Raw genomic sequence first — 57,671 nt, forward strand, 5'->3', positions numbered from 1 at the left:
GCCGAAGTCCACCAGGTACACGAAGTCGCCGGAGGTCACGAGGATGTTGGACGGCTTCACGTCGCGGTGCACGAGGCCGTCGGCGTGCGCGGCGTCGAGGGCGCTCGCGACCTGCTCGACGATGCGCACGGCGCGGGACGGGTCGATGGGGCCGTCGCTGATCAGGTCCGAGAGGTCGGCGCCCTCGACCAGCCGCATGTCGAGGTAGAGGCGGTCGTCGATCTCGCCGTAGGCGTGGATCGGGATGACGTGCGGCTCGCGCAGCCGTGCGACGATCTGCGCTTCCCGGCGGAAGCGGGCGCGGAATTCCTGGTCGTCGTGGTAGCCGGGCGACAGCCTCTTGAGCGCCACGATCCTGTCGTGCGCCGTGTCGTAGGCCCGGTGCACCTCGCCCATCCCGCCGCGACCGAGCAGCTCCTCGATCCGGTACGGCCCGAACGTCTCTTCCGTCATCGTCCTCGTAGTCCCGAGCGCCATGTCCGTCCGTGTCGACGCGCGCCGACCGGCTCGGGTTCCCCAACCTGCGGGGAGCAGCCTACAAAGTCGTGATCCGCCGAGGTGGCGGAGTGCGAGAACCGGTCTCATCCGTTCGGACGTCGTGCCTCGCGGCCGGGTGGATGAGGATGCGACGGTGGCGATCGGGAGACGGCGGGTCCGCGGCGGGATCTCGGCTCGGGTTCGGCGGGGGTGGGAGCTCGTCACCACGGCCTTGGCGCTGCTCGCCGGCGTCTACCTGGTCCTGACGACCATCGAGCCGACGCGGATCGTGCTGGAGCGCTACGTCGGCAAGCTCGACCTGCAGGGGCTGGTCGCGCTGGTCGCGGTGATGCTGGAGATCGCCACCATCGCGATCTACCAGCACGGCAGGGACGTCCGCGCGTTGCGGGCGCTGATCACCGAACGGCAGCGGCGCGACGTCACGCACTCCCTCGCCGACGTGCTGGCGGTCATGGGCGGGACCGGGACCGGGCGGCGGGCGCGGCAGGTGGAGGTGCTGGGGCTGACGCTGAACACGACGTGGCCCGCGCTGGCCGCGTGGCTCACCTCGAACGACCCTCCGCACGGCTGGAAGGTGACGCTGCACTGCCTGGACCCGGACTTCCTCGCGCGGTGCGGCGAACTGCCCGAGGACTGGGCCGCCGAGGCGCGGCGCAGCCAGCACCGCATCCGGTCGTTCCTCGCCGACGAGGCCGACGACCTCGCGCGCCGCAAGATCACCGTGGAGCTGAAGCCCTACGCGTGCGTGCCCGTCGTGCACGGCTTCCGCTTCGGTGACGGCACGGTCTTCCTGTCGTACCTGCAATGGACCGAGAACGGGCGCATCCGGCCGTTCGAGTTCTACGACCGCATCGGCACCGACGACCCCTCTCCTCGCGCGGCGCGCTACCGGGACCTGTTCGACAGCTGGCTGCACCGGGTGGGCACCAAGCCGCCGGGCCGGGAGGACGTCGCCGGCTAGCTCCTGTTGCCGAGCGGCAGAACGCGCGACAGCGTGGGCACCGCGACCGCCGCGACGACGACGTGCATGGCGATGAGCGCGAGCGAGTTCACGATGCTCGCGCCTCCCGCGAGGATGCTGAGGTCCGGAATCCAGGAGGCCACGACGACCGCGGGCACGAGCGTCCGCAGCACCCGGCGCGGGCGGACGGCGAACCGCCGGACGAGGTACCAGCCGAGCGTGCCGAGCAGGATCCCGATCACCGTGGCCGGCGCGTACTCCGCCAGCGCGAGCCCCACGCGTTCGGTGCCCTCGGGGATGAACCTGCCCGCGAGGAAGGCGATCAGTGCGTTGACGGCCACGGCAACGACCGCGGCGCCGAGGAGGCCGACGGCGATCTCTCCGGCGGAGGGCGCGAGAACCGAGGAGCGTGCGGGGAGGCTGGTGTCGGCCATGGCCCTGTCCTTCGTTAGGCTGAATTGCAAGCAGTCACTTGCAATCAAGGTAGCCAACCCGGCCACGCTTGTGCAAGTGCCCACTTGCATTCGAGCGAGGAGGAGCGTGTGGCCGGCCGGGTGCCCGACGAGAAGGTGTTCGACGCCGTGCTGGCGGTGATCGCCGAGCAGGGCTACGAGCGGGCGACCACGCGCGCCATCGCCGACGCCGCCGGGATCAACGAGGCCACGCTCTTCCGGCGCTTCACCTCGAAGGAGAACCTGCTGCGCCAGGCCGTGCGCGGCAACTTCAAGGGGTTCGCGCTCGACCTCGGCTCACCGGGCGACGACGTGGAGGCCGATCTCGTCACGATCGTGAGCTACTACGCGAGGCTCTACGAGACGCGGGGCGGCGTGGTGCTCACGCTGATGCGGGAGGCGAAGTTCAGCCCCGAGGTGGCGGCGGTGCTCGCCGAGCCGGAGAAGCTGCTCGAACGGGTCGACGAGGTGATCCTGCACCACCAGCGGCGAGGCGCCCTGGTCGTGGAACCGCCGCGGCACACGTTCTTCGCGCTGGTCGGCCCGCTGATGATGCGGTCGCTGGCCCGGCGGGTCGACCGGCGGGCGACCCAGGCGCCCGCCGACCCCGTGGCCGTGGTGCGGCGGTTCCTCGACGGCCACCGGCCGGCGGGCGCCTGAGCCCCTACTCCCCCACTGCCCGCGGCGGCACCGCGGACAGCCAGTCCAGCTCGGCCGCGAGCACGCCGAGCTGGAACCGCGACTGCACGCCGAGCAACGACTGCAGTCGCGAGATCCGCCTGTTCAAGGTGCGCAGGCTGACGTCGAGCTCACGGGCGATCGCCCGGTCCGTCGCGCCGGTGCGCATGAGACCCAGCAGGTGCTGGGTCGCCGTCGTGGGCTCCTTGCCCACGGCTGCCACGAGCGCGCGCGTTCGCCCAGCGGGGTGTGCGGCCACCCCCGGTGTAGCGCGGGTCACAGTCATGAGGTGACGGTAGGCAGACTATTGGCGGCTGTCAATCAAAAGTCACCGCCTTGTTGTCATATCGCAGCGATCTTAAGGATGAGCGCCGTCATTACTCAGGTGCGCGAACGCCAGGAAGGCCTCCGTGCGGTTGCACGAAGGCCTTCCTGAACGAGCAACAACGTGGCTTAGGTGGCGTGGGACGACAGTTGCACCTCACGCGTCGAGACACCCGCCGCGACCTCACCGAGCCGCGCGTCCAGCACCTCCGGTGACAGCACGTGCCGCACCACCATCGCGGCCGCCCCCAGCGCCCCGGCCGTCACCCCGGCGCCCGAGGCGACGATCCGCAGGTTCTCGGTGGCCAGCGGCAGCGAGCGGCGGTAGATCGACTCGCGCACGCCCGCCAGCAGCATCTCGCCCGCCTCCGCGAGCAGACCGCCGATGACCACGAGCGACGGGTTGAACATGCTCACGCACCCGGCGAGCACCTCGCCGATGTCACGGCCCGCCTGCCGCACGACGCGGCCCGCCTCGAGGTTGCCGCCGCGGACCAGGTTCACCACGTCGGCCGTCGAGTGCGCGGGATGTCCCAGGCCGCGGAGCTTCGCGGCCAGCGCGGGACCGGCGGCGACCGCCTCCAGGCACCCGGTGTTGCCGCACCGGCAGAGCACCTCGCCGTCGTCGGGAACCCTGATGTGCCCGAGGTCGCCCGCCGCACCCGCCGCACCGCGGTGCAGCACGCCGTTGCTGATCAGGCCGGCGCCGATGCCGGTCGCCGCCTTCACCACGATCATGTGGCGCACGTCCGGGTGCGAGGCGGTGTGCTCGCCCAGCGCCATCAGGTTGACCTCGTTGTCGACGAGCACCGGCACGCCGAACTCCGCCGTGATGGCGGCCGGCACGTCGAAGCCGTCCCAGCCGGGCATGATGGGCGGGTTGTTCGGGCGGCCGGTGGAGTGCTCGACGGGGCCGGGCAGGCCGATGCCCACGCCCGCCACCTCGGCGGCGGGCACGGTCTTCAGCAACGAGCGCCAGGTGGCGACGAGCAGCGGCAGGATCGCCTCCGGCCCGTCCGCGACGTCGAGGTCCACCTGGTCGACCGAGAGCAGGCGGCACGAGAGGTCGGAGACCGCGACCGTGGCGTGGGTGGCGCCGACCTCGGCCGCCAGCACCAGGTGGGCGCCGGGGTTGAAGCCGAACCGGCCGGCGGGACGGCCGCCGGTCGACTCCCCCGTACCGCTGGCGGTCACCAGGCCCGCGGCCACGAGCAGGTCCAGCCTCGCCCGCACCGTGGACCGGGCGAGGCCGGTCGCGGCCACGATCTCCGCACGGGTGCTCGGGCCGCCGTCCATCAGCATGCGCAGCACAGCGGCCGGCGATCCCGCCTCGACACCCAAGGTGCTCTCCATCGATCAATTGTCCCATCGGCTCCGCGAGGCGGGGCTCGTCGTCCCGCGCCCCGGTCAGCCGCCGGAGCTGAACGCGGCGTCGAACGACGCCGACGGCGGGTCGAAGGCGTTGCGGCGGATGAACTCGAGCGCCTCGGGGGCGCCGACCAGCCGGTCCATGCCCGCGTCCTCCCACTCGACGCTGATCGGCCCCGAGTAGCCGATGGTGTTGAGCATCCGGAACGACTGCTCCCACGGCACGTCGCCGCGTCCGGTGGAGACGAAGTCCCAGCCGCGCCGCGGGTCCGCCCACGGCAGGTGCGAGCCCATCCGGCCGTTGCGGCCGTTGCCGACCTGACGCCGGGCGTCCTTGCAGTCGACGTGGTAGATCCGGTCGCGGAAGTCCCACAGGAACCCGACCGGGTCGAGGTCCTGCCAGACGAAGTGCGACGGGTCCCAGTTCAGCCCGAACGCCGGTCGGTGCCCGATGGCCTCCAACGCGCGCACGGTGGTCCAGTAGTCGTAGGCGATCTCCGACGGGTGCACCTCGTGCGCGAACCGGACGCCGACCTCGTCGAACACGTCCAGGATCGGGTTCCAGCGGTCGGCGAAGTCCCGGTAGCCGGCGTCGATCATCGACGTGGGCGCCGGCGGGAACATCGCGACGGTCTTCCAGATCGACGAGCCGGTGAAGCCCACGACGGTGTCGACGCCGAGCCTCGCCGCGGCCCGCGCGGTCATCTTCATCTCCTCGGCCGCGCGCTGCCGCACGCCCTCGGGGTCGCCGTCGCCCCAGTTGCGGGCGGACAGGATGCCCTGGTGCCGCTCGTCGATCGGGTCGTCGCACACGGCCTGGCCGGTGAGGTGGTTGGAGATCGCCCACACCCGCAGGTCGTGCTTGGCGAGGATCGCGAGCCGGTCGGCGACGTAGTCGTCGTCCTCCGCCGCGCGCCACGGGTCGAGGTGGTCGCCCCAGCAGGCGATCTCCAGACCGTCGTAGCCCCAGCCCGAGGCGAGCCGGCAGACCTCCTCGAACGGCAGGTCGGCCCACTGGCCGGTGAACAGCGTGATCGGACGTGCCATCTGGGGTCTCCTCCTCAAAGCTGCTGCCAGGTGCGGGACTCCGCGCTCGCCTCGACGGCGGCGAGGACGCGCTGCACCTGGAGCCCGTCGGCGAACGTCGGTGCGGGGTCGGTGCCCTCGGCGATGGCCCGCACGAGGTCGACGGCCTGGTGGGTGAACGCGTGCTCGTACCCGAGCCCGTGCCCGGCGGGCCACCAGGCACCGACGTACGGGTGCTCCGGTTCGGTGACCACGATCCGGCGGAACCCGGCGACGGACGAGTCCTCCGCGCCGTCGAAGAACTGCAGCACGTTCATGTCCTCGAAGTCGAACGCCAGGCTGCCCGCCGAGCCGTTGACCTCGATGCGCAGCGCGTTCTTGCGGCCGTTGGCGAACCGCGTGGCCTCGAACGAGCCGAGCGCTCCGCCGGTGAACCGCGCCAGGAACAACGCGGCGTCGTCCACGGTGACCGGCCCGGTCTCGTCGGAAGCCGTGCCGGACAGCCCGGAGTGGCTGGCCGCCAGCGGGCGCTCCGGCACGAACGTCACGAGCGTCCCCATCACCTCGCCGATGGTGTCACCGAGGATGAACTGGGTCGCGTCCACGATGTGCGCGCCGATGTCGCCGAGCGCGCCGGAACCGGCCTTGTCCTTGTCCAGCCGCCACGACAGCGGCGCGGCCGGGTCGACGATCCAGTCCTGCAGGTACTGGGCGCGCACGTGGTGGATCCGCCCGAGCCTGCCCTGCGCGACCAGGTCGCGGGCCAGGCCCAGGGCGGGAACCCGCCGGTAGCTGAAGCCGACCATCGCGCGCACACCGCGCTGTGCGGCGCGTGCGGCGGCTTCGGCCATCGCGACCGCTTCGTCGACGCTGTTGGCCATCGGCTTCTCGCACAGCACGTGCTTGCCCGCGTCCAGCGCGGCGATCGCGATCTCGGCGTGCGTGTCGCCCGGTGTGCAGATGTCCACCACGTGCACGTCGTCGCGGTCGAGCACGGCCTTCCAGTCGGTCACGGCCTCCGCCCAGCCGAGGCGCTCGGCGGCCGCCGCGGTGCGGTCCGCGTCGCGGCCGGCCAGCACGGACATGACCGGCCGCAGCGGCAGGTCGAAGAAGCGCGGCGCGACCCGCCACGCCTGGGAGTGCGCGGCTCCCATGAAGGCGTGGCCGATCATCGCGATGCCAAGGTCCTGCGTCGTCACAATGCGGTCCTCTCAGGTTCTCAGGACTCGAAGGCGGTCGGCAGGTAGCGGTCGACGTTGTCCTTCGTCACGACAGGCGCGTAGAGCTGCACCTGGCGCGGGATCTCCACCTCGACCAGGTCGCCGAGGCTCTTGTTCTGCACGGCGAGCCGGGCGAGGCGGATGCCGTCCGCGCCCTGGGTGGACGGGTAGATGACGGTCGCCTTGTGCGGGCCGTTGTCCGCCTTGATCTCGCGCATCACGTTCGCCGAGCCCGCGCCGCCGACCATGAAGAACTCGCTGCGGCCGGAGTTCTTGATCGCGGCGGTGACGCCGACGCCCTGGTCGTCGTCGTGGTTCCAGAGCGCGTCGATCTTGGGCGCGGCCTGCAGCAGGTTCGCGGCGGCCCGCTCACCGCTCTCGACGGTGAACTCGGCGGCGACGCGGTTGCCGACCTTCAGCCCGCAGCCCGAGAGCGCCTCCGCGAAGCCCTTGCTGCGCTCCTGGGTCAGCGGCAGCGAGTCGATGCCCGCGATCTCGGCGACGACGGCGTTCGGCTTGTCCTTGAGCCGCTCGCAGACGTACGTGCCCGCGGAGACGCCCATGCCGTAGTTGTCGCCCAGCACCGTGGAGCGGGCGGCGAACGGGCTGTCGAACTGCCGGTCGACGTTGATCACGGTGATGCCGGCCTTCATGGCCTTGAGCGCGACCGGGGTGAGCGCGGCACCGTCGAACGGCAGCAGGACGATCGCGTCCACCTTGTCGTTGATGAACGTCTCGACCTGGCTGATCTGGAGGTTGACGTCGTTGGTGCCCTCGACGACGCGCAGCTCCACGTCGGAGTACTTGCCGGCCTCCTTCTTCGCGGCGTCGGTGATCGCGGCCATCCAGCCGTGGTCGGCCGCCGGGGCGGAGAAGCCGATGACGACCTTGTCCCCGGGCTCGTCGTTGGCGACCCTCGCGCCGCCGCCCTGGTCACCGCCCTGGCTCTGCGGCGTGTTGCCGGTGCAGGCGGTGAGCGCGAGCGCGGACGCGGCGACGAGAAGGGTGACTCTCTTGAGTTGCATGGGTTTCTTTGTCTCCTCGGGTGGCAGCGGTCGTGAGGTGCGGCGTCAAGCGCCGCTGCGTCGGGCGAGCCGCTGCTGCAGGAGGACGGCGACGACGATGATCGCCCCCTTCGCGACGGCCTGGGCGGAGATGGAGAGGTTGTTGAGGGTGAAGACGTTCGACAGCGTGGTGAAGATCAGGACGCCGAAGACGGTGCCGGCGATCGTGCCGCGCCCACCGGAGAGCAGCGTGCCGCCGATGACGACCGCCGCGATGGCGTCGAGCTCGTACAGACCGCCGTGCGTCGCGCTTCCGGTGGTGGTGCGGGCGATGAGCATCACGGCGGCCAGCCCGCAGCACAGACCGAGCAGCGTGTAGAGCATCACGGTGTGACGCCGCACGTCGATGCCGGCCAGGCGCGCCGCCTCCGGGTTGCCGCCGACGGCGAACGTGCGGCGCCCGAAGGTGGTGCGGTTGAGCAGCACCCAGCCACCGGCGGCGACCAGCACGAAGATCACCACGAGCACCGGTACCCCCAGCACCGACGCGTCGAAGAACGCGGTGAAGCCGGGCACGTTCACGATCTGCGTCTTGCGGTTGGAGATGATCTCGGCGAGCCCGCGTGCGGCGGCGAGGCTCGCCAGGGTCGCGATGAACGCCACGATCCGGCCGTAGGCGATGAGCGCGCCGTTGACCAGCCCGCACGCACCCCCCACCAGCAACGCGGTGAACACCATGACGATCCAGTGCGAGTCGTTCGCGATGCCTTGGGTGGCAAGGGTCGTGGCCCACACCGAGGACAGCGCGACGATCGCGCCCACCGACAGGTCGATCCCGCCGCCGGTGATCACGAACGTCATGCCGACGCTCACGACCCCGATCACGGCGGCGAGCCGCAGGATGGTGAGCAGGTTGTCGACGTCGGCGAACCGGTCCCCGGCGGTGACGACACCGCCCAGGCACAGCAGGACCAGGGCGACCACGAGGCCCGTGTTGCGCCCGGCCGGCGAACCGAGCAGCGCCGAGATGCCGGATTCCTTCTTCGCCAGAGCACTTCCCACTTGCTGCGCGGGCACGGCGGCGGTGTCCTCGCTCATGCGGCGTGTCCTTCCATGACCAGGTCGAGGACCCGGGACTCGTCGATCTCGTCGGCCGGGCCGTCGTGGACCACCCGTCCCTCGCGCACCACCAGGACCCGGTCGGCCAGGCCGAGGACCTCCTCGACGTCGCTCGACACGACGACCACGGCCACACCGGAGTCCGCCAGCGCGCGGATGAGCTCGTAGATCTCGCTGCGCGCACCCACGTCCACGCCGCGGGTGGGTTCGTCCAGCAGCAGCACCCGGCACTCCCGCAGCAACCACCGCGCGAGCACGACCTTCTGCTGGTTGCCGCCCGACAGCCCGCGCACGACGCGGTCGACGCCGGCGGGCCGCACGTCGAGCGACTCGGTGAGCGTGGCCGCACGGGCGCGTTCGGCGCGGTCGTCCAGGAACCCGAAGCGGGCGAACGACGACATCGAACTGACGGTGATGTTGCGGTACACGGCCTGGTCGAGCAGCAGCCCCTGGCTCTTGCGCTCCTCCGGGCACAACCCCATCCCCGCGCGCACGGCCGCGCCGACGCTGCCGCGCCGCAGCCTCCTGCCGTCGACCACGACGGTCCCCTCGGCCGCTTTCCTTGCGCCGTATACGGTTTCGAGGATCTCCGACCGCCCGGACCCCACCAGGCCCGCGAGCCCGACCACCTCCCCGGCGTGGACGGTGAGGTCCACCTCGCGGAAGCGGTCCCCGTCGGCGAGCCCGCGCACCTCCAGCACCACGGGCGCGGCCGGGTCGACCGGTTTCCGCGGCGGGTACACGTTCTCCAGCACCCTGCCGGTCATCAACGCGATCAGGTCCGCCGTCTTGACCTCACGCGCGTCCAGTCCCGTCGCGACGGTGCGGCCGTCCTTGAGCACGGTCACCCGGTCGCCGATCTCCCTGATCTCGGCCAGCCGGTGCGAGATGTAGATCACCGCCACCCCCTGGGCGGTGAGCTCCCTGATGATCCCGAACAGCACCCGCACCTCGTCCGGGTCCAGCACGGCGGACGGCTCGTCCATGATGAGCAGCTGCCCGTCCAGCGACAGCGCCCGCGCCATGCTCACGATCTGCTGGTGCGCCACCGACAACCGGCCGACGTCGCGGTCGGGCGAGATCTCCGGGTGCCCGAGCCGTCGCAGCAACGCCCGCGTCCTGCGCCGTGCGTCGGCTCGCTTAGTGAAGCCCGCCGTGGACAGTTCGTGCCCGAGGAAGACGTTGTCCGCCACGGACAACCCCGAGACGAGGTCGAGCTCCTGGTAGATCGCGGCCACACCGCTGCGCATCGCCGCGGTCGGGTTGCCGAACTCGACGACCTCGCCCCGCCAGCGGATCTCCCCCTCGTCGGGCCGATGGGCACCGGACAACACCTTGATCAGCGTCGACTTGCCGGCACCGTTCTGCCCGAGCAGGCAGTGCACCTCGCCGGCGCGGACCTCGAAGTCCACGCCACCCAGGGCCGTCACGCCGGGAAAGCGCTTCACGACCCCCCGGACGGACAGCAGTGCGGCGGCCGTCATCGGGACGCTCCCGTCCACGGCCGGTCGAGCGCGCGGCAACGCGCGGGTGAGCTCGCCATTGAGTCCTCCGGGGGCCTGGCAACCGTTGTGCCAGAAGGAATTCGGCCTTACGAGGACTCACCGTAGGAGCGGGTTTTCAGCCGGTCAAGGTAGTTGAAGTGGCACATATCGGCCATCTTTTCCCTTGACCGGAAGGGGTGGCGGAGGCCAGTCCGCCACGTCGGGCGGAGCCGCGGAAGCGAGCGCGGGCCGCGGCGAGGTGGTGGGCGAGCCGGACGCGGCAGACGGGCGCACGCATCCGGTCACCGGCCCCGCCGACGACCAGGAGGTGGCGGCGCCGCTTCCCCCCGGACCGCGCCGCCACCTCCTCCCCCGATCGTGGCCCCCCTCGTCCACGGTGCAGAGCCTGCCAGGGTGAACCTGAAGGGACGCTGAACGATCCTGAACCGGATTTCAGGACGCGATCATGATCGATGCGGCACGCTGCTCCCATGCGCGTGCTCGTCGTGGAAGATGACCCCCGCCTCGCCGACCTGCTCACCCGCGGCCTGACCGCCGAGGGGTTCGCCGTCGACGTGGAGCGCACGGGCACCGACGGGCTGTGGCGGGCGCGCGAGCACCCGTACGACGTCATCGTCCTCGACATCATGCTGCCCGGCCTCAACGGCTACCGGGTCTGCCAGGAGCTGCGGGACGCGGGCGTGTGGACGCCGATCCTCATGCTCACGGCGAAGGACGGCGAGTTCGACGAGGCGGAGGGTCTCGACACCGGCGCGGACGACTACCTGACCAAGCCGTTCTCCTACGTGGTGCTCGTGGCGCGGCTGCGGGCGCTGGCGCGGCGGTCGCGCACCGCCCAGCCGGTGCTGCTGCGGGCCGGCGACCTGGTGCTCGACCCCGTCAGCCGCGAGTGCCACCGGGGAACCACGCGGATCGACCTGAAGGCGAAGGAGTTCTCGGTGCTGAACTTCCTGCTCCGGCACACCAACGAGGTCGTCACCAAGTCCGAGATCATCGACGGCGTGTGGGACTCGGCGCAGGACCCCGACCCCAACCTCGTCGAGGTCTACATCAGCGCTCTCCGCCGCAAGATCGACACCCCGTTCGACCGGCGGAGCATCACCACCGTGCGCGGTGTCGGCTACCGGCTGGTGGACCGGTGAGGTCGCTGCAGTTCAAGGTCACCGCGCTGGCCACGGTGATCACCGCGCTGCTGATCGCCCTCGCCGGGTCGCTGATGCTCGTGGCGCAGCGCGACCAGATCGCCGCCCAGACCGCGGACAGCTCGCGCCGGCACTACATGTGCTCGGTCGTGGTCTGCGTGCCGCTGCACACGCGGACGCCGGCGACCACCCCCGTGTCGCCCGTCCACTACGCGAGCACCGAGATACGGCCGAAGCTGTCGCTGTGGCCGCTCTCCGACCCTGCCGGGACCCCGTACCAGGTGGTCGGGGAGGGACCGGAGCCCGTCGCCGAGAACGCCCGGTCGATCGCGTCGCGGGCCCAGGACGAACTGAACCGCGCCACGCTGACCCTGCTCAGCGTGCTCGCCGCCGTCACCGCCCTGGTGTCGATCACGGTGCTGGCCACGACCGTGCGGGTCCTGCGGCCGATGGAGGTGATGCGCGCCGAACTGGCCGAGATCAACGAGCACAACCTCACCCGCCGCGTCCCGGTGCCGTCCGCCGACAACGAGATCGCCCGCCTCGGCGCCACGCTCAACGAGACCCTCGACCGGGTCCACCGCGGCGTCGAGGACACGCGCAGGTTCGTCGCGGACGCCTCGCACGAGCTGCGCAGCCCGCTGGCCGCGCTCCGGGCCGAACTGGAGATCGCGCTGTCGCACCCGCACATGGCGGACTGGCCCACGGTCGTCAAGGCCGCGCTGGAGGACGCCGAACGGCTGCAGGAGCTGACCACCGACCTGCTGCTGCTGGCCAGGCTGGACGCCGACGCCCTCGACAAGCAGGACACCGTCGACCTCAGCGCCGTCGTGGCGCGCGAGGTCTCCCGCCGGGCCATGGTCACCCTGGAGGCCGACGAGCACGTGCTCGTCCCCGGCCGCCGCGCCCAGCTGTCCCGCCTGCTCGGCAACCTGCTGGACAACGCCGAACGCCACGCCGGCACCGCGGTGGTCGTGCGGCTGCGCGGCGGCACCACGGCGACGCTCGAGGTCATCGACGACGGCCCCGGCATCCCCGAGGCCGACCGCGAACGCGTCTTCGACCGCTTCACCCGGCTCGACGAGGCCCGCACCCGTGCCGCGGGCGGCGCGGGCCTCGGGCTCGCGATCGCCCGGCGCATCGCCACCCGGCACCAGGGCACGCTGGAGGCCACCGACGCCGAGGGGTTCCGCGGAATCCGTTTCGTGGCGACGATCCCGACCGGCATCCCCCAGCAGCGCACGGCCGCCATCCTCGCGCAGCAGCGCGTCGGTGACGAGGTGTGGCAGTTCCTCAACGGCTCGATCGTCCCGGCGCACGGCCACATCCCCGAACCACGCCCGGCGCCCGCGCCGGAACTGGACTGGAACCTCATCTTCGGCGAGCACCGGCCGGTGTCCACCTGACGTCAGCCGGCGTCCTTCGTCGTGGCAGTGCGGTGACCGGTGGGTGGTGGCGTGGGCGTCCCTCGGATGACGTTTGATTTTGGTCAACACTGAAGTAATAGTGACAACGAGGCTGGCGTCGCCCAGGGAGAGCGCTCTGGCACAGCGTGGCGACCACGGCGTTCGGCCCGGTTCCGTTGCCCGGGATCTGCTGCGCGACCGCCAGCGGCCCCACCACCGGGTGCCGCATGCCGCAGACCGCCGTGGCACAGACCTGGACGCGGTGGCCGGCCCACATCGAGGCGAACCCCGCGCTCCTCCGGGTTGACGAACCAGGTTTGCGATGCAAACCTGATGGCATCACAGTCAACTTGGGGGATGACGATGGCAGACGATCCGGCGGAACTGCTCGACGAACTGGCGGGGCTGCGCAGGCGGGCGCGCGACGACCGGCACGGGTACTGGTTCCCGTTGCTGCTCCTCGGTGTTCTGTCGCTCGGCGCGATGCCGCTCACGCGGCCCGATCCGAACCCGACCGACCACATGACGCAGGGCGATCCGTGGAGCTTCCTCAACCCGTTGGTCCATCTCGGGCCGAGGTCTCAGCTTGAGGTGCTGCACCCGTTGCCGCTCTCGCTCTACTGGCTCGCGGTCCTGGTCGCCGGGGTGGTCGCCACCGTCTGGTGGTACCGGTGGCGGGCGCGGCGGGTCGGGGTGGAGACCCCGACCCGCACGTACGTCCTCGCCGCGGTGTTCGGCATGGTCGCCGTGCTGTTCGGGCTGCCGCTGAGCCTCACGCTGTTCTACGAGTACAGCCCGGTCTACCCGACCCCGCTCGTGGTCGCGATCGCGATGGCGCTGCTGCTCGTGCCGGCCGTGTTCGCCCTGCGCGCCCGGCACCGCAGGCCCCTGTTCGTCCCGGTGGGCCTGCTGCTGCTGTCGATGTCGTTGTCGTTGCTGCAGGTGCCCGACGTCGACGTCGACCTCGGGATGGGCGGCATGGCGCAGTTCACGGTGATGGCGTTCGGGCTCGCGACCCTGGCGTGGCTCGAACGCAGCGTGCTGTGCGCCGTGATCACGGCCGTGTTCACGGCGACGGTGCTGATCGTCAACAATTCAGCCGTGACCCTCCCCGCGCTGGGCTTCGCCCAGGACGTCCTGCTCCCCGCGACGGTGCTCGTGCTCGGCGGCCTGGGTGCGCTCGCCGCGCGCCGGGGCGCCGCATGAGCGAGCACCCCACGGCGGCGCTGGACGACGTCGTCCACCAGCGCCACCGGCTGGGCATCCTCACCATCGCGGACGAGGCCGGGAAGGTGGAGTTCGGGTACCTGAAGTCCACCCTGGGCCTCACCGCGGGCAACCTGTCGCGGCACATCGCGGTGCTGGAGGAGGCCGGGCTGCTCGTGGTGGAGAAGGGGTACGAGGGCAAGCGCCCGAGGACCTGGGTGAGCATCACGGCCGCGGGACGCACCGCGCTGGCCGAGGAGATGTCCGCGTTGCGCGCACTGCTGGAGCGCCACGGCAAACGCGGATGACCCCCGGGGGTGGGCGTGTCAGTCCGGAATGGACTGACACGCCCCGGGTCACGGCTTGGTCAGCCGCACCAGCCAGCCGTCGTGGTCGGTGTGGGCCAGGCCGTACTTCGAGGTGCTGACGAACGCGTTGTCGTTGGAGAACACCACGTGCTGCACGTCGCCGTCACCCTTGCGGACGTGGCCGGGCGGGACGCAGTTCTGCGCGTTCTCCGGGTCGGACGTGTCGTACTCCAGGTTGAAGTCGCCGCCCACGACGGTCTTCCCGCTCAGGCCCTCGGCGGACCGGATGTCCGGGACCACGTCGAACAGCAGCGCCCGGCACTGGGCCAGCGCGACCGGTTCGCTGCTCGCCGAGAGGTGCGTCGCGCAGCCCAGGTGGTCCCCCACGGCGTACGCGCAGGCGAACGTGCGCTGCTCGTTGCCGCTGTCCTGGCTGGTGTAGCGGCCGGTCCAAGCCTTCACGCCCCGGTGGTTCGCCGCCGCCACGCGACCGACGACCGCGTTGCCGTAGTCCTGGCCGTTGGCGCACTTCACCGGCGTGCCGGTGTCGCGCCGGACGGCCGGGGCGAACACCTGGTAGACCACGTCGCCCGGCCACGCCCGCACCATCGCCGGGACCAGGTGCGCGGGCAGGTCGCCGGAGCAGATCTCGTTGAGCGTCACGAGGTTCGGGCGCACCTGGCGGATGAGGTCCGCCGCCTCGGGGATCGCCCGGCCCTGCGAGTAGCAGCCGGCGATCCCGCTGTTGCACAGGTTCAGCTGGAGCTCCCAGAACCGTTCCGCGGCCGTGCCCACCGCCTCCCCGGCGGGCGCGACCACCACCGGCGTCGCCGGGAGGTACTCGACCGAGCCGGTCGCCGCTCGTACCGGCGCAGCTGCCGAGGACATCGCCACGAACGCCGCCAGGACGGCCGCCACCCTCCTGGTCGCGCGTGCCGATCGGCGTTTGTTCCGCACCACTTGCCCCTCCGGATGGTCGCGTCACCGGTCTCCGATCCTGGCAGTGATCGCGACCAGGAGGCGAGTCGTCCGGTGTCGTCCTCCAGCAGCCGCCGCGAGAAGTTCGCCGAAGAAATCCCTGCCCGCCCGCGTGGCGAGCGTGCTCACCGTCCTCTTCCCGGTGTTCAACGAGGGCTACCTCGCCATCGGACCCGGCACCGGCCCGGTGCGGCCGGACCTGACCGCCGAGGCGATCCGGCTGACCCGGCTGCTCCACGCGCTGCTGCCGCACGACGGCGAGGTGACCGGGCTGCTGGCGCTGATGCTCCTCACCGAGGCCCGCCGCCCGGCCCGCGTCGCCGGCGGCGAGCTGGTCCCGCTGGACGAACAGGACCGCGGCGCCTGGGACCACGCGTTGATCGACGAGGGGCACGCGCTGGTGCGGGAGCGGCTCGCCTCCGGGGTTGCTCCCGGCCGCTACCGGGTCCTCGCCGCGATCAACGCCGTGCACATCTCGGCCCGTCACATGCACGACACCGACTGGTCGCAGGTCCTCGCGCTCCACGACCAGCTCGTCCGCATCGACCCCTCCCCCGTGGTCGCGCTCAACCGGGCCGTCGCGGTGGCCGAGCTGAACGGGCCGGAGGTCGCGCTGGCCGTCGTCGACCGCCTGGAGCCGGAACTGGCCGGCTACCACGCGTTCCACGTCACGCGCGCCGAGCTGCTGCGCCGCCTGGGACGCACGGCGGAGTCCCGGGAGGCCTACGACCGGGCCGTCGAGCTGACGGGCAACACGGCGGAGATCGCGCACCTGGTCCGGCGCCGCGACCAGCCGGCGTGACAGGGCCATCCAGGTGGTTCCTCTTCGTCGAACTCGGAGTTCATTTGGTGGCTCGTTGACAGATCCGGCGCGGACTCGAAAAGCTGCACCTCCCTGTGATCGAAAGGTGCCGCTTGTCATGAAACTCCGCTTCCTCTTACCGGTCGCCGCCCTGCTCTCCGCCGTCGTCGTCGCCCCCGCCGCGGCGGCACAGGCGGACCCTGTGACGGCCGCCGACGCCTGCTACACCTGGGGACGCACCCTGTCCGAAGGCGCGTCGGGCGAGGACGTGCGCCAGCTGCAGATCCGGGTGGCGGGCTACCCGGGCTACGGCGCCGTGCTCGGCATCGACGGCCAGTTCGGGCCCGCCACGAAGGCCGCCGTCACGCGGTTCCAGCAGGCCTACGGCCTCGGCGCGGACGGCATCGCCGGGTCGGCGACGTTCTCGAAGCTCTACGCCTTGCAGGACGACGACTGCACGCCGGTCAACTTCTCCTACGACGAGCTGAACAACTGCAACTCCGACTGGTCCGGCGGCAACGTCTCCGCCGCGACCGCCCGCGCCAACGCCCTGGTGTCGATGTGGAAGCTGCAGGCCATGCGGCACGCCATGGGTGACCGCCCGATCGACGTCAACGGCGGTTTCCGCAGCGTCTCCTGCAACAACGCCGTCGGCGGCGCGACCGGCAGCCGCCACCTCTACGGCGACGCCGTCGACCTGGGCGCCGGTGCCCAGGGCTTCTGCGCGCTGGCGCGGCAGGCCCGCAACCACGGCTTCAACGAGATCCTCGGCCCGGGCTACACCGGCCACAACGACCACGTGCACGTCGCGCACAGGTCGTCCCGCTTCTGGTCCGCCCCGAGCTGCGGCATCTGACGCCGGAGCACCTGCGACGCGGTGACCGGCGGGCTGCCGGTCACCGCGTTGTCGTTCTCCGGCCTGGACAGCACAGCACGGCGGGTGTTTGGATCGATGCACAGCGTGCTTACAACGTTGTAAAGCTGTCCGCCCCTGCAGATTGGACAAGACGTTGACGTCAAGGCTGATCAGCGCCGCTCTGGCCGCCCTGCTGCTCGGCGGTGTGCCCGCCGTGGCCTCTTCCGCCGCCGCCGTGCCCGACTTCTCGACGGCGGAGGCCGGCAACCCCTTCGTGGACGGGTGGTACGCCGACCCCGACGTGGCCGTCTACGGCGGCAGGTACTGGGTCTTCCCCACGTCGTCCCGCCCCTACGACGAGCAGACCTACCTCGACGCCTTCTCCTCGGCCGACCTCGTCAACTGGACCAAGCACCCCGACGTCCTGACCAAGGCGGACGTCTCGTGGGCACGCCGGGCCGTGTGGGCGCCCGCACCCGTGCAGCGCAACGGCAAGTACTACCTGTACTTCGGCGCGAACGACATCCAGAGCAACTCCGAGCTCGGCGGCATCGGCGTCGCGGTCGCCGACCGGCCGGAGGGCCCGTACCGGGACGCGATCGGCAAGCCGTTGATCAGCCAGTTCGTCAACGGCGCGCAGCCGATCGACCAGGACGTCTTCATCGACACCGACGGCCAGGCGTACATGTACTACGGCGGCTGGGGTCATGCCAACGTTGTCAAGCTCAACGCGGACATGACGAGCCTGGGCCAGTTCCCGGACGGCAGCACGTACAAGGAGATCACCCCGGCGAACTTCACCGAGGGCTCGCAGATGTTCAAGCGCGACGGCAAGTACTACTTCATGTGGTCCGAGGACGGCTGGACCGGCCCGAACTACGCGGTGTCCTACGCGATCTCCGACTCCCCCACCGGCCCGTTCACCAAGATCAGCCGGGTGCTCGCCCAGGACGCCGCCGTGGCACGGGGTTCCGGCCACAACTCCGTGATCAACGTGCCGGGCACGGACATCTGGTACATCGTCTACCACCGCAGGCCGTTGAGCCGCACCGGCGCCAACGACCGGCAGCTCGCCTACGACCGCATGACGTTCAACGCCGACGGCACCATCCAGCCGGTCACCATGCGGGTGCAGGACGACTTCGACGACCGCAACGCCCTCGGCTGGACCACGCACGGCGGCACCTGGTCGGCGAGCACCGGCCGGTACGAGACCGGTCACTCCTTCGGCGGGAAGTCGTTGCTGGACACGAACTTCTCGGACTTCGTCCAGGACGTCACCGTGATCCCGAGGTCCGCCTCCGGGGACAGCGGCGTCGTGTTCCGCGCGACGGCCGCGAGCACGGGAACCGACGCCTACCGCGGCTACTACGCGGGCATCACCGGCAACGGGCGGGTCGTGCTCGGCAAGGCGGACGGCAGCTGGACGCAACTGGCGTCGGCGCCGCTGACCGTGCGGCCGAACGCCCGGCACCACCTGCGGGTCGAGGCGATCGGCTCGACGATCAAGGTCTACGCCGGTGACCTGACGACGCCCAGGATCTCCGTGACGGACACCAGCTTCGCCAGTGGCGCCAACGGCGTCCGCGTCTTCAACACCGGTGCGGCGTTCGACGACTTCGCCGTCGCCCACCGCTGACGGGGAGGATGACGTGCGGCTGCACCCCGGGGAGACCGAGGCGACGGGCTGGCGGGTCGAGCGGCTGTCCGACGTGGTCGCCCGGCTGCGCCCGCCCGGCGTGGAGGGGCGTCCGGTGCTCATCGCCGTCGACGGGCGCGGTGGCGCCGGGAAGTCCACCCTCGTGCGGCGGCTGCGGCCGGTCGTCACCCCGTCCGCGGTGGTGCACACCGACGACATCGCGTGGCACCAGGCGTTCTTCGACTGGGCGGACCTGCTGGCGGACAACGTGCTGCGGCCGCTGCACCGGGGCGAGGCGGTGCGGTTCCGGCCGCCCGCCTGGGCCGCGCACGGCCGGCCCGGCGCGATCGGCGTCCCCGCGGGCGTGGACGTCGTGTGGGTGGAGGGCACGGGGGTCGTCCGCGAAGCGCTCGCGCCGTGGTTCGACGCCGCCCTCTGGGTGCAGGGCGACCTGGACGAGCAGGAACGGCGGTTGGTGGCGCGGGACGGCGACTCCCCCGGACAACGGCGGCACGTCGCCGGGTGGCTGGCCGAGGAGCTGCCGTTCCTGCTCCGCGAGCAGCCCTGGCGCAGGGCGACGCTCGTGGTGGACGGCACGGCGCGGCTGCGGCACGACCCCGCCACCGAGGTCGTCGTCGGTGATCCGGACCGGTCAGCCGCGTGACCTCGCGGTGCCGCGCCGCGCACGGACCTTGCGGTAGCTCCACCCCAGCAGGCCCAGCAGCACCAGCCCGGAGAGGATGAGGCTCGTGCCGGTGCTCCACCCCGCCAGGGGCATCCACTCCACGACGCCCCACACCACGCCCGCCGCGATCAGCCCCAAGCCCGCCGCCACCGAGAAGGCGATGCGCAGCGGCGTGGAGACGCTGTCCTCCGCCGCCTTCATCGCGCGGTCGCGGACCGGGTCGACGTAGCGCTCCAGCTTCGGGAACTCCGACGCGAGCGTGACCAGACCGGCGAGCACGAGCAGCAGGCCGGGGCCGGGCAGCACGAGCAACGCGATCCCCACGAGGAGCAGCACTGTTCCGAGCACGACCACGCCCACGCGTTTCACGGTGACCTCCTCCGTCGTGTCCAGGATCTCCGGTGCGCCCCGGCCCCGCACGCCGGACCGCGCGATATCGGTTGCGACCGGTCACCGGGCTGCCGAACAATCGGCCGCCGCGATCAAGGGGAACTCTGTGCGAACGGGTGGTTCATGTTCGATGTGATCATCGCCGGGTGCGGGCCGACGGGTGCGGTGCTCGCGTCCGAGCTGCGGCTGCACGACGTGCGGGTGCTCGTCCTGGAGAAGGAGCCCGAGTCCGCGTCGTCGTTCGTGCGCGTGGTGAGCCTCCACGTGCGCAGCCTGGAGATCCTGGCGATGCGCGGCCTGCTGGACCGCTTCCTGGAACGCGGGAGGCGGCGGCCGGCCGGTGGTCTCTTCGCCGCCATCCCGGCGCCGGCGCCCGAAGGCCTCGACTCCGCGCACGCCCACCTGCTCGGCATCCCGCAGCCGGTCGTCGAGCGCCTGCTCGAGGACCACGCGCTGGCCCTGGGCGCGGAGGTCCGGCGCGGCAGCGCGGTCGCCGGTGTCGAGCAGGACGACGAGGGCGTCACGGTCGCTCTGGCGGGCGGCGAGCGGCTGCGGTCGCGCTACCTCGTCGGGTGCGACGGCGCGCGCAGCACCGTGCGGAAGCTGCTCGGTGTCGGTTTCCCCGGCGAACCCTCGCGCAACGACACGCTGATGGGCGAGATGGCCGCGAGCGTGCCGCCGGAGGAGATCGCCGCCCGGGTCGCCGAGGTCAGCCGGACGAGTGGAGCGTTCTCCTTCGCACCGTTCGGCGAGGGGATCTACCGGGTCGTCGTCCCCTGCGCGGCGGTCAGCGAGGACCGCGCGGAACCGCCCACCGTCGACGACTTCCGCCGCGAGCTGCGGGCCGTCGCCGGAACGGACTTCGGGGTGCACTCGCCGCGCTGGCTGTCCCGATTCGGCGACGCGACGAGGCTGGTCGACCGGTACCGGGTCGGACGCGTGCTGCTGGCGGGCGACGCGGCGCACGTCCACCCGCCCGCCGGTGGCCAGGGCCTGAACCTGGGCCTGCAGGACGCCGTCAACCTCGGCTGGAAGCTCGCCGCGCAGGTCCGCGGGTGGGCGCCCGCGACGCTGCTCGACACCTACCACGCCGAACGCCACCCGGTCGCCGCGGACGTCCTCGACAACACCCGCGCCCAGGTGGCGCTGCACTCCCCCGAACCCGGCGCGCGGGCGCTGAGGCGGCTGCTCACCGAACTGGCCGGCTTCGAGGAGGTCAACCGGCACCTGACCGAGAAGATCACGGGGCTCGGGATCCGCTACGACCTGGGCTCCGGCCACGACCTGGTCGGGCGCAGGATGCCGGACGTCACCCTGGAGGAGGGCCGGCTCCACGAGCGGCTGCGCGAGGGCCGCGGCCTGGTGCTCGACCGGACCGGACGGCTGGCGGTGGGGGCCTGGCGGGACCGCGTGGACCTCGTCACCGATCCCGCCGCGGAGCTGGACGTCCCGGCCGTCCTGGTGCGGCCCGACGGGTACGTGGCCTGGGCCGGTGAGCTGCAGCGGGACCTCGACGACCACCTCGCCCGCTGGTTCGGCGCGGCGTAGGCGGAGCGCCTCCCGTCGGCCCCGCGCCGTTGGTGCGGATGATCGAATTTGCGCGGGGAGCCATCCCCGGCGCCGTGGCGCGCGTTTCTGCCCATGAGGGGCCGCGCCGGAGCGGCCCACGGACACTGGGGTTCTTCCTTGCGCGCATTGATGATCGGTGCGGCGGTCCTGCTGACCGCCGCGCTGGCACCGGGTGCCGCCCACGCGGCACCACCGTCCAACGACGACTTCGCCGACGCCACGGCGGTCACCTCACTGCCGTTCACGTCCACTGCGGACACCAGTGGGGCCACGATGGGCAGCGACGACCCGTCGCACTGCTGGTGGGGCACCAACAGCGTCTGGTACCGCTACACCGCGCCCGCCGACGGGTTCGTCAAGATGTCGACCGACCGGCCCGACGGTGAGAGGCCCGCCGTCTCCGCCTTCACGGGCGAACGCGGCGCGCTGACGTGGGTCACGGACGCCTGCCAGGCCCCGCACGGCGACAGCTCCACCACCTTCGCCGTCACCGCCGGCACCACCTACCACTTCCTGGTGCAGGACACGACGTTCGCCGGGCCTGTGACGTTCGGGCTGGAGCTCGTGCCGAGAACGGCGAACGACGACTTCGCGTCGGCCGCCGACCTGCCGATGGACACCGACGTCGCCGGTGACCCGAGCCCTTCCACGCTCGAGCCGGGCGAACCGAAGCCCACGTGCCAGTACCCCTCCACGCGATCGGTGTGGTACCGCCACACCGCGAGCGGCAGCGGGTTCCTCGCGGCGAAGGTCACCCAGCGCGGCAGCGGCGCGGCCGTCGCCGTCTTCCGCGGCACCGGACTCGATTCGCTGTCCGAAGTGGACTGCCGGCACACCTCGCACGACCCGGTGGTCTTCGCCGTCACGCCCGGCGAGACCTACTACGTCCGGGTCTCGGACGACATCTACGGCTCGTCACCGCTGACGGTGCGACTGGAGGAAGCGCCGCAGCTCAAGCCCTTCGCGTCGTGGGTGCTGCCGCAGCAGCCCGGCGTCTTCGACCAGGTGCGCTTCGGCATCGACCCCGGCGACCCGGCCGGCCGCTGGCTCGCGGGTGGCGAGGTCCGCTTCGGTGACGGCACGTCGGCGCCGATCCCCGCGGTTCCCGGCCAGGCCGAGGTGTCGCACCGCTACGCCGCCGACGGCGAGTACGAGCTCACGATCACCGGGTACACGGCGGACGGCCGCACCGGCACCACGACCCAGAAGGTGAAGGTCGAGACGCACGACGTCACGGTGTCGAACGTCGTCGCGCCCGCCTCCGCGAAGGTCGGCGAGACCGGCCAGGTCGTGGTGTCGGTGACCAACACCCGTTACGACGAGGCCGTGGTCGTGGAGCTGCTGCGCCGCAGGGCGGACGGCTACCACACCGTCGTCGGCACGGTCCGGCGGACCGTGGCGAAGGACGGCACGGAGGTCGTGTCGTTCCCCTACACCTACTCCGCGGACGACGCGGCGCTGGGCAAGGCGACGCTCAAGGCGCGGGTGCGCCTCGACGGCCGGGACGACAACAACCCCGCCGACAACGAGCGGGTGGCGGAGACGACCGTGGTCGTGGCGCGGTAGTGACGGGAGCCGGGCACCGTCCGCACAGGACGGTGCCCGGACCGGTCAGGCCTTGCGGCCGACCGCCGCGAGACCGGTGAAGCGCTCGGGGTTGTCGTCGACGTCCTCGGGCGACAGTGGCCGCCACTGCGGGAAGAACACGATTCCCGGCTCGACGACGTCGAAGTCCTCCAGCAGCGCGGCGACCTGCGACTTCGACCTCATGGTCATCGGGGTCGCCGTGCGGCGGTACAGGTCCTGGTGGGAGTCCGCCTGCCCCGGCTGGCCGTCCTGGCTCGCGTGGGACAGCACCAGGTAGGAGCCGGGCGCCATCACCTCGCGGTACCGGGCGATGATGCCCGCCGGGTCGTCGCCGTCCGGCACGAAGTGCAGCACCGCGACCATCATGACCGCGACCGGCTCGTCGAAGTCGAGCAGCGACCGCACCGCCGGGTGGTCCAGGACCTGGTCCGGCCGGCGCAGGTCGGCCTGCACGACGGCCGTGCGGTCGTTGCCGCGCAGGATGTTCTCGCTGTACGCGGCGGCGACGGGGTCGTTGTCGACGTAGACGATCTTGGCTTCAGGCGCCAGGTTCTGCGCCACCTCGTGCACGTTGCCCACCGTGGGGATGCCGGAGCCCAGGTCGAGGAACTGGCGGATGCCGGCGTCGACGCAGAACTGCACCGCGCGCCGCAGGAACGCCCGGTTCGCCTGCATGATCTGCGGCAGGTCCGGCCACAGCCCGATCGCCCGTTCGGCCATCTCCCGGTCCACGGCGAAGTTGTGCGCGCCGCCCAGGTAGTAGTCGTACACGCGCGCCGCGCTCGGGCGGGTCAGGTCCACCCCGCCCGGAGCAGCAGTCTCGTCCGTCATCCACGCCCCCAACGTTGCTCGCAGCCGTGCGGCGCACGCTACCCGCTGCCGCGAAAAGATCAACCCGGGCCGTGGACCCGAGCTCCGCCAGACCGGGGACCTGGGCGAACTGGACGAGGGCTACACCTCCAGCGTCACGTCCGTCAGCGGCGCACTCGTGCAGGTGAGCACAAGACCGTCCTCCGTCTGGTGGGAGACCTGTCCTCCGAGCAGCTTCACCGCGCACTCCCGGCAGCTGCCGACCGTGCAGCTGTAGGGCATCGGCAGGCCCGCGGCGAGGCCGGCGTCGAGCAGCGTCCGACCCGGTTCGACCACCGCCGTGCCGACGACGCGGCCACCGCTCTCGACCCGCATCCGGTGCGGCGTGGCGGATCCGGCCGAGGCCGAGGCGCCGGTGTAGCTCTCGGCGTGGACGTGGTCGTCCGGGACGCCGAGCTGCTCCAGCGTTCGCCGCAGGCTCTCCACGAGGGGGTCGGGACCGCAGAGGTAGAACCGGGTGGCCGGCCCGAGTGCGAGTTCTCGCGTCCAGCTCCGGAAACGAGGGCCGTCGAGGCGTCCGTCGCGGGACGTCAGCACGTGCGTGACCGAGAACCGATCGGGGTGCTCCTCCCCCAGTGCGGCGAGCTCGGCGGCGAAGATCGTGTCCTCGGCGGTCCGGTTGCTGTAGAGCAGGGCGATCCGGTCGCCGCCCGGTCCGGCGAGCAGGGTGCGGATCACGCTCATCACCGGCGTGATGCCGCTGCCCGCCGCGACCAGCACGACGTCGTGGCCGGTCCCCACCCGGAAGGCACCGGACGGGCCGCGCACGCCCAGCCGGTCGCCGGGCCGCAGCGAGCGGACGTGCGTGGAGAACCGGCCGACCTGCTTGACCGTGACCTCCAGGCGCGTGCCACCCGGTGCGCAGGACGCCGAGTACGGCCTGCGCACCTGCTCGCCGCCGATGTCGGTCACCAGCGTGAAGAACTGGCCGGGCAGGAAGTCGAACGGCCTGCCGTCCTCCAGCACCAGCGTCACGGCACTCGGCGTCTCGTGCCGGACCTCGGCCACGCGCACCTCCCGCACCGGATCGGCTTCCGGTGCGGTCGCGCGGCCTTCGAGCGGGGCGACCTCGTAGCCCTCCTTGCGCAGGCCCGAGCGGTAGGCGAGGTTCATCAACGCCCGCAGCCACCGCGCCGGCACCCGTGCCGCGATCCCGAGCAGCACGGAGCGCCCCTTCGGGGAGTTCGCGGCGAGGTGCCGGCTCGCGAGGGCCATCAGGTCCGGGACCTCCCCGCGGGCGGCCGGGTTCCACAGCCGGGCGCGCGTCACCGCGTCGTTCGCGGTCAGCTCGGCGGCCTCGACGTCGATCAGCAAGGCGGCGTGCGGCGGGACGCCGCGCAGCGACAGCGGTTCCAGCACGGCCGGGTCCACGGTGATCGTCGCCCTGCCGCGGCCGTGCAACACGCCGTTGCGTCCCGGCACGAGCGCCGCGAACGAGATCCTGTTGTCGCTCAACAGGTTGTGGAGCGTGTCCGCCCGCCGGTTGCCCCGGCGGTCCGCGATGACGAGCGTGCGGCCGTCGACGATCCGCGCCACCTGCCGCTGGTCGCCGCGCGGACTCGTGTCGCTCCCGCCGGAAGAGTCCCAGGTGGACAGCACGAGGAACGGTGAGGCGGCGACGAAGTCCGCGACGCCGGGCGCCGCGAGCGGCCCGTCGCCCGCCTCGGGGGCGAGCGGTGCCGCGGCGGGTGCCTGCCACAGCCCGGACCGCAGCACGGCCTGGGCGCAGTGCACGTACACCTCCTCGACGTCGAAACCGCCTCGGCGCACGACACCGTTGACCCGCAACGTCTCCCCCGCTCCCGGTAGGAGGAAGACCAGCGACGCCGGGCCATCGGCGGCCCCGTCCAGCGGGAAGGAGATCCGCGTCGGCGAGTGCACGCGCACGAAACCCTTGGCGCCACCGACGAACGTGGTCCTGCTCGTGCCCGCGGAGTCCCGGTGGCCGAAGCCGGCGATCGGACTGCGGGCGAGGACGGCGAGGCAGCCGTCGTCGAGCGCGGAGAGCTGCTTCAACCTGACCATCGACGCCGGGCGCCCGATGACGGCTTCGACCTCCTCCACGGTGCCAAGCCGGTGTATCACATCGTTTTCGCAGCTCATGACATTATTATGAGGTTTTGCTCATGTTCTGGGTACTCGCTTTCGCCCTGCCTTCGGAAAGGTCGCCATGCCGTCGTCGAACCGCGATGTCGAGCCACGTCGCAAGCCCCGGCAGGTGCGCGCGGAGCTGACCCGCGACCGCATCCTGACCGCGGCTGCTCACGTTTTCTCCGAGCACGGGTACGCCGCGGGCACCACCAACCGCATCGCCGAGCAGGCCCGCGTGTCGATCGGGTCGCTGTACCAGTACTTCCCGAACAAGGACGCGATCCTCGCCGAGCTGATGGTCCGCCACATCGACCGGGGCACCTGGACGCGGGCCGACCGGCTCGACTTCTCACCGGGCTCGCTGGAGTCGGTCGTGCGGGCGCTGGTCCGCGACGCGATCGACAACCACCGCGACGACCCGCGGCTGCTGCGGATCATGATCGAGGAGGGCCAGCTCTCCGCGGAGCTGCGCGAGACGATCACCCGGCACGGCGAGCAGCGCGTCGCCGAGGTCCGTGCCGTGTTCGCCCGCCACCCGGACGTGCGCGTGCGGGACCTCGACGCGGCCGTCGACCTCGTCGTCTTCACCGTGGAGCTGAACACGCACCGCCTGGCGGCGTTCGAGCAGCCCGCCGGCAAGATCGAGGAGGAGCTCGTCGACATGGTGACGCGCTACCTCGCCGGTCCCTCCTGACAGAACCGGGTGGCGAATTCACGGTCCGGAAGTTTTCGAAACATTCACAACCACCGCGTCGAACGGCCGGGCACCGATCGACCCGCCGACTTGCGCGTTCGACGGTGATTCGACTCCGGTTCACCCGTTCCCGATCCCCTCCGACGGGAGACCAGCCGGGTGAACAGGCCTTGATCGGGCCGAGTGGGTCTGCTGATACTGCTGGGGACCTGAGTCGAGCGGGGAGCGGATTTGGCGCGATCCGCCCGCTCGAACCGGGTTCTCCTCGCCCGAATACCGTTTCCACCCGTATTTTCACGGGTGCTCTCAGAAAGCGCCGAAAATGACGCTGACAGCGAAGTCAGTTGCACGAGCATCGCTCGTGTCGACCCTGGTCGCCGCGACCGTGGGTGCCGCGGTCCTCGCGGCCTCGCCCGCCAGTGGTGCCGCCTCCACCCTCGCCGCCGCCGCTCAGCAGAGCGGCCGGTACTTCGGCACCGCCGTCGCGGCGAACAAGCTCGGTGACTCGACGTACGTCGGGATCCTCAACCGTGAGTTCGACATGGTCACGGCCGAGAACGAGATGAAGATGGACGCGACCGAGCCGAACCAGAACCAGTTCAGCTACGGCAACGCGGACCGGATCGTGAACCAGGCCCGGGGCCAGGGCAAGCGGATCCGCGGTCACGCGCTGGCGTGGCACTCGCAGCAGCCGGGCTGGATGCAGAACATGTCCGGCACGGCGTTGCGCAACGCGATGCTGAACCACGTCACCCAGGTCGCGACGTACTACCGCGGCAAGATCTACGCCTGGGACGTGGTGAACGAGGCGTTCGCCGACGGCAGCAGCGGCGGCCGTCGTGACTCGAACCTCCAGCGCACCGGCAACGACTGGATCGAGGCGGCGTTCCGCGCGGCCCGTGCGGCCGACCCCGGTGCCAAGCTCTGCTACAACGACTACAACACCGACAACTGGTCGCACGCCAAGACCCAGGGCGTCTACCGGATGGTGCAGGACTTCAAGTCCCGCGGCGTGCCGATCGACTGCGTCGGCTTCCAGGCCCACTTCAACAGCGGCAACCCCGTTCCGTCCAACTACCACACCACCCTGCAGAACTTCGCGAACCTCGGCGTCGACGTGCAGATCACCGAGCTCGACATCGAGGGCTCCGGCAGCACGCAGGCCCAGCAGTACCAGGGCGTCACGCAGGCGTGCCTCGCGGTCGCCCGCTGCACCGGCATCACGGTGTGGGGCATCCGCGACACCGACTCGTGGCGCGCCTCGGGCACCCCGCTGCTGTTCGACGGCAGCGGCAACAAGAAGGCCGCGTACAACTCGGTCCTCAGCGCCCTGAACAGCGGCACCGGCACCACGCCGCCCACCACCACGACGACCACGTCCAGCAACCCCGGCGGCGGGGGCTGCACCGCGACGTACTCCGAGGGCGAGAAGTGGAGTGACCGCTTCAACGGCAACGTCACCGTCTCGGGCACGGACAACTGGATCGTCACGGTCACCGTCAGCTCACCGCAGCGGATCATCGCGACCTGGAACACCAGCGCGACCTGGCCGTCGGCGAACGTCATGACCGCACGGCCCAACGGCAGCGGCAACACGTTCGGGTTCACGATCCAGCACGGCGGCAACTGGAACTGGCCGAGCATCTCCTGCCAGGCCGCGTGATCGGAGGCGGGAGGGCCCCGGCTCCCGCCGGAGACCTCCCGCACCGGCAGGGCATCGCGGCTGACGGCGGTGGCCGCGATGCCCGCAGCCCCAGCGCGTGCAAGGCGCTGCGGCACTGAGCGGTGCCGTGGCAGTGACGAGCACTGCCACGGCACCGCGCCGCTACCGGCACCGTCCGGCCGTCTTCCGCGACTCGACCGCACCACCCTCCCGCGGCTCGAAGCGCTCCCCCTGCCCGCGCTCGTGTTCCGAGCGCTCCGGCAGCCGTCAGGTCACGGTGGTCACCACGACCGCCGTGACCGCGGCGGTGGACGCGATCGCCTTGCGCAGCAGGGCCTCGTCGTCTGCCGGCACGACCGTCGTCATCACGCCACCGCCGGAACAGATCGCGGCCGTGACGAACTCGCCGTTCCGCTGCTCCACCCCCAGGTCTCCGCCCTCGCCCGGCAGCCGGTCCCGGAGGCGCCGTCGTTCACGACCGTGATCCCGCGCCGGGGCACGCCGAAGATAGGCATGTTGTGCCGACGCGGCGGCACCCCCGCCGCGGTCAGGATCGGCCCATGTCCACAGCAGTCACCTCACGGAACACCGGCAAGCGCTGGTGGTGGTTCCTCTGGGGTCTCCTCGCCGTCCTGGCGCTCGTCACCGCCGGCGTCTTCGTCCCGCCGTACCTCGTCGGGGGCACGACCGTGCCGAACCTCGACCGCGTCACGCCGGGGTACTACACGAGCCTCGTGATCCACGCCGTTCCCGCCGGGATCGCGCTGATCACCGGCCCGTGGCAGTTCGTGCCGCGGTTCCGGGCCCGCTACCCCGGGCTGCACCGCGTGACGGGCCGGGTGTACCTGGTCTCGGTCGTCGTCGCCTCGCTCGCCGCGATCTACTCGTCCGCGGTGACCAAGAGCGGGTTCGCGCTGCAGGTGGCCTTCTTCGTGCTGATCGCGGCGTGGCTGTACACCGCGGCGAAGGCCTACGCCACGATCCGGCGGCGGGAGGTCCGGCAGCACCGGATCTGGATGATCCGCAACTACGCGCTCACGTTCGCCGCGGTGACGCTGCGGCTGTACCAGCTGCCGCTCCTCGCGCTGATGGACTCGGTGCCCTGGCTGGAGTACCGGGAGGTCTACACGGTGAGCGCGTGGCTGTCGTTGCTCGGCAACGTCCTGGTGTCCGAGTACTTCATCATCCAGCGGTTCCTCGCGGCGCCGGCCCGGCGGGAGGAGGTCCCCGCGGCCACGGGGTGACGTCCCGCCGCCACAATGGACGGCGTGACCGGTCCCGTCCTCGACGCCGCGTTGTTCGGCCGGCACGGCGAGAAACGCCGTGTCGGCGAACTCGTCGGTGGCGCGCGAGCGGGGCGCGGCGGAGCGTTGGTGCTCCGCGGCGAGGCGGGAATCGGCAAGAGCGCCCTGCTGGCGCACGCGGTGCGGGAGGCCTCCGGGTTCCTGGTGCTGCGGGCGGACGGGGCCGAGTTCGAGCAGGAGCTGCCGTACGCCGCGCTGCACCAGCTGTGCGTCCCGGTGCTCGACCGGCTCGGCGACCTGCCCGCGCGGCGGCGCGAGGCGTTGCGGATCGCGTTCGGGCTGGTGGACGGGACGCCGCAGCCCTTCGAGGTCGGTCTCGCGGTGCTCGACCTCGTCACGGCGGCGGGCGGCGACCGGCCGGTGCTGTGCGTGGTCGACGACGCGCAGTGGCTCGACGCGGCCTCGTCCCTGGCGCTGGCCTTCCTCGCCCGGCGGGTCGCGGCCGATCCCGTCGCGGTGCTGCTCGCCGCCCGTTCACCGTCCACAGTGGACGGTATTGACCACCTCGGCGTGGAGCGGTTGGGCGACCACGACGTCAAGGCCCTGCTGGCGGCGCGGAACCCGTTCCCGCTCGACGACCGGGTCCGCGACCGGCTCGTCGCCGAGGCGAACGGCAACCCTCTGGCGCTGCTCGAACTCCCGTCGGCCGGCGGTTTCGGGGTGCCCGCCGGGGCGTCCGCGTCGGCCAGGGTCGAGGACGGGTTCCGGGCGCGGCTGACCGGCCTCTCCGCGGGCACGCGAGTGCTGCTGACCATCGCGAGCGCCGACCCCACCGGTGATCCCGGCCTGCTGTGGCCCGCCGCCGCGGCGCTCGGCGTCGACGTGCCGGTGGCGAGCGCCGGAGCGGCCGCCACCGGACTGGTCGAGTTCGCCGCCCGCGTCCGCTTCTGCCACCCGCTGGCCCGCTCGGCGGTCTACCGCGCCGCGGACGACGGCCTGCGGCGCGCGGTGCACGGAGCGCTCGCCGACGCCACCGACGCGCTCACGGCGCCGGACCGGCGGGCGTGGCACCGCGCCCAGGCGTGCGCGGGCCCGGACGAGGACGTCGCGCGCGATCTCGAACGCTGCGCGGCGCGGGCCAGAGCCCGCGGCGGGGTCGCGGCGGCGGCCGCGTTCCTCGAACGCGCGGTCGCGCTGTCACTGGACCCGCACCGCCGGGTCGAACGGACGCTCACCGCGGTGGAGGCCGGCATCGAGGCGGGGGACGCGGAACGGGCGGCGGACCTCCTCGCGACCGTCGAGACGCCGGACGAGGCGCAGCACGCCCGCGCCGACCTGCTGCGGGGCCGGATCGCCTTCACCCGTCCCGCGGACGGCAGCGGTCCGTCGTGGACGGTGCGCGCGGCCCGGCGCCTCGCGCACCTCGACCCCGCCCTGTCCCGCGAGTACTTCCTCGACGCCCTCGAGATGAGCTTCGTCGTCGGCCGCGCCGGCGGGGTGGTCGACGAGGTCATCACCGCCGCGCGGGAGTCCGCGCCGGCTCCCGCGTCGCCCGACCTCCTCGAAGCGCTGGTCGTCCTCGGCGAGGACGGCCACCGCGCCGCCATCCCGCTGCTGCGCGACGCGTTGCGCGCCGAGGGCGGCCCGTTGTGGAGCAGGCGGCCCGCCCTGGCGTCGATGATCAGCACCGAGCTGTGGGACCTCGACACCCACTTCGCCCTGTCCGACTGGCTCGTGAAGGCGGGCCGGGAGTCGGGCTCGCCGTTGCTGCTGCGCCTCGCCTTCGCCCAGCAGGCCACCTCCGCCGTGCTCGCGGGAGACCTGGGACTGGCGCTCGCCGCGACCGCGGAGGAGGAGGCCGTCGCGGACGCGGTCGGCGAACCTCCCCTGCGCCACCACCGGCTGCTGCTCGCGGCGATGCGGGGCCGACGCGGGGAGACCCTGGACCTGCTCGGGCAGTCCGGGCAGGTCGCGAGCCTGCACTGGTCCGCGGCGCTGCTGCACAACGGCGTCGCCGACTACCCCGCCGCCCTCGCCGCGGCCACGGCGGCGACGCGGCACGGCGACCTCTTCCTCACCGGGGCCGCCCTGCCCGAGCTCGTCGAGGCCGCCGTCAAGTGCCGCGAGCCCGCCGTGGCGGAGCGGGCGCTGGCGTCGCTGACCGAACGCACCGGCGCCGCCGGGACCGCGCTCGGCCGGGGCGTCACGGCGTACGCCCGCGGCCTCGTGACCGGTGCGGAGGACGACTACCGCGAAGCCGTCGAGTGCCTGGCGGAGGCGCCGCTGCGCCCGTACCAGGGCCGCGCGCACCTGCTCTACGGCGAGTGGCTGCGCCGCCAGGGCCGCCGCAGGGACGGCCTGCGCGAGCTGCGCACCGCCCACGACCTGCTGACGGCGGCGGGCGCGGAGGCGTTCGCGCACAGGGCGGCCGACGAGCTGCGCGCCGCCGGGCACCGGGTGGAGCGCCGCTCCGACCAGGTCCACGGACAGCTCACGATGCAGCAGGTGGCCGTCGCGCGGCTGGTGGCCGCCGGGGCCACGTCGACCGAGGTCGCCACCCAGCTGTTCATCAGCAAGCGCACGGTCGACGCGCACCTGCGCGCGATCTTCCGCAAGCTCGGTGTGGCCTCGCGCCGTCAGCTCAAGGACCACCCCGGCCTCCTCGGCGACGACCGGAACGGTTCGTCATTCGGCCGTTGAGGGGGTGACCGGGACGCGTCCGGCGGGTGGAATGGAGCCCGACGGAGGTGTGGCATGCGTACACGGCTCGTGGTGTCGTTGCTCGGACTGGTGCTCTTCGCGGGTGGTGCTCCCGCGCTGGCGTCACCACCGACGCCCGGTGACCAGCCCCTGCCGGGCTACACCATCTCGAACCCGCCGCTGAAGCCCGAGGTCGTCGGCGGCAAGCCGACGCGCGTGCTGCAGGGCGTGCACAGGCACTCCGCGTACATCGTCGAGGTGCCCCCGAACTGGAACGGCCGGCTGGCCATGTGGGCGCACGGCTACCGGGGCACCGGCACCGTCCTCACCGTGGACCCGCCCGCCTACGGACTGCGCACCCGCCTGCTCGGCCAGGGCTACGCGTGGGCGGCGTCCTCCTACTACGGCAATGGGTACGACGTCCGCGCCGGTGTCCAGGCCACGCACGACCTGGCTCGCCACTTCGGCACGCTGGTGGCGAGGCCGAAGCAGGTCCTGATCGCGGGCGTCTCGATGGGCGGCCACGTGATCGGCCGTTCGCTGGAGCAGTACCCCGGCTTCTACGACGGCGCCCTGCCGATGTGCGGCGTGCTCGGCGACCACGAGCTGTTCGACTTCTTCCTCGACTACCAGCTGACGGCGCAGAAGCTCTCCGGCATCGGCACCTACCCGGTCCCGGCCGACTACCTCACCGCGGTGGTGCCGCGCATCCAGGAGGAACTGGGGCTCACCACCCTCGTACCGGGCGGCCCCGACACCGTGACCGCCCGCGGCGCCCAGTTCCGCGCGGTCACGGTCGAACGCAGCGGCGGCCCCCGCCCCGGCGCGACCCCCGCGTTCGCGTTCTGGAAGAACTTCCTCTTCGGCCTCGCCTCCCCGCCCGCCCCGGACGCGCCGCTCGCCTTCGACCCCGGCCGCCTCGCGACCAACCTCGGCACCCGCTACCAGCCCAGCTCGCCGGTCGACCTGAACCGCGCGGTGCAACGGGTCCTGCCGGCCGACTGGCGCTCGCGCCTGTCCCCCGCGCTCACCGAGATCCCGAGGATCGCGGGCAAGCCGCGGGTGCCGGTGGTCTCCCTGCACGGCCTGGGCGACCTGTTCGTGCCGTTCTCGATGGAGCAGGAGTACCGCGGCGACGTCGCCCGCAACGGCCAGTCGAGGTGGCTGGTGCAGCGGGCGATCCGCACGGTGGACCACTGCGAGTTCTCGCCCTCGGAGGCCGGTGCGGCCTGGGACGACCTGGTGGCGTGGACCGACCGCGGCAGGAAGCCCGCCGGTGACGCCGTCGGTGACCGGTCCGCGGTGGCCTCGGAGACGTTCGGGTGCCGGTTCACCGATCGGGCGGCGTACGCGGGTCCCGGCACCCGGAAGTTGTTCTCCGCCTGTCCCTGACAGGGGTTGCCCGCGGTCCGGCTCCCGGTGGCGTGAGAGCACGACCGGGAGCCGGTGGTACGACCACGGCCTCCCAGCGGTTGCGGCCCGTGTCCCCGGAGGTGTCGCGGTGGCGGCGGGTCGCGGGCGGGCTCCAGGCCGCGGCACCGGTGCTGCGCGGCGAGGCGGCATCGGCAGGTCCGCGTTGCCCGACCACGCCGCGGCGGAGGCCGGCGGCATGCGGGTGGTGCGCGGTGCCGGCGTCGAGTCCGAACTGGCGTTCGGCGCTCTGCACCCGCTGCTGTCCCCCCTCGGCCCCCAGGGCTCAGGCGTTCACCGGAGGAGTGCGGAACGCCGTCCCCGCCGTGCCGTGACTACTCCGAGGGCTGGTGCAACGGGGTCACCGTGGCATCGAGTTGTTCGGGCAGGCGCACGAGCGGCTGCAACGGCAGGGCGACCGCGCTGTCCGCCGTGGTTTCCAGGTGCCGCAACATGATCCCCTCCCGCAACGCCCACGGGCAGACCTGGAGCCGTTCCACACCGAGCGCGCTCATCGTGGCGTGCGCGACCACGGCACCGGCCAGGATCTGCCTGGCCCGGGGCTGCGACACCCCGCGCAACCTCGCCCGCTGCGCCGCGGACATCCTGGCCAGCCGCGGGATCCAGCGGCGGACGTCCTCGACGGTGAGGTCCCGGTCGACGAACGGGCCCTCGCGCTGCGGCGGCGCCCCCGCGAGCCGGGCCAGCTGCTTGAACGTCTTGGAGGTGGCGACGACCTTGTGCGGCACGCTCTCCCAGCGCAGCCGGTCGACCACCTCGGCCAGCGTCTCGCGCACGTGGCGCCGCAACGCCTTCAACTCCGGGGGCCGCGGCGGGTCGCTCGACAGGAACGCCCTGGTCAGGCGGCCCGCTCCGAGCGGGAGCGACAGGGCGAGCTCCGGGTCGGCGTCCCGCCCGAGCGCGATCTCCATGGACCCGCCGCCGATGTCGAGCACCAGCAACCGCCCGACCGACCACCCGTACCAGCGGTGCGCGGCGAGGTACGTCAGGCGCGCCTCGTGCTCGCCGGACAGGAACTGCGGCCGCATCCCGACGTCGGCGTGGATGCGGTCGACGATCTCGTCGCGGTTGGTGGCGTCGCGCACCGCCGAGGTCGCGAACGTGTAGAGCTGGTCGACGCCGTGCCGGTAGGCGGCGCCGACCGCGTCCGCCACGGCCCGGACCACCCGCTCGACCCCGGCGGGGCTGACCGACCCGTCCGGCTCGATCTCCTCACCGAGCAGCGTCGGCTCCTTCACCGAGTGCGCGGGCAGCGGTGGTGCGCCGGGGCGGACGTCGACGACCTGCAGCTGCGCGGAGTTCGACCCGATGTCCAGCACGCCAAGACGCATGGGGAGCTCATACCCGCGTTCGAGGGTGTTATTCGCCCGCGGCGGCCGTGCCAGTCATCTGTGAAGGCTTCCGGGACGGCGCGCGCGGGGGTTGAATCCGCGCAGCCGTCGAAGGAGCAACTCCATGCGTCTGATCAGGGCAACCGCGGCCACCGCCGCCATCCTCGTCGCAGCAGCACTTCCCGCTTCCGCGATCAACTCCTACAACGCCACGCCCGCGCCCGAACGCACCGAGGTCGGCGCACTCGTCGCCACCTGGGACAACGACGACGACCCGGCGACCCCGGACCGCGTCGACTGGGTCTGCAGCGGCACCATGGCCGACGCCGACACCTTCCTCACCGCCGCGCACTGCACCAGCGACTGGCCGGCGAACGTGAAGTTCTACGTCTCGCTGCACCAGGACGTCCAGTCCGCGCTCGACAGCGCCACCGGCACCCCGGCGCAGATCGCCGCGGCGGTCGGCGTCCCCGGCACCGCGCACAACCACCCGGCCTACCCCGGCACGGCGGCCGACACGCACGACATCTCGGTCGTCGAGGTCTCCGCCGCGCAGATGAAGGCCCGGTGGTCGTTCACCCCGGCGACGCTGCCGACCGCGAACCGGCTGGGGCAGCTCGGCCCGCAGGGCCTCGACGCCACGTCGTGGGTCGTCGCGGGCTACGGCACGCAGGAGGCCCGCCGCGGTCCCGGCGGGCACACGCACCCCGGTGGCGGAGTGCGGATGAAGGCGCCGGTCACGTTCAACGCCCTGAACAACGCGTGGGCCCGGCTCGCCATGACCGCTCCGCAGGGCAACGGCGGGGCCTGCTACGGCGACTCCGGCGGCCCGAACTTCGCCACGATCGACGGCAAGCGGGTCCTCGCCGCCACCACGATCACCGGTGACTCGCCCTGCTACGCGACCAACGTCGTCTACCGGCTCGACACGCCCGGCGCGCGGGACTTCCTGCGCCCGTTCGTGACCCTGCCCTGACCGGTGCGCGGGCGGGCGCCCTCGAGCGCCCGCCCCGCGTCCGTTCTCAGTGCCGGCCCCAGTTCGGGACGTTGTGGCCGTTCATCGTCACCTCGAACTGGTCGTACTTCGCCATCAACGTCAGCAACTCGTCCTCACTGGGCTTGTTGCCGTCCGCGTACATCTCGGCGAGGCCGCGGAAGTACTCCTCGCGGTTGAGCGCGGGCGTGAAGATGATCAGCATCGTGGCCTGGTCCTCGTACGGGTTGTGGAACCCGTGCGAGACCCCCATCGGCACGTTCACGTAGGTGCCGGGCGGGGCGGCGAACGACTTGCCGTCGAGGTGCAGCTCCACCATGCCGTGCAGGACGTAGAACGCCTCCAGCTGCTCGTTGTGCACGTGCGGCGAGGCGCCGGGTGCTCCGGCGGCCATGCGGTGCTCGTACAGGCCCAGCCGGCCGTCCGTCTCGCTGCCCCTCGCCTTGAAGGTCGTGTGGGTGGTGGTGCCGATCTGCACCGACTCACCCTCGCCGGGAAGCAGGATGTTGGACACCTGAGTCATGTCTGGTCACTCCTCGTTGATCGCTTCGTGCTTCTCGCCGCTGTGAGCCGTCGTGTCTTCCTGGTTGAACCACGAGAGGTACCGCTCGCCCGTGTCCGGGAAGACGGTGACCAAGTTCTTGCCCGCGAGCTCCGGGCGTGCCGCGAGGACCCGGCAGGCGTGTGCCGCCGCGCCGGACGAGACGCCGACCAGCAGTCCCGCCGTCCGCGCCAGCTCCCGCGCGGTGTCGTAGGCGTCCTCGTTGGAGACCGCCAGGACCTCGTCGATCACGTCGACGTCGGTCGTGGGGGCGACGAAACCGCCGTTCAGGCCGGGGATGCGGTGCAGGCCGCCCCACCCCTGGCTGAGCACGGGTGAGCCCTCCGGCTCCACCGCGACCACGCGGATCGCGGGGTTGCGCTCCTTCAGGTACCGCGCCGTGCCGCTGAGCGTCCCGCCGGTGCCGACGCCGCAGACGAAGACGTCCACCTCGCCGTCGGTGTCGTTCCAGATCTCCGGGCCGGTGGTGGCGTAGTGCGCCGCCACGTTGTCGGGGTTCTCGTGCTGGCAGGCGAACCACGAGCCCGGCCGTTCGCGGTGGATCTCCTCGGCCTTCGCGATCGCCGCCGCGTAGCCCTCCTGGTACGGGGTCAGCACGATCTCCACGCCGAACGCGCGCAGCAGCTGCAGGCGTTCGCTGGTGGCGCTGTCCGGCAGGACGATCACGCACCTGTAGCCGCGTGCGGCGGCGATGGCGGCCATCGAGATGCCGGTGTTGCCCGAGGTCGCCTCGACGATGGTGCCCGTGCCCCTGCTGAGCTGCCCGCGCTGCTCCGCGCCGTTGATCATGTAGAGCGCGGCGCGGTCCTTCACGCTGGACAGCGGGTTGGCCATCTCCAGCTTGGCGAAGAGCTGCGCGGTCGTGACGCCGAGGTCGAGCCGGACGGTGGGTGTGCCACCGATCAGGTCGACGAGCGAGTGGGCGGGCGGCCGCCGGGTGAGGGGCTGACTGAGCCGGGTGTCCACGAGCACTCCGATCGGTTGGTTTTCACCAGCTGGGGAACACCGCTGCGCCCTTGTGCCGCTGGCCCGCGACGACCACGGACTGGCGCGGGCGGGCCGCCTTCGCGACGCTGCGGCTCGACCTCAGGTTCGGGATGGAGAACGGTGCGAGGACGCGCGAGTCGGCCGGCACGTCCCGGATCACGAGCGCCTGGGCGCCCACCACCGAGTCGTGCCCGACGGTGACGGGGCCGAGGATCGTCGCGTTGGCCCCGACGACCACCCGGTCGCCGAGCTTCGGGTGCCGCCGCGACCCCTCCGGCCGCTGGTTGTCGTGCCACCAGCCGACCGCGCCGAGCGTCACCTGGTGGAAGATCGTGACGTCGTCGCCGATCTCCACCGTCTCGCCGATCACGACGCCCGCGCCGTGGTCGATGAAGAAGCCGCGGCCGATCCGCGCACCGGGGTGGATCTCGATGCCCCCGGTGAGCAGGCGGGCGAGGACCATGACCAGGCGGGCGCCGCGGCGGTGACCTCGCAGGTGCAGCCGGTGCGACACGCGCCAGCCCCAGATCGCGATGACCGTCGGGTGCAGCAGCGCCTCGCTGCGCGACAGGATCGACGGGTCGCGGTCCATGACCATGTCGAGGTCGCCGAGGACCACGCGCAGCAGCGCCCGCGGGGTCACCGGACCGCTCCCGCCTTCTCCTTGCGCAGCTGCCCGAGCCGGTTCTCCGCGTAGGCCACGCCGACCATCACGACCAGGCCGCCCGCCAAGAGGTTCCACGTGACGGGTTCGCCGAGGAACGTCACGCCGACGAGCACGGCGAACACCGGGACCACGTAGTTGACCGCCGAGGCGGTGGTGGCGCCGACGTCACCGATGAGGCGGAAGTAGAGCACGTACGCCAGGCCGGTGCTGAGCAGGCCGAGCAGCACGATGCTGAGCGTGACCGGGCCGGTGAAGTGCGGTGTGCGCCACTCGAGGAACGGCGTCACGAGTGCCTGCAGCACCGCCGCCGAGACGAGCTGCGACGCGGCCAGGGCCAGCGGCGCGAGGCCGAGCGGCGACAGGTACTTGCGCACGTACACGAAGCCGATCGCGTAGCTGATGGCCGCGCCGAAGCAGGCCAGTCTGCCGCTGAGCGACCCGAGCGACTCGTGCCACGGGCCGATCAGCAGCACCACGCCGACGAAGCCCAGCGCCAGGCCGACCGCCTTGCGCGAGGTCGCCCGCTCCGTCGGCAGCGCGGCCGTGGCGAGCGCCAGCGTCAGCAGCGGTGTGGCGCCGATGAGCACGCCCGCGATGCCCGCGCCCGTGGTCTTCTCGCCGTAGGACAGCAGCAGGAACGGGATCACGTTGCCGAACAGGCCGGCGGCGGCGATGTGGCCCCAGACCTGCGCGGAGCGCGGCAGGGTGACCTTGCGGACGGCCGCGATGCTGAGCAGCACCGCCGCCCCCAGCACGAGTCTGGCGAGCACGAGCTGCCCCGGCGTCAAGCCTTCGAGGGAGACCTTGATGAAGGTGAAGCTGCTCCCCCACAGCAGAGCCAGCAGCAGGAAGCGAGCGACGGATGCCTTGTCCATTGTTTCTCGATTCGGGTCATCAGTCTGTAGTCGTTCGGATACTTCACCAGTCGCGACTAGTGGCGCGGTGGAGCCGCTCACGCTGGGAAGCGGGCCGACTACGAGGCGCTCGACCCGGCGGGCTCAGACCAGGTGCTCTCGCGCCCACTCCTCGAAGCTCGTGAGCGGCAGGCCCGGCGCCCGTGCGAACTCCGGCCGGCCCGCCATGCCGGTCTCGTTCATCCGGTCGTGCCCGGCACCCGTCTCCGGCATCTCGGCGGGAGGTCCGCTGCGCACGGCGCAGGCCTCGGCCGGGAGGCACTGTTGACGTGGCTGGGTGAGCTGGTCACCTACTGCGTGACCGCGAAGGGGCTCGCCACGGCGCTCGCCCACGACGGGGACCCGGTCGGGGAGAACTCCTGCGCGACGGCGATCGGCGAGGCCGCCGGGCCGCCGCCGCTGCGGCGGGCGGTGGCGGAGGGCGCGGTGGCGGAGGGCGCGGTGGCGGAGGGCACGGTGGCGGAGGGCACGGTGGCGGAGGGCGCGGTGGCGTCGGACGTCACGGCGGTCGAGCGCGGCACATCGATCGTCGGCATCGTGATGGCGACCGAGCACCACCGCGACCCGGCCGCGTCGGCCGAGCGGTTGTTCGCGGCGGCCGAGATCGGGCCACGCGACACGATCAGTACGCCGCGAACCCCCTGATCACGAGCGCGGCGAAGCGCCGGGACGCGGCGGCCCGGCCCTCCGGGGTCGCGGCGCGGATGCCGCCGTTCGCCATGAGCACCAGGACGAGGTCGTCGACCACGAAGTCCTCGCGCAGCCGGCCGGTCCGCTTGGCCTTGCGGGCGAGCTTCGCGACCGCCTTCAGCGACCGCTCGCGGCTGCCCGCGAAGTCCAGGGCGCGGGGGAAGTTGGAGGTGAAGGCCGCGGTGAAGCCCCGGTCGCGGGCGTGCAGGGCGCAGATCCTCTCGACGACGGTGCAGAAGCCGCGCCACGGGTCGGGGTCCGCGAGCCCTTCGCGCACGATGACCTCGCACGCCTGCATCTGCTCGGCGAACGCCTCGGTGGCCAGCGCCTCCTTGGTCGGGAAGTGGCGGTAGAGGGTCGCGGGGCCGACGCCGGCGCGGCGGGCCACCTCGCGCATCGGTGCGCTCAGGCCGTCGGTGGCGAACACCTCGCGGGCCGCTTCGAGGATGTGCTCGCGGTTGTACCGGGCATCGGAGCGCACGGGGTGGGACAAACGCGCTGTCATGCTCTCACTTTAGCGAAGTGGACGGGTGCGTCCATCTACTGTCGGTGTCGTGAAAGCCATTGTGGTGCAGACGTTCGGCTCACCGGACGGGGTGGTCGTCGTCGACCTCCCCGACCCCGTTCCCGCCGAGGGGCAGGTGCTCGTGGCCGTCGAGGCGGCCGGGGTCGGCGGTGCCGACGTCCTGATCAGGCGCGGCGACCTCGCCGCCTACGGTTTCCGGGAGGGCCACGTGCCCGGCGGGGAGGTCGCGGGGACCGTGGTCTCCACGGGCGGCGGGGTCGACCCGTCCTGGGTGGGGCGGCGGGTGTGGGCGCCCACCGGCGTCGGGGGCGGGTACGCCGAACTGGCGGTCGTGCCGGCCGGCTTGGTCGTCGCGCTCCCCGCGGGGCTGTCCGCGGAGGAGTCGGTGGCGCTCGGCGGCGCCGGGGTGGTGGCGCACTTCGGCCTGGCCCACGCCCGCTTCTCCCCGGGCGAGTCCGTGCTGGTGCGCGGTGCGTCCGGCGGCATCGGCACCATGGCGGTCCAACTCGCGGCCCGGCGGGGCGCGAAGGCCGTGGCGGTCACGACGTCCTCGGCCGCGCGGGGTGAACGGCTGCGCGTGCTCGGAGCGACCCACGTGCTGGGCCGCTCCGGCACCACGAACGACGGCTACGACGTCGTCGTCGACGTCGTGGCCGGGCAGGACCTGCCGTCGTTCCTCGACAGGCTCAACCCCAACGGGCGGCTCGTCGTGGTCGGTGCCGTCGCCGGGCCTCCGCCCGGAGACGTCAGCACGCGGATGATGGCGGCGTTCCGGAAATCGTTGTCCTTCAGCACGTTCAGCGCCGACACGGTGTCCGAAGAGGACAGGCGGACGGTGGGGGCCGCGCAGTTCGCCGCCGCGGTCCGCGGCGAACTGCGGGCCGTCGTGCACGAGGCGCTGCCGTTGGAGCAGGCCGCGCTCGCGCACCGGAAGATGGACGCGGGCGAGGTCTTCGGCAGGATCGTGCTGACCGTTCAGGCGTAGGGGTTGCGGCCGGACAGGCCGCTCGCGTTGCACGGTCCGTCGAACGCGTCACGGCAGACCACCACGGCGAAGTAGGTGATCGAGTCGCCGCTGATCGACCACGACAGGTTGTTGTAGGTCGAGTAGTCCTCCTTGTCGCAGCCCGAGTGGTCGTAGCGGCGCGTCGGAGTCGTGTCCGGGGTGAGCGACCCGTTGTAGAACAGGAAGTACGCGTACACCGGCTTGGCGTCGCAACCCCAGTCGGAGACGATCAGGTCGATGTTGCCGACCGAGCCGCGGCCGGTCCAGTCGAACGTCGCCCCGGCGTAGCCGTAGCTCGGTCCCGAGAAGACGAACTCCTGCGCGGCGGCGCCGGCGGACGGGGTGTTCACGGTGATCACCGAGAGCGCCACCGCTGCCGCGGCGGCGACCCGGCGGACGGTGCTGCTGAAGCTCCTCGAACGCATGGCGGCAGTAAACAGCGCGCACGCGCACTCGCAGTAGCCATTGCGCCTCAGCGCAAAACCCCGCGCCCGGACCGGCCGGGCGCGGGGTTCGCGTTCACGCCGTCAGTGCCGCGCGGCGGCGCGGTCGAGCTGCTCGCGGACGCTGCGCGGGCGCATGTCGGTCCAGTGCTCGTTCACGTAGTCGAGGCACGACTGGCGGGTTTCCTCGCCGTGCACGACGGTCCAGCCGTCGGGCACGGTGGCGAGCGTCGCGGGCCACAGGGCGTGCTGGCCCTCGTCATTGACCACCACGAAGAAGCGGCCGTCCTCGTCGTCGAAAGGGCTGGTGCGCATTGATCGGCTCTTTTCAGTAGATGGTGCGGGCGTCCGCGCTGCGGCGGTGGGCACGCGACTTGCGGAGGTCGCGGGCGATGTTCAAGCGGGTGAGCCACCGGTCGGTGCCGTCGAAACGGGCCTTGAACGGCTCCCGGCCGTGCGTGCCGCGGTAGTTGTCCAGGAACAGGACCTCACCGGGCTTGAGGGCGTAGCCGGAGATGTTGGCGTCGATCGCCTTCACGATCGCGTCCAGCGCGGCGGCCGCCTCGGGGTCCGACGCGGGGACCTCCATGAAGTACGGGTCCAGGCGCAGGTAGGGGTCCTCCTGCGGGCCGAAGAGGACCGCGATGGGCTCCGGGTTCGCGTCCAGGCCGGAGATCCACTCGTAGCTGCGGTCGCGCAGGCGGCGCAGCTGCTCGTCCTCCTCGTCGTTCTGGCGGTTGGCGGCGAGGTGCGAGCGGTCGGGCCGGATCGGGAAGCGCTCCTGGCGCAGCACCTCGACGACGTCCGCCGGGAGGTCGACGCCTTCCAGCGAGCCGTAGGTGGTGTTGACGCCGTCGGGGTTGCGCAGGCACATCAGGCCCACGTAGTCCGTGCGCATCGGGTGGAACGCGTCCTCGATGTGCCACGTCAGCAGCTCCTCGCTGCCGGAGCCGAGCTGCTCGTACTGGTGCTCCTTGATGGGGAACACGTCGTGCAGCAGCCGGCCGTCCTGCTGGGTGGACCACGCGATGGGGTCACCGAGCAGCGACGCGCACAGGTAGAAGAACAGGTCCTCGGCGAGCGTGGGACGTCCCTCGCCGCCGCAGTCCTTCCAGTGCGCCGGCGTCGGGCCGATGCCGGCGTCGTCGATCCGGTAGCCGCCGACGACGCACAGCGGGTGCGGCTCGGTGAGGCGGAACTCGGTCAGGCCCGCGCGCAGGGCGCGGGGCAGCTCGTGGGCGATGATGGTGGCGTCGCGCACGAAGGCCGGGTCCTCGACCGTGCGGTAGCGCTCGGCCAGCGACGCGACCAGGGCGCCGGCCTCGGCGACGTCGGAGTCGGACAGGTCAATTCTGAACACGGGCTTTCTCCCCTGCGAGTGCGAGCGTGTCGAGGCCTCGGGTGAACGAGGCGGTGGGGCCGCCGTAGCCCAGCCGGACGCGGGCCGGGTCGCCGAAGCACGACCCCGGGACGAGGAGCGTGCGGTGGTCCCTCGCGAGGTCGTGGCAGAAGCCGGTGGTGTCGGCGTGGCCGAGCAGCCGCGGGAACGTGGAAGCGCCGCCCATCGGCTCCGGCAGGTCGATCAGGTCCGGGTGGTCGGCGGCCCACCGGCGCAGCAGCCCCAGGTTGTGGCGGGCCTGCTGCATGCGGGCACCGACCAGGAGACCCGCGTTGCGCGCGACGCGGGTGGCGAGCAGCTCGACCAACGGCGAGAGGTGCAGCGTCATGCGGTCGCGCAGTTCCAGCGTGCCGTGCAGCACGTCCTGCGGCCCGATCGCCCAGCCGACCCGCAGCCCCGGCAGGCCGTAGCCCTTGGACAGGGTGCCGATCGAGATGGCCCTGTCGTAGTCGTGCACGGGGTCCACCAGCGGTTCGCCCTCGACGACCATCTCGCGGAACGCCTGGTCCCACACCAGGTACGCGCCCGCCTCGCGGCAGATCGCGACGAACTCGTCGCGCTGCTCCGGTGTGAGAGACGCCCCCGTCGGGTTGTGCGGGAAGTTCACGACGACGGCTTTGGCGCCGTCGACCACGGCACGCAGGTCGTCGAGGTCGGGCCGGAACCCGTTCTCGGGCCGCAGCGGCCACACCCGCAGCTCGCAGCCCATGGTCCGGGCGATCGACGTGTGCGTGTGGTAGGTCGGCTCGGTGACGACGACGGCGTCGCTCGGGTCGAGCAGCGTGCTGAGCACGAGGTAGATCGCCTCGCTGCCGCCGTGCGTGACCATGACCCGGTCGGGGTCGCCGGTCCCCCACTCGTCGGCGATGGCGGTGCGGACCTCCTCGCCGCCGAACGAGGTGCTGTCGCGGAACACCACGGCGTCGAGCTCGGCGGCGTCGATGCCGAGCACCGCCCGCAGGTCGGCGAGCGAGTAGTCCTCCACCCCGCTGCTGCCGATGTCGTCGTCGACCGCGAAGTAGTACAGACGCATCCAGTCCTCGAGAGGTGCTGGTTCGAACTTCATCGGGACGGCTCCTTTCAGCGGTAGGCCGAGGACTGCAGCTCGTACAGCTCGGCGTAGAGGTCGGGGTGGGCCATGAGGTCGGAGTGGCTGCCCACCTCGCGGATGCGGCCGCCGTCGAGGACGACGATCAGGTCGGCCATGCGCACGGTCGAGAAGCGGTGCGACACCAGGAGGGTCACCGTGCCGCGCGAACTGCCTTCCCGTGCCGCCTCGGCGAAGCGCTCGAACAAGGCGTGCTCGGTCTGCGGGTCCAGGGCGGCGGTCGGTTCGTCGAACACCGCCAGCAGCGGATCGGTGCGCAGCAGGCCCCGGGCGAGCGCCAGCCTCTGCCACTGGCCGCCCGACAGCTCGACGCCACCGTCCCAGTCCCGGCCCAGCCGCGTGTCGAGGCCGTGCGGCAGGCGGTCCACGACGGACGTCGCTCCCGCCCGCCGCAGGGCGCCCCGCAACGCGGCGTCGTCGCCGATCTTCGCGGTGTCGGCGACACCGATGCTCTCGCGGACCGCGAACCGCAGCTCCACGAAGTCCTGGAAGGCACCGGTGAGCCGGGCCCGCCACTGCGCGACGGGGAACCGGCGCAGGTCGACGCCGTCGACCTCGACCCTGCCCTCGCCGGGTTCGCAGAAGTCGCACAGCAGCTTCACGAGCGTCGACTTGCCCGCGCCGTTCTCCCCCACCAGTGCCACGACCGAGCCGGCGGGCAGGTGCAGCGAGACACCGTCGAGGACGGTGCGCTCACTGCCCGGGTAGCGGTAGGTGACGTCGACGAGGTCGATGCCGCGGCTCAGCGACGCGGGCGGGGTGGCCGGCTCGTCCGGCTGTTTCGCGGCGGACGCGGCGAACCGCTCCAGCCACACGTAGCGCCTGGCCTGCTTGAGGCACCACAGGAAGTCGCCGCTGTAGCCGACGGACGTGGCGACGACGGCGGCCATCTCGATGGTGAGCGCGACGACCAGGACGACGTCACCGGGCGTCGCCCTGCCCTGCACCGCGAGCCAGACCACGAGCGCGATGGCGCCGAAGAACCCGGCCGCGTTGACGACGGCGTCGATGCTCTTGAGCGCCGCGCCGCGCCAGGCCGCGCGGTTGCGGGTGTCCAGCACCTCGCCGGAGACCTCGTGGTGGCGGTGCACCAGTTCGCGGGTGAGCCCGAAGATCCGCAGCTCCTTGCCCGCGCCGGCGGTCGTGCCGATGTCGAACAGGTGGCGGCGCAACCGCTCGGTCTCGCCGGTGTCCTCCTGGGCGTCCACGGCGAGGTCGTTGGCCCGGCTGGTGATCCACAGCGAGATGAACGCCAGCAGGGCCAGCGAGATCAGCGCGGGGTGCACGTCGGCGAGCAGCAGCGCGGTGGTGCCGAAGCCGACGATCGCGCTGATCAGGCCCGCGGTCGCGTTGGTCATCTCGGCGAGGCTCTCGCGCTCCTCGCGCAGGAGCTGGATCTGGTCCAGGTACTCCGGGTTCTCGTGCGGGGCGAGGCTGCCGATCCCGCCGAGCAGGCGCATCAGCGTCCGGTCCGACAACGCCTGCGTGCGTTCGAGCACGGCGAACACGCAGTGGGCGTTGTAGTACTGGGCGACGATGAGCAGCCCGGTGGCGGCGGCGATGCCGAACCCGGCGGTGAGCGCGCCCTCCAGATCACCGTCGTGGGCGGCGTCGACCAGGTTGCCGGCGCTGTAGGCGATCAGGGGACCGGTGAGCGCGAGGGCGATCTCCGTGACGATCTGGAAGACCGCGTGCCGGCGCGCCGCCCGGAAGCCGAAGCTGATGGTCGTGAGGAAAGCCCTCCAGGTGTCACGCATCGGTGCCTCCCACCGGCTGGAAGCGCTCCGCCTGCAGGCGGAACAGGTGGGCGTAGCGGCCGTCGAGGTCGAGCAGTTCGTCGTGGCCGCCGTTCTCGACGACACGGCCCTCGGAGACGACCACGATCCGGTCGGCGCGCCGCACGGTGGAGAAGCGGTGCGAGATGATGATCGTGGTGAGGCCCTGGGTAAGGTCCAGGAACCGTTCGTACAGCTCGGCTTCCGCCCGCACGTCGAGCGCCGCGGCGGGTTCGTCGAGCACGAGGACCCTCGCGCCCGCCTCGACGGCGAACATCGCGCGGGCCAGGGCGACGCGCTGCCACTGCCCGCCGGAGAGGTCGACGCCGTCGCTGTAGGCCTGCGACAGCACGGTGTCCCAGCCGTGGGGCAACGACTCGACCAGGTCGCCGATCCCGGCCCGTTCGGCGGCGCGGCGCAGCATGGCCTCGTCGCCCGCGTGCTCGGGAGCGCCCAGCCCGATGTTGTCGCGCACCGGCAGGTGGTAGCGGGTGAAGTCCTGGAACAGCACCGCGACCCGCCTGCGCCACTCCCGCGGGTCGAGATCCACCAGGTCGGCTCCGTCGACGGTGATCTTGCCGCCGGTGGGTTCGTAGAGACCGGCCAGCAGCTTCACGAGCGAGGTCTTGCCGGCGCCGTTGTCGCCGACGACCGCCAGCGACTTCCCGGCGGGGATCACGAGGTCCAGTCCGTTCAGGACCTCGCGGTCGTTGCCGGGGTAGCTGAAGGACACGCCTTCGCACCGGATCTCCCGCGCCGGGACGTCCGCCCCGACCGGCAGGCCGGACTCGGGTGGCCCGCTGTCCGCGAGCCGCTTCTCCAGCGACAGCAGCTTCGGCACGGTGACGGCGGCGTTCGAGAGGTACAGGTGCTCGTCGCCGACGGCGTACTCGTTGGCGTTCGCGAGCGCCTCCACGAACACGGCGAGGGCGGCGAGCGTCAGGTCGCCTTCCACCGCGGCGTACGCGAGCAGGCCGTAGGACAGCACGTTGATCGCGAGGATCGCGGACGCCGACCCGAGCACCATGCCCGGTCGCGGCCGGCGGGCCCGCCGGATGGGGCCGATCCCGGCCTGCCACAACGTGTCGAACCGCGTGACGAGCCAGTCGAGGGCGCCCCAGAGGCGGACCTCCTTGGCCGGGGCCGGGTCGAGCGCGAGGTCACGCGCGTACTCGGCCTGGCGGAGCTGGGCGCTCTGCCCGAACCCCTCCTCGCCGACGCGCAGGTAGTCGCGCTGCATCCGGTAGACGATGATCGGCCAGACCACGAGCCACAGCAGGCCGAGCCACCAGTGGAACCAGGTGAGCACGGCCGCCGAGCCGACGGCCCGCAGCCACGACGTGAGCACCTCCGGCAGGGCCTCGACGGTCTGTCCCGGCCGGTGCGCGCTCATGCCGAGGCCCCGCACGACGCGGACCTCGTCCATCACGCCGGGGTCCTCGAGGTGGGCGATGCCCCTCGGGCGGCCCAGGGCGGTGAGCACGACCTCCTGCAGGTACCGGTCGACGTCGCGGCCGAGCGTCGACACCGCGGCCCGCAGCAGCGGGGACGTCAGGCGTTCGACGAGGATCGCGACGGCGATCGCGACGAGCAGGGAGCCCACCCGGTCCGCGGCGGGCGAGCCCGCGCCGCCCCTGGCCGCGTCGGGGATCGCGCCGATGAGCAGTCCGGTGAGCACCGCGATCCCGATGGGCAGGACGGCGCTCACCACCACGCCACCCGCCAGGAGCGCCGTGCGCGGCCGGCTGACCCTGGGCAGCACCCGGAGGACGGCGAGGATGCCCCTGGCGGTGGGCGGGAGGTTGTGGAGCGGGTTCGGCATGACTTCCGTATCCGTCAGATGAGGCGTGCGGTCGCCGAGGCGCGTCGCTCGTGGGACTTCCGCAGGTCGGTCGTGATGCTGACCCGCTTGAGCCAGCGGTCCGTGCCGTCGTAGCGGGCCTGGAACGCCTGCCGCCCGTGCGCGAGGCGGTGGTTGTTGATGACGAGGACGTCGCCGGGCTCCAGGGCGACGTCCAGGCAGGACGCCTCCAGCAGGTCGCTGACGGCCTGCAGGGCCGCGCGCGGCGCCGGCTCCGCCGGGATCTCCATGAAGTACGGGTCGATGCGGATGTACGGGTGCTCGCGCGACCCGTAGAGCACCGCGACGCGGTTGTCGTCGGCCTTCATCTCGTCGATCTCGGAGAACTCGGCGTCGACGCCCTGGGTGACGTTGTGCTTCGCCAGGTGCGAGTCGTCCGGCCGGATCAGGAAGTTCGGCTCGTGCAGGAGCGCGAGGTGCTCGGGGGCGAGCGAGCGCAGGTCCGGCTCGGAGACGATCGTGGCGACCCGGTCGGGGTTGCGCAGGCACTCCAGCAGCAGGTAGTCCGCGCGCCACGGGTGGAACGCGTCCTCGGTGTGCAGCGTGAGCGTGTCGGTGCTGCCGATCCCCATCTGCTCGGTCTCGAACCCCTTGATGGGGAAGATGTCGTGCACGAGCCGGGCGTCCTGCTGGGTCTTCCAGCCGAACGGCTCCCCGAGCAGGGCGCCGTGCAGCAGCAGGAGGATCTCCTCGGCGAACTCCGGGGCCGGGGTGGGGCGGCCGCGCCAGTGCCGCGGCGTCGGGCCGATGCGGGCGTCGTCGATGTTGTGACCGCGGACCACGCAGTAGCCGAGCTCGTCCTCGAGCGCGAAGTCGCGCAGGAAGCGGCGCTGTCCCACGGGCAGTTCGGCGGCGAGCAGCGGCAGGTCGCGCAGCAGCTGCTCGTCGGCGGGACCCGAGTACTCCTTGGCGATGCGCAGCGTCAGGGTCTCGGCCTCGGCGGCTTCTTCCGACGACAGCGTGTAGATCCGTTTGGGCGTGGACAAGGACTGCTCCCCCTCAATTGCTGTTCAGGTGGGCGATCAGGGCCTCCGCGGCCTGCCGGAAGCGGATGGCGGCCCGCTGCACGGTCTCGGTGCGGTGGAGGTTGGTGCTGTGGTGCCATTCGACGAGGAGCTCTCCCCCGCCGGTGCGCTCGATCTCCAGGTGCAGCGCGTACGGGCGGACACCTCCGCTGGTGCTGTCGCCGCACAGGTCACCCGGTAGTTCGTCGGCGACGAGACCCCTGACCCCGTCGTCGTTCACGGCGTCGAGCCCGCCCGTGAAGTTGATGTTGATCTGTCGTTCCGGCGCGGCGCGCAGGCGGCGCACCTCCGGGTCCTCGGCCGTCAGGTGGCGCAGTGCGCCGTAGCCGACTCCGTGGCGTGGCACGGAGTTGATGCTTTCCCTTGCGGCGTCGAGGACTCCGGCGCCATCGGTCAGGTCGCCGTGCCGGAGCACCACCGGGTGCACCGAGGTGAACCACCCGACCGTGCGGGACAGGTCCGTCGCGGGCGCGAGGCTTTCGCGGCCGTGGTGTTCGAGGTCGACGACCACGGTGTCCGTGCCGGCCCACTCCCCCAGCGTCTGGTGGAGCGCGGCCAGGACCACGTCGAGGACCTGCGCGTTGGGCAGGTTCCCGGCGTCCACGGCGACCTCGACGACCGCCGCGGAGTCCTCGGTGTTGGCACCGGTGGCGTCGACCGGCAGGGTGAAGGCCGTCTCGACCTTGTCGAGCCAGTACGGCAGCTCGTCACGTGCCTCGCCGCTGTCCGCGAACGCGGTGACGGACTCGGCCCAGCGCCGGAACGACGTCGTCTTCGGCGGGAGCGGTTCGCCCCGGTACGCCGCGTCGAGGTCCTCCAGCAGCACGTTCCACGACACGCCGTCGACGACCAGGTGGTGGACCACGAGGCCGAGCCACGCCGGTGCGTCGCCGCGGTCGAGCAGCACCGCCGCCACCAGCGGGCCTCCGGCGAGGTCCAGCGACCGCTGCAGCTCGTCCATGTGGTGCCGGACATCGCCCCGCACGACCGTGAACCTCGCCGTCTCCCCCGGTTCGGCGATCCACTGGTGCCAGCCGTCGGGCCCGTGGTGCAGGCGGGTGCGCAGGGCGTCGTGGTGCGTCACCAGGGTGTTCAGCGCTTCCGCGAGCCTGCCGGCGTCGACGTCCGGCGCCAGTTCGAAGAGCCCCGACCAGTTCCAGTGGTGGCGGTCGTCGATCGTGGCACCGGTGAACCACCGCTGGATGGGCGTGAGCGGCACCGGTCCGGTGACCGGGCCCTGCTCGACCTGCGCCGGGACGGTGGCCGCGGCGGCCAGCTCGGCGACCGTCTGGTGGGTGAACAGGTCCGCGACCGCGAGGCCGAGACCCGCGGCGCGCGCCCGCGCCACGACCTGCAGGCTGGCGATCGAGTCGCCGCCCAGCTCGAAGAAGTTGTCGTGCACGCCGACCCTTCCGGTGCCCAGCAACCGCTCCCAGATGCCCGCCAGTGCCCGTTCGCCCTCGGTGCGCGGGGCGACGTACGCGCCGTCCGCCTCCGGTGCCGGGGGCTCGGGCAGGGCGCGGCGGTCGAGCTTGCCGTTGGCGGTGAGCGGCAGCGCGTCGAGCGTCACGAACGCCGACGGCACCAGGTAGTCGGGCAACTTCCCGCGCAGGAACGCGCGCAGCTCCGCCGTTGCGGCGTCCGTGACCACGTAGGCGACGAGACGCTTGCCGGTGCCGGACGCCAGGGCGACGACCGCGGCGGCCCGCACGTCCCCGTGCGTGGTCAGCAGCGCCTCGACCTCGCCGGGCTCGACCCGGAAGCCCCGGATCTTGACCTGGTCGTCGGCCCTGCCGAGGAACTCCAGCGTGCCGTCGGCCCTCCACCGCGCCCGGTCCCCGGTGCGGTACAGGCGAGCGCCGGGCCGGGTGGGGTCGGGCACGAACCGCTCGGCCGTGAGGTCCGGACGGCCGACGTACCCGCGCGCCACACCGGGACCTCCGACGAACAGCTCCCCCGCCACCCCGGCCGGGACCGGCCGCAGCCACGGGTCGAGCACGAACGCCCGCATGCCCGCGAACGGCCGGCCGATCGGCACGTGCGCGCCGATCTCGCCGAGGGTGTGGACCGTGCACGTCATGGTGGTCTCGGTGGGCCCGTAGGCGTTCACGATGCGCAGGCCGGGCCGGCGCTCGCGGGCCGTGCGGGCGTGCTGGGCCTGCAGGGCGTCACCGCCGACGACGAGCAGGCGCAGGCCGTCGAGCACGTCGGGCGAGGTCTCGACCAGCTGGTGGAAGAGGCCCGTCGTGAGCAGCGAGGCCGTGATGCCGTTGTCGCGCAGGAACTTGCCGACGTCCATCCGCTCGGCGAGGTCCGCAGGGCCGACGACGAGGGTGGCGCCGCCCAGCAACGCCAGCCAGATCTCGAAGGCGCCGGTGTCGAAGCCGATGCCGGCGAGGTGCGCGACGACGTCGCCGGGCTCGACGCGGACGGCCGGGTCGGTGCAGACCCTGGCGACACCCTCGTGGGTGAGCGACACGCCCTTGGGGACGCCGGTCGAGCCGGAGGTGAAGAGGACGTAGAGCTCGTCCGCGGCGTCACCGGTGACGGGGAGCGGGCCTTCGGCCGTCGCGTCCGTCAGGGCGACCACGCGCACGCCGGGCACCTCGGCTTCCGGCCACCCGCCCGCCGTCACGACGAGCTCGACCCCGGCCGTCCCCACCACCTGCCCGAGCCGTGCCGGGCCCTGAGCCGGGTCCAGCGGCACGTAGCTGCCACCGGCCCCCACGACCCCGAGCATCGCGACGATCAGCTCCGCGCTCCGGTCGAGGTGCAGTCCGACCCGCGTCCCCGCGCCCACGCCGAAGCCCCGCAACTGCTCCGCGGCACCGGCGGCCCGGCGGTCGAGCTGCGCGTAGGTCAGCTCGGTGCCGCCGCGCAGCGCCACCCGGTCCGGGTGGGCGGCCACCTGGCGTCCGAACAACGCCGCCAGGTGCGCGGAAGGCAGCTCACGGGGCTCGGACGTGCTCCACGACAGCACCTCGGCGCGCTGAACGGCGTCCAGCAGCGCGATCTCCCGCACGGGCGTGCCGGGAGCGGAGGCGACGGTCGTGAGGATCAGCTCCAGCTGGTCCAGCAGCGCCTCGACGGTGGCGTCGTCGAACGCGCCCGCCGAGTACTCGCACAGCAGGGCGAGCTGACCGTCGACGTCGACGACGAGCTTCAGCGGGTAGCGGCCCTGCTCCAGCAACGCCGGCGAGTCGAACTCGTCCCCGTCGTCGTCGGCACCGTCGTCGGCACCGCCGGGCAGGTTCTGGACCGCGACGATGCTCTCGAAGAGCCGCGGCACGCCCGTCACCCGCTGGATGTCGACCAGCGGCGAGTGCTCGAACCGCTGCACGGCGACCTGGCCCGCCTGGACGGTCCGCAGCCACTCGTCGAACGGCGTGCGGTCGCCGGGGACGGCGATCCGCACCGGCAGCGTGTTGATGAACAGGCCGACGATCGACTCGACGCCGGCCAGGTCCGCGGGGCGTCCCGAGACGGTGAGGCCGAAGACCACGTCGTCGTCACCGCTGTGCGACGCGAGCAGCAGCGCCCAGGCCGCCTGCACGACGGCGCTGATCGTGACGCGTTCGCGGCGGGCCAGTTCCTCCAGCCGCAGGGCGACGGTCTCGGGCAGCTCGCGGTGCCGCCTGCCCTGCTCCCAGTGCAGCCGCGTGGTGCGGTCGACCGGCAGCGCGGTGGGCGAGGTGAAGCCGTCGAGGTAGGCGCGCCAGAAGTCGTCGGCCGGGGGCTGCTCCCGCAGCCACGCGATGTAGTCGCGGTACGGGCGCACCGGCGGCAGCGGTTCGCCGCGGTAGGCCGCGACCACCTCGTCCCAGACGAGCGGGATGCTCCAGCCGTCGAGGTACAGGTGGTGGAACGTGAACACGACCCACTGGCGGTCGCCCCGGTCGGCCACGTACACCCGCAGCAACGGCGCGGTGGTGACGTCGAAGCCACGGCGCCGGTCGGCGTCGAGCAGCTCGTCCAGCGCGGCGCCGGGGTCGGTGACGGAGGTCCAGTCGAGCACCTCGAACGGCACGGCGACCTCGCCGACCACGGCCTGCAGCGGTTCCTCGACGCCCTCCCACACGAACGCGCTGCGCAGCGCGGGGTGCCGGCCCACGACCGTGTGCCAGGCTTCGCGCAGGGCGGCCGCGTCGAGCGGCCCGCGGATCTCGCGGACGTCCTGCGCCCAGTACACCGCGGTGTCGGCGGGCGCCTCCAGGACGTGGAAGAGCATGCCCTGCTGCAGGGGCGACAACGGGTAGGCGTCGACCAGGCCCGGCACCCGTCCGCGGAGGGGTTCGAGGTCCGCCAGCGGTTTCACCTCCGCCGCGTCCGCGGCGGCGACCCCCGTGTGCGCGGCGAGCTCGGCGACGGTCTGGTGCGTGAAGATGTCGGCGATCTTCAGCTCCAGGCCGGCTTCCCGTGCCCTGGCGGCGATCTTCAAGCTGACGATCGAGTCGCCGCCGAGCTCGAAGTAGTTGTCGTGCACGCCGACGCGCTCGACGCCGAGGACGTCCTGCCACACGGCGGCGAGGGTGCGTTCGACGTCCGTGGCCGGTGCCGCGTACGACGCCGACTCCGGCGCGCCGGGCAGCGGCAGTGCTCGCTTGTCGAGCTTTCCGTTGCTGGTCAACGGCAGCTCGTCGAGCGGCACGATCGCCGACGGGACGAGGAACTCGGGCAGCCGCCCGGCGAGGAACTCGCGCAGGCCGGCGGGCGAGGCGGTGCCCACGACGTACGCCACGAGCCGCTTGCCCTGCGGCAGCTCGCGAACGACCACGGCGGCGTTGGCGACACCGGAGTGGCCGGCGAGCACGTGCTCGACCTCCCCGGGCTCCACGCGGAACCCGCGGATCTTCACCTGGTCATCGGTGCGGCCGACGAAGTCGACGGCGCCGTCGGCACCCCACCGCACCAGGTCACCCGTGCGGTACATCCGGGCACCGGGCACGGCCGGATCGGGCACGAACCGTTCGGCGGCCAGGTCCGGACGACCCGCGTAGCCGCGCGCGAGGCCGGTGCCGCCGATGTACAGCTCCCCCGGCACGCCGACGGGAGTGGGACGCAGCCAGCGGTCCAGCACGGAGAAGCGCAGTCCGCGCAGGGCTTCGCCGATCGGCACGGTGCCCGGCCCGAGCCGGCCGGTGTGCATGTCGTGCGACGACGCGTACACGGTGGACTCGGTCGGGCCGTACATGTTGTGGATCGCCACGGCCGGGTTCGCGTCGAGCACCTTGCGCGCCTGGACCGGCGACATGCCCTCGCCACCGGCGAGGACCTTGCGGTGTCCCGAGAACACGCCCGGATCCGTGTCCGCCAACTGGTGGAACAGACCGGTGGTCATGAACGACACCGTCACACCGTGGTCGGCGTACAGCTTCGCCACGTCCAGGCGCTCGGCGAGGTTCGCCGGGGCGACGGCCAGCGTCGCGCCGGTCAGCAGCGCCGTCCAGATCTCCCAGGTGGACGCGTCGAACGACACCGCGGCCATGTGCGCCACGACATCACCGGGACGGGCGGACACCGCCGGGTCGAGCACGACCCGCAGCACGCCCTCCTCGGTGACCTCGACGCCCTTGGGCACGCCGGTCGAGCCGGACGTGAACATCGTGCAGACCAGACGTCCCGGCGCGGCGGCGAGGTCCGGTTCCGAGGGCTCGCCGTCGAGGTCCGCCAGGCCGACCACGCCGAGAGGCGGTGCGTCGAGGGCGTAGTCGCCCCGCGACACGACCAGCTCGACCCCGGCAGCGGTCTGGACGTCCCGGAGCCGGCTGTGCGGCAGCGCGGGATCCATCGGCACGTAAGCGCCCCCCGCCCGCACGACGGCGAGGATCGCGACGACCAGGTCGGCGGACCTCTCGAACCACAACCCGACCCGCGTCTCGTCCCGCACCCCCGCGGCACGCAGACCGGCGGCGACGCGCGCCACCCGGTCGCCCAGCTCGGCGTAGGTCAGCTCGACCGCGCCGTCGCGGACGGCCACCTGGTCGGAGAACCGCGCCGCCGTGAGCCGGAACCGCTCGGCCAGCCCGGTGAAGGGCTCCTCCGCCGACGGTCCCGAGCCCCACCCGGCAACCGGTGCGGGCGTCATCTCGCGCACGACGGCGGCAGGGCGGCGGGCGGCGGCGGTGAGCACCTCGGCGAGCTGCCCGAGCAGCCGTTCCACGGTGGACACGTCGAAGGCGCCGGTGGAGAAGTTGGCCTCCACCCTCAGGGTCGCCTCGAGGTCGACGGCGAGGATCATCGGGTAGTGCATCTGCTCGGCCGACTCGGCCGAGGCGAACAGCTCCTCCGGGTCCTCCTCGCCCTCCTCCGGCAGCACGCCCCGGGGGTAGTTGCCGAAGACGAGCATGCTGTCGAACAGGCCGCCGGTGGCGACGCGCTGGATGTCGGCGAGCGGCGTGTGCTCGTGCCGCTGCACGGCGACCTGGTTCTCCTGCAGCTCACCGAGCCACGTGGTGAACGACGTCTCCCACGGCACCCGGACGCGCACCGGCAGCGTGTTGATGAACAGGCCGACGATCGACTCGACGCCGGGCAGCTCGGCCGGGCGGCCGGACACGGTCAGGCCGAACACGACGTCGTCCTCGCCCGAGTAGGCGGACAGCAGCACGGCCCACGCCGCCTGCACGACCGTCGACAGCGTGACCCGCTGCTCGCGGGCCAGGGCGACGAGCTCCGCCGTGACGTCGCGGGGCAGCGCCAGTTCGCTGCGGCCCTGCGCCCAGTGCTCGCGCACCACGCGGTCGACGGGCAGCGGCGTCGGTGAGTCGAACCCGGCGAGGTACTCCCGCCAGAACGCCTCGGCCCCGGCGGAGTCACGCCCGGCCAGCCACGCGATGAAGTCGCGGTAGGGCCGCACGGCAGGCAGCTGCTCGCCCCGGTAGGCGGCGGTGACCTCGTCCCACAGCAGCGGGATGCTCCAGCCGTCGGCGTAGAGGTGGTGGAACGCCAGCAGGACCCAGTGCCGGTCGCGGCCGCGGGCGACGTGGACGCGCAGCAGCGGCGCGGCGGTGAGGTCGCAGCCGCGGGCGCGGTCGGCGGCGAGCAGCTCCTCGACGGCGGCGTCGGTGTCCTCGACGTCCGTCCAGTCGTGCACCTCGAACGGCACCTGGACGTCACCCACGACGACCTGCAACGGCTCCCGCACGCCCTGCCACACGAACGCGGTGCGCAACGCGGGGTGCCGGTCGAGCACGAGCTGCCAGGCGGCACGCAGGGCGTCGGCGTCGAGGGCGCCGCTCAGCTCGCGCACGTCCTGCGTCCAGTAGACGCCGCTGTCCGGCGACTCGACGGCGTGGAAGAGCATGCCCTGCTGCAACGGCGACAACGGGTAGGCGTCGGCCAGTCCTGGCGTACGGGCCACCAGTGAGTCCACAGAGGACTGGTCGAGCCCGGCGAGCGGGACGTCCGACGGCGTGAGGCCGCGGGCTCCCGAACGGCAGTGCTCGACGAGGTCGGCGAGCGCCCGCACGTAGGCCTCGGCGAGGCGCTCGACCGTCGAGCGCTCGTGGAGGTTGGTGCTGTACTGCCACTCCACGGCCAGCGTGCCGTCGGCGGCCTGGACCACCTCGACGCCGAGCACGTGCGACCGCAGCCCGCCATCCCCCTCCGCCGGCCCGCACAGGTCCTCGGGCAGCTCGCGGGCGAACAGGCCGACGGCGTCGTCCTCCGCCGCGTCGGCACCGCCGAGGTAGTTGAAGACGACCGGGCGCCGCACCGCGTCACGCAGCTCCGCGTCCCGCTCGCGCAGCACGGTGTAGCCGACACCCCGGCGCGGCACGGCCCGCAGCTGCTCCTTGACCGCCTTGATGACGCCGCCGGTGTCGGCGAGGTCGGTGTGCTGCAGCCCGACCGGGTGGACGGCGGTGAACCAGCCGACGGTCCGGCTGAGGTCGAGGCCGTCGGCGATGGGCTCGCGGCCGTGGCTCTCCAGGTCGAGGGCTGCGGCACCCGTGCCGGTCCACCGGCCGAGCACCTGCAGCAGCGCGGCGAGCAGCAGCTCGTGGCCCTGGGTGCGGTAGGCCCGGTGGGCCTGCGTGAGCAGCGCCGCCGTGCGTCCGGCGTCCAGGACGACGCGCACGGACTCGGTGGAGTCCTCGGTGTTGGGGCCGTCGAGGTCGGTCGGCACGGGGGTGGTCGTCCGCACGACGGCACGCCACCAGGCCAGTTCCTCCCGCGGGTCGAACGCCTCCAGCGCGGCGGCCCACTCCTGGTACGAGGTCGTCTTCGGGCCGAGCGCACCGCCGGAGTGCGCGGTGTCGAGGTCTTCCAGCAGGACGTTCCACGAGACCGCGTCGACGACGTAGTGGTGCACGGTCAGGCCGAACCACGCCGGCCGGTCGCCGCGGTCGACGTGCACGGCGCGCAGCAGCGGTCCGTCGGTGAGGCTCAGGGACGTCTGCGCGGCCGTCATGGCGGCGGTGACGGCCTCGTCCAGCGCCGGGCCGTCGAGGGTGCGCGCGTCGAGCACGGTCACCAGGTCTGCGGTCTCGGCGGCCGCGTTCTCCTGGGTGTCGCCGCGCACGCGCAGCCGCAGGGCGTCGTGGTGGGCGACGACGGTGGCGAGCGCCGCGCGCATCGCGTCCGCGTCGGTCCCCGCCGCCAGCTCGAACATCCCGGACCAGTTGAAGTGGTCGCGCTCGGGCAGGTCCTCGCGCAGGAACCACCGCTGGATCGGCGTGAACGCCACGGGTCCGGTGACGGTCCCCTGGTCGGCCGTGCTCGGCGCGGCCGTACCGGTGCGGGCGGCGAGCTCGTGCACGGTCTGGTGGGTGAACAGGTCGGCGATCTCCAGCCGCAGCCCGGCGGCGCGGGACCGCGCGACGATCTGCAGGCTGACGATCGAGTCGCCGCCCAGCTCGAAGAAGTTGTCGTGCACGCCGACGCGCTCCACGCCGAGCACCTGCGACCACACCTCGGCCAGCACGCGTTCGGCATCGGTCGCGGGCGGCTCGTAGGCGGTCGTGGTCT

General features: G+C 72.4%; 49 protein-coding genes and 1 pseudogene (2 of these 50 running past the window's edge). 20 read left to right on the top strand and 30 right to left on the bottom strand.

Annotated elements, in window-relative coordinates; all coding sequences use genetic code 11:
- Positions 1–453: the beginning of a serine/threonine-protein kinase gene (locus L6E10_RS32365; protein ID WP_236223946.1), read on the bottom strand. Its footprint begins 1,476 nt before the window's first position; 453 of the gene's 1,929 nt are visible here — the first part of the coding sequence; the start codon lies at positions 451–453; its stop codon lies beyond the left edge, outside the window.
- A gap of 178 nt (positions 454–631) precedes the next feature.
- Here L6E10_RS32365 and L6E10_RS32370 point away from each other — a divergent pair, with 178 nt between their 5' ends.
- The gene (locus L6E10_RS32370; RefSeq protein ID WP_236223947.1) at positions 632–1,459 is read left to right on the top strand and encodes a hypothetical protein; all 828 of its coding nucleotides are present in this window, start codon (positions 632–634) and stop codon (positions 1,457–1,459) included.
- On the opposite strand, the gene L6E10_RS32375 is transcribed toward L6E10_RS32370, so the two are convergent.
- On the bottom strand, positions 1,456–1,893 hold the full coding sequence (locus L6E10_RS32375; RefSeq protein ID WP_236223948.1) for a DUF6069 family protein: 438 nt from the start codon (positions 1,891–1,893) through the stop codon (positions 1,456–1,458). The two genes, L6E10_RS32370 and L6E10_RS32375, sit on opposite strands and share 4 nt — an antisense overlap.
- Before the next feature lie 108 nt (positions 1,894–2,001).
- Between L6E10_RS32375 and L6E10_RS32380 the strand changes: the two genes are divergently transcribed.
- On the top strand, positions 2,002–2,571 hold the full coding sequence (locus L6E10_RS32380) for a TetR/AcrR family transcriptional regulator (protein ID WP_236223949.1): 570 nt from the start codon (positions 2,002–2,004) through the stop codon (positions 2,569–2,571).
- 4 nt (positions 2,572–2,575) lie between these two features.
- Here L6E10_RS32380 and L6E10_RS32385 read toward each other — a convergent pair whose 3' ends face one another.
- From L6E10_RS32385 to L6E10_RS32415, 7 genes are all read right to left on the bottom strand, one after another.
- Entirely contained in the window at positions 2,576–2,875 is a 300-nt protein-coding gene (locus tag L6E10_RS32385) for a LuxR C-terminal-related transcriptional regulator (RefSeq protein ID WP_143022578.1), read from the bottom strand.
- Positions 2,876–3,042: 167 nt separating this feature from the next.
- Positions 3,043–4,266: an ROK family transcriptional regulator gene (locus tag L6E10_RS32390; protein ID WP_236223950.1), complete on the bottom strand. Its 1,224-nt coding sequence runs from the start codon at positions 4,264–4,266 to the stop codon at positions 3,043–3,045.
- Between the two features lie 54 nt (positions 4,267–4,320).
- Positions 4,321–5,328 carry a sugar phosphate isomerase/epimerase gene (locus L6E10_RS32395; RefSeq protein ID WP_236223951.1) on the bottom strand — a complete coding sequence of 336 codons (1,008 nt, stop codon included), beginning with the start codon at positions 5,326–5,328 and terminating at the stop codon, positions 4,321–4,323.
- Between the two features lie 14 nt (positions 5,329–5,342).
- Positions 5,343–6,479, bottom strand: a complete 1,137-nt coding sequence (locus tag L6E10_RS32400; RefSeq protein WP_236223998.1) for a Gfo/Idh/MocA family protein — start codon at positions 6,477–6,479, stop codon at positions 5,343–5,345.
- 47 nt (positions 6,480–6,526) lie between these two features.
- Positions 6,527–7,552, bottom strand: coding sequence for a substrate-binding domain-containing protein (locus L6E10_RS32405; protein ID WP_236223952.1), 1,026 nt, complete (start codon positions 7,550–7,552; stop codon positions 6,527–6,529).
- A 45-nt stretch (positions 7,553–7,597) separates the two neighbouring features.
- Positions 7,598–8,629 carry an ABC transporter permease gene (locus L6E10_RS32410; RefSeq protein ID WP_236223953.1) on the bottom strand — a complete coding sequence of 344 codons (1,032 nt, stop codon included), beginning with the start codon at positions 8,627–8,629 and terminating at the stop codon, positions 7,598–7,600.
- The gene (locus L6E10_RS32415; RefSeq protein ID WP_236223954.1) at positions 8,626–10,134 is read right to left on the bottom strand and encodes a sugar ABC transporter ATP-binding protein; all 1,509 of its coding nucleotides are present in this window, start codon (positions 10,132–10,134) and stop codon (positions 8,626–8,628) included. The genes L6E10_RS32410 and L6E10_RS32415 overlap by 4 nt, the downstream gene beginning before the upstream one ends.
- A gap of 491 nt (positions 10,135–10,625) precedes the next feature.
- Here L6E10_RS32415 and L6E10_RS32420 point away from each other — a divergent pair, with 491 nt between their 5' ends.
- A complete protein-coding gene (locus L6E10_RS32420; protein WP_090096406.1) occupies positions 10,626–11,297 on the top strand; it encodes a response regulator transcription factor in 672 nt (223 codons plus the stop codon).
- On the top strand, positions 11,294–12,703 hold the full coding sequence (locus tag L6E10_RS32425; RefSeq protein ID WP_236223955.1) for a cell wall metabolism sensor histidine kinase WalK: 1,410 nt from the start codon (positions 11,294–11,296) through the stop codon (positions 12,701–12,703). The genes L6E10_RS32420 and L6E10_RS32425 overlap by 4 nt, the downstream gene beginning before the upstream one ends.
- Here L6E10_RS32425 and L6E10_RS41295 read toward each other — a convergent pair.
- On the bottom strand, positions 12,669–13,043 hold the full coding sequence (locus tag L6E10_RS41295) for a hypothetical protein (RefSeq protein ID WP_374237584.1): 375 nt from the start codon (positions 13,041–13,043) through the stop codon (positions 12,669–12,671). The genes L6E10_RS32425 and L6E10_RS41295 overlap by 35 nt on opposite strands.
- A 17-nt stretch (positions 13,044–13,060) precedes the next feature.
- Between L6E10_RS41295 and L6E10_RS32430 the strand changes: the two genes are divergently transcribed.
- Together L6E10_RS32430 and L6E10_RS32435 are read left to right on the top strand one after the other, a co-directional pair.
- The gene (locus tag L6E10_RS32430) at positions 13,061–13,909 is read left to right on the top strand and encodes a hypothetical protein (RefSeq protein WP_236223956.1); all 849 of its coding nucleotides are present in this window, start codon (positions 13,061–13,063) and stop codon (positions 13,907–13,909) included.
- Entirely contained in the window at positions 13,906–14,217 is a 312-nt protein-coding gene (locus tag L6E10_RS32435) for a transcriptional regulator (protein ID WP_236223957.1), read from the top strand. The genes L6E10_RS32430 and L6E10_RS32435 overlap by 4 nt, the downstream gene beginning before the upstream one ends.
- Positions 14,218–14,265: 48 nt before the next feature.
- On the opposite strand, the gene L6E10_RS32440 is transcribed toward L6E10_RS32435, so the two are convergent.
- Positions 14,266–15,174 (bottom strand): endonuclease/exonuclease/phosphatase family protein, encoded by a 909-nt coding sequence (locus L6E10_RS32440; protein WP_236223958.1) that lies wholly within the window; start codon positions 15,172–15,174, stop codon positions 14,266–14,268.
- A gap of 118 nt (positions 15,175–15,292) precedes the next feature.
- On the opposite strand from L6E10_RS32440, the pseudogene L6E10_RS32445 reads away from it, so the two are divergent.
- The 4 genes and pseudogenes from L6E10_RS32445 to L6E10_RS32460 form a co-directional block, all read left to right on the top strand.
- A pseudogene (locus tag L6E10_RS32445) lies at positions 15,293–15,997 on the top strand (RNA polymerase sigma factor); the annotation flags it as partial.
- Between the two features lie 118 nt (positions 15,998–16,115).
- Positions 16,116–16,853 (top strand): D-Ala-D-Ala carboxypeptidase family metallohydrolase, encoded by a 738-nt coding sequence (locus tag L6E10_RS32450; RefSeq protein ID WP_236223959.1) that lies wholly within the window; start codon positions 16,116–16,118, stop codon positions 16,851–16,853.
- Positions 16,854–17,007: 154 nt separating this feature from the next.
- On the top strand, positions 17,008–18,492 hold the full coding sequence (locus L6E10_RS32455) for a family 43 glycosylhydrolase (RefSeq protein WP_236223960.1): 1,485 nt from the start codon (positions 17,008–17,010) through the stop codon (positions 18,490–18,492).
- Positions 18,493–18,505: 13 nt separating this feature from the next.
- Entirely contained in the window at positions 18,506–19,156 is a 651-nt protein-coding gene (locus L6E10_RS32460) for a hypothetical protein (protein WP_236223961.1), read from the top strand.
- Here the strand turns inward: L6E10_RS32460 and L6E10_RS32465 are convergent.
- Entirely contained in the window at positions 19,145–19,546 is a 402-nt protein-coding gene (locus tag L6E10_RS32465) for a PGPGW domain-containing protein (protein ID WP_236223962.1), read from the bottom strand. The genes L6E10_RS32460 and L6E10_RS32465 overlap by 12 nt on opposite strands.
- Before the next feature lie 144 nt (positions 19,547–19,690).
- On the opposite strand from L6E10_RS32465, the gene L6E10_RS32470 reads away from it, so the two are divergent.
- On the top strand, positions 19,691–21,115 hold the full coding sequence (locus L6E10_RS32470; protein ID WP_236223963.1) for an FAD-dependent monooxygenase: 1,425 nt from the start codon (positions 19,691–19,693) through the stop codon (positions 21,113–21,115).
- A gap of 138 nt (positions 21,116–21,253) precedes the next feature.
- A complete protein-coding gene (locus L6E10_RS32475; RefSeq protein WP_236223964.1) occupies positions 21,254–22,702 on the top strand; it encodes a hypothetical protein in 1,449 nt (482 codons plus the stop codon).
- 45 nt (positions 22,703–22,747) lie between these two features.
- Here L6E10_RS32475 and L6E10_RS32480 read toward each other — a convergent pair whose 3' ends face one another.
- The gene (locus tag L6E10_RS32480; RefSeq protein ID WP_236223965.1) at positions 22,748–23,554 is read right to left on the bottom strand and encodes an SAM-dependent methyltransferase; all 807 of its coding nucleotides are present in this window, start codon (positions 23,552–23,554) and stop codon (positions 22,748–22,750) included.
- Positions 23,555–23,674: 120 nt separating this feature from the next.
- Positions 23,675–25,657 carry a 2Fe-2S iron-sulfur cluster-binding protein gene (locus tag L6E10_RS32485; RefSeq protein WP_236223966.1) on the bottom strand — a complete coding sequence of 661 codons (1,983 nt, stop codon included), beginning with the start codon at positions 25,655–25,657 and terminating at the stop codon, positions 23,675–23,677.
- 106 nt (positions 25,658–25,763) lie between these two features.
- On the opposite strand from L6E10_RS32485, the gene L6E10_RS32490 reads away from it, so the two are divergent.
- Positions 25,764–26,378: a TetR/AcrR family transcriptional regulator gene (locus tag L6E10_RS32490; RefSeq protein ID WP_236223967.1), complete on the top strand. Its 615-nt coding sequence runs from the start codon at positions 25,764–25,766 to the stop codon at positions 26,376–26,378.
- A gap of 322 nt (positions 26,379–26,700) precedes the next feature.
- Entirely contained in the window at positions 26,701–28,041 is a 1,341-nt protein-coding gene (locus L6E10_RS32495) for an endo-1,4-beta-xylanase (RefSeq protein WP_236223968.1), read from the top strand.
- Positions 28,042–28,308: 267 nt separating this feature from the next.
- Here the strand turns inward: L6E10_RS32495 and L6E10_RS32500 are convergent, their stop codons facing one another.
- Positions 28,309–28,464 (bottom strand): hypothetical protein, encoded by a 156-nt coding sequence (locus L6E10_RS32500; RefSeq protein WP_236223969.1) that lies wholly within the window; start codon positions 28,462–28,464, stop codon positions 28,309–28,311.
- 137 nt (positions 28,465–28,601) lie between these two features.
- On the opposite strand from L6E10_RS32500, the gene L6E10_RS32505 reads away from it, so the two are divergent.
- Genes L6E10_RS32505 through L6E10_RS32515 form a run of 3 tightly spaced genes read left to right on the top strand, consistent with a single transcriptional unit; the run spans position 28,602 to position 33,377 of the window.
- Positions 28,602–29,285, top strand: a complete 684-nt coding sequence (locus tag L6E10_RS32505; protein ID WP_236223970.1) for a DUF2306 domain-containing protein — start codon at positions 28,602–28,604, stop codon at positions 29,283–29,285.
- A 24-nt stretch (positions 29,286–29,309) separates the two neighbouring features.
- Entirely contained in the window at positions 29,310–31,985 is a 2,676-nt protein-coding gene (locus L6E10_RS32510; RefSeq protein WP_236223971.1) for an AAA family ATPase, read from the top strand.
- Positions 31,986–32,039: 54 nt separating this feature from the next.
- Positions 32,040–33,377 (top strand): S9 family peptidase, encoded by a 1,338-nt coding sequence (locus tag L6E10_RS32515; RefSeq protein WP_236223972.1) that lies wholly within the window; start codon positions 32,040–32,042, stop codon positions 33,375–33,377.
- 353 nt (positions 33,378–33,730) lie between these two features.
- Here the strand turns inward: L6E10_RS32515 and L6E10_RS32520 are convergent, their stop codons facing one another.
- Complete coding sequence (locus tag L6E10_RS32520; protein ID WP_236223973.1) at positions 33,731–34,747, bottom strand: hypothetical protein; 1,017 nt, start codon at positions 34,745–34,747, stop codon at positions 33,731–33,733.
- 124 nt (positions 34,748–34,871) lie between these two features.
- On the opposite strand from L6E10_RS32520, the gene L6E10_RS32525 reads away from it, so the two are divergent.
- Positions 34,872–35,723 carry a trypsin-like serine protease gene (locus tag L6E10_RS32525; RefSeq protein WP_236223974.1) on the top strand — a complete coding sequence of 284 codons (852 nt, stop codon included), beginning with the start codon at positions 34,872–34,874 and terminating at the stop codon, positions 35,721–35,723.
- A 46-nt stretch (positions 35,724–35,769) separates the two neighbouring features.
- Here L6E10_RS32525 and L6E10_RS32530 read toward each other — a convergent pair whose 3' ends face one another.
- The 5 genes from L6E10_RS32530 to L6E10_RS32550 form a co-directional block, all read right to left on the bottom strand.
- Positions 35,770–36,264, bottom strand: coding sequence for a cupin domain-containing protein (locus L6E10_RS32530; RefSeq protein WP_236223975.1), 495 nt, complete (start codon positions 36,262–36,264; stop codon positions 35,770–35,772).
- A gap of 6 nt (positions 36,265–36,270) precedes the next feature.
- Positions 36,271–37,269 (bottom strand): cysteine synthase A, encoded by a 999-nt coding sequence (gene cysK, locus L6E10_RS32535; protein ID WP_236223976.1) that lies wholly within the window; start codon positions 37,267–37,269, stop codon positions 36,271–36,273.
- 22 nt (positions 37,270–37,291) lie between these two features.
- Positions 37,292–37,933, bottom strand: coding sequence for a serine O-acetyltransferase EpsC (gene epsC / locus L6E10_RS32540; protein ID WP_236223977.1), 642 nt, complete (start codon positions 37,931–37,933; stop codon positions 37,292–37,294).
- On the bottom strand, positions 37,930–38,832 hold the full coding sequence (locus tag L6E10_RS32545; protein ID WP_236223978.1) for a DMT family transporter: 903 nt from the start codon (positions 38,830–38,832) through the stop codon (positions 37,930–37,932). Before L6E10_RS32545 ends, epsC begins: the two co-directional genes overlap by 4 nt.
- Before the next feature lie 123 nt (positions 38,833–38,955).
- On the bottom strand, positions 38,956–39,108 hold the full coding sequence (locus L6E10_RS32550; RefSeq protein WP_236223979.1) for a hypothetical protein: 153 nt from the start codon (positions 39,106–39,108) through the stop codon (positions 38,956–38,958).
- A 27-nt stretch (positions 39,109–39,135) separates the two neighbouring features.
- Between L6E10_RS32550 and L6E10_RS32555 the strand changes: the two genes are divergently transcribed.
- Complete coding sequence (locus L6E10_RS32555) at positions 39,136–39,516, top strand: hypothetical protein (RefSeq protein WP_236223980.1); 381 nt, start codon at positions 39,136–39,138, stop codon at positions 39,514–39,516.
- On the opposite strand, the gene L6E10_RS32560 is transcribed toward L6E10_RS32555, so the two are convergent.
- Complete coding sequence (locus L6E10_RS32560; protein WP_236223981.1) at positions 39,494–40,066, bottom strand: TetR/AcrR family transcriptional regulator; 573 nt, start codon at positions 40,064–40,066, stop codon at positions 39,494–39,496. The two genes, L6E10_RS32555 and L6E10_RS32560, sit on opposite strands and share 23 nt — an antisense overlap.
- A gap of 58 nt (positions 40,067–40,124) precedes the next feature.
- On the opposite strand from L6E10_RS32560, the gene L6E10_RS32565 reads away from it, so the two are divergent.
- Complete coding sequence (locus L6E10_RS32565) at positions 40,125–41,072, top strand: zinc-binding dehydrogenase (RefSeq protein ID WP_374237585.1); 948 nt, start codon at positions 40,125–40,127, stop codon at positions 41,070–41,072.
- On the opposite strand, the gene L6E10_RS32570 is transcribed toward L6E10_RS32565, so the two are convergent.
- The 8 genes from L6E10_RS32570 to L6E10_RS32605 form a co-directional block, all read right to left on the bottom strand.
- Positions 41,063–41,518: a hypothetical protein gene (locus tag L6E10_RS32570; RefSeq protein WP_236223983.1), complete on the bottom strand. Its 456-nt coding sequence runs from the start codon at positions 41,516–41,518 to the stop codon at positions 41,063–41,065. The genes L6E10_RS32565 and L6E10_RS32570 overlap by 10 nt on opposite strands.
- Positions 41,519–41,620: 102 nt before the next feature.
- Positions 41,621–41,851 carry an MbtH family NRPS accessory protein gene (locus tag L6E10_RS32575; RefSeq protein WP_090096381.1) on the bottom strand — a complete coding sequence of 77 codons (231 nt, stop codon included), beginning with the start codon at positions 41,849–41,851 and terminating at the stop codon, positions 41,621–41,623.
- Between the two features lie 13 nt (positions 41,852–41,864).
- Entirely contained in the window at positions 41,865–42,896 is a 1,032-nt protein-coding gene (gene gntD / locus L6E10_RS40480; protein WP_218130208.1) for a guanitoxin biosynthesis L-enduracididine beta-hydroxylase GntD, read from the bottom strand.
- Positions 42,883–44,001 (bottom strand): capreomycidine synthase, encoded by a 1,119-nt coding sequence (gene vioD, locus L6E10_RS32585; protein WP_236223984.1) that lies wholly within the window; start codon positions 43,999–44,001, stop codon positions 42,883–42,885. Before vioD ends, gntD (L6E10_RS40480) begins: the two co-directional genes overlap by 14 nt.
- A gap of 14 nt (positions 44,002–44,015) precedes the next feature.
- Positions 44,016–45,800 carry an ABC transporter ATP-binding protein gene (locus tag L6E10_RS32590; RefSeq protein ID WP_236223985.1) on the bottom strand — a complete coding sequence of 595 codons (1,785 nt, stop codon included), beginning with the start codon at positions 45,798–45,800 and terminating at the stop codon, positions 44,016–44,018.
- A complete protein-coding gene (locus tag L6E10_RS32595; protein WP_236223986.1) occupies positions 45,793–47,640 on the bottom strand; it encodes an ABC transporter ATP-binding protein in 1,848 nt (615 codons plus the stop codon). Before L6E10_RS32595 ends, L6E10_RS32590 begins: the two co-directional genes overlap by 8 nt.
- A 14-nt stretch (positions 47,641–47,654) precedes the next feature.
- On the bottom strand, positions 47,655–48,665 hold the full coding sequence (gene gntD / locus L6E10_RS32600; RefSeq protein WP_236223987.1) for a guanitoxin biosynthesis L-enduracididine beta-hydroxylase GntD: 1,011 nt from the start codon (positions 48,663–48,665) through the stop codon (positions 47,655–47,657).
- A gap of 13 nt (positions 48,666–48,678) precedes the next feature.
- Positions 48,679–57,671: the 3' portion of a non-ribosomal peptide synthetase gene (locus L6E10_RS32605; protein WP_236223988.1), read on the bottom strand. 2,800 nt of this gene lie beyond the right edge of the window; only the last 8,993 of its 11,793 coding nucleotides appear in the window; its start codon lies off the right edge, out of view; the stop codon is at positions 48,679–48,681.

The organism is Lentzea sp. CC55, assembly GCF_021056325.1.
Lineage (GTDB): Bacteria > Actinomycetota > Actinomycetes > Mycobacteriales > Pseudonocardiaceae > Lentzea > Lentzea jiangxiensis.

Bases quoted from the DNA above. Each gene is read 5' to 3' on its own strand.
- L6E10_RS32490 (WP_236223967.1), top strand. From the start codon at position 25,764: ATGCCGTCGTCGAACCGCGATGTCGAGCCACGTCGCAAGCCCCGGCAG.
- L6E10_RS32525 (WP_236223974.1), top strand. From the start codon at position 34,872: ATGCGTCTGATCAGGGCAACCGCGGCCACCGCCGCCATCCTCGTCGCA.
- L6E10_RS32590 (WP_236223985.1), bottom strand. From the start codon at position 45,800: ATGCGTGACACCTGGAGGGCTTTCCTCACGACCATCAGCTTCGGCTTC.
- L6E10_RS32410 (WP_236223953.1), bottom strand. From the start codon at position 8,629: ATGAGCGAGGACACCGCCGCCGTGCCCGCGCAGCAAGTGGGAAGTGCT.
- L6E10_RS32570 (WP_236223983.1), bottom strand. From the start codon at position 41,518: ATGCGTTCGAGGAGCTTCAGCAGCACCGTCCGCCGGGTCGCCGCCGCG.
- L6E10_RS32560 (WP_236223981.1), bottom strand. From the start codon at position 40,066: ATGACAGCGCGTTTGTCCCACCCCGTGCGCTCCGATGCCCGGTACAAC.
- L6E10_RS32405 (WP_236223952.1), bottom strand. From the start codon at position 7,552: ATGCAACTCAAGAGAGTCACCCTTCTCGTCGCCGCGTCCGCGCTCGCG.
- L6E10_RS32430 (WP_236223956.1), top strand. From the start codon at position 13,061: ATGACGATGGCAGACGATCCGGCGGAACTGCTCGACGAACTGGCGGGG.
- L6E10_RS32375 (WP_236223948.1), bottom strand. From the start codon at position 1,893: ATGGCCGACACCAGCCTCCCCGCACGCTCCTCGGTTCTCGCGCCCTCC.
- L6E10_RS32390 (WP_236223950.1), bottom strand. From the start codon at position 4,266: ATGGAGAGCACCTTGGGTGTCGAGGCGGGATCGCCGGCCGCTGTGCTG.
- L6E10_RS32530 (WP_236223975.1), bottom strand. From the start codon at position 36,264: ATGACTCAGGTGTCCAACATCCTGCTTCCCGGCGAGGGTGAGTCGGTG.
- L6E10_RS32450 (WP_236223959.1), top strand. From the start codon at position 16,116: ATGAAACTCCGCTTCCTCTTACCGGTCGCCGCCCTGCTCTCCGCCGTC.
- L6E10_RS32545 (WP_236223978.1), bottom strand. From the start codon at position 38,832: ATGGACAAGGCATCCGTCGCTCGCTTCCTGCTGCTGGCTCTGCTGTGG.
- L6E10_RS32595 (WP_236223986.1), bottom strand. From the start codon at position 47,640: ATGCCGAACCCGCTCCACAACCTCCCGCCCACCGCCAGGGGCATCCTC.
- L6E10_RS41295 (WP_374237584.1), bottom strand. From the start codon at position 13,043: ATGCCATCAGGTTTGCATCGCAAACCTGGTTCGTCAACCCGGAGGAGC.
- L6E10_RS32435 (WP_236223957.1), top strand. From the start codon at position 13,906: ATGAGCGAGCACCCCACGGCGGCGCTGGACGACGTCGTCCACCAGCGC.
- L6E10_RS32520 (WP_236223973.1), bottom strand. From the start codon at position 34,747: ATGCGTCTTGGCGTGCTGGACATCGGGTCGAACTCCGCGCAGCTGCAG.
- L6E10_RS32400 (WP_236223998.1), bottom strand. From the start codon at position 6,479: ATGATCGGCCACGCCTTCATGGGAGCCGCGCACTCCCAGGCGTGGCGG.
- vioD (WP_236223984.1), bottom strand. From the start codon at position 44,001: ATGAAGTTCGAACCAGCACCTCTCGAGGACTGGATGCGTCTGTACTAC.
- L6E10_RS32505 (WP_236223970.1), top strand. From the start codon at position 28,602: ATGTCCACAGCAGTCACCTCACGGAACACCGGCAAGCGCTGGTGGTGG.
- L6E10_RS32575 (WP_090096381.1), bottom strand. From the start codon at position 41,851: ATGCGCACCAGCCCTTTCGACGACGAGGACGGCCGCTTCTTCGTGGTG.
- L6E10_RS32420 (WP_090096406.1), top strand. From the start codon at position 10,626: ATGCGCGTGCTCGTCGTGGAAGATGACCCCCGCCTCGCCGACCTGCTC.
- L6E10_RS32385 (WP_143022578.1), bottom strand. From the start codon at position 2,875: ATGACTGTGACCCGCGCTACACCGGGGGTGGCCGCACACCCCGCTGGG.
- L6E10_RS32395 (WP_236223951.1), bottom strand. From the start codon at position 5,328: ATGGCACGTCCGATCACGCTGTTCACCGGCCAGTGGGCCGACCTGCCG.
- L6E10_RS32470 (WP_236223963.1), top strand. From the start codon at position 19,691: ATGTTCGATGTGATCATCGCCGGGTGCGGGCCGACGGGTGCGGTGCTC.
- L6E10_RS32415 (WP_236223954.1), bottom strand. From the start codon at position 10,134: ATGACGGCCGCCGCACTGCTGTCCGTCCGGGGGGTCGTGAAGCGCTTT.
- L6E10_RS32480 (WP_236223965.1), bottom strand. From the start codon at position 23,554: ATGACGGACGAGACTGCTGCTCCGGGCGGGGTGGACCTGACCCGCCCG.
- L6E10_RS32495 (WP_236223968.1), top strand. From the start codon at position 26,701: ATGACGCTGACAGCGAAGTCAGTTGCACGAGCATCGCTCGTGTCGACC.
- L6E10_RS32515 (WP_236223972.1), top strand. From the start codon at position 32,040: ATGCGTACACGGCTCGTGGTGTCGTTGCTCGGACTGGTGCTCTTCGCG.